This window comes from Gordonibacter sp. An230 (genome assembly GCF_002159915.1).
Classification (GTDB): Bacteria; Actinomycetota; Coriobacteriia; order Coriobacteriales; family Eggerthellaceae; genus Rubneribacter.
The window spans coordinates 115,344-173,014 of the sequence record NZ_NFJP01000001.1 but is presented as its reverse complement, the minus strand read 5'-3'; the positions used below and the strand labels follow the sequence as shown (position 1 = coordinate 173,014).

General features: G+C 62.5%; 33 protein-coding genes, 2 tRNA genes and 1 riboswitch (2 of these 36 cut by a window edge). Of the genes, 15 read left to right on the top strand and 20 right to left on the bottom strand.

Annotated elements, in window-relative coordinates; all coding sequences use genetic code 11:
* Positions 1–2,969: the 5' portion of a BspA family leucine-rich repeat surface protein gene (locus tag B5F40_RS00615; protein ID WP_162610829.1), read on the bottom strand. It extends 2,143 nt beyond the left edge of the window; 2,969 of the gene's 5,112 nt are visible here — the first part of the coding sequence; its start codon is at positions 2,967–2,969; its stop codon lies beyond the left edge, outside the window.
* A gap of 474 nt (positions 2,970–3,443) precedes the next feature.
* Between B5F40_RS00615 and B5F40_RS00610 the strand changes: the two genes are divergently transcribed.
* Together B5F40_RS00610 and B5F40_RS00605 are read left to right on the top strand one after the other, a co-directional pair.
* Positions 3,444–4,982 carry a helix-turn-helix transcriptional regulator gene (locus B5F40_RS00610; protein ID WP_087192439.1) on the top strand — a complete coding sequence of 513 codons (1,539 nt, stop codon included), beginning with the start codon at positions 3,444–3,446 and terminating at the stop codon, positions 4,980–4,982.
* Between the two features lie 187 nt (positions 4,983–5,169).
* On the top strand, positions 5,170–6,819 hold the full coding sequence (locus B5F40_RS00605) for an FAD-dependent oxidoreductase (RefSeq protein ID WP_157941087.1): 1,650 nt from the start codon (positions 5,170–5,172) through the stop codon (positions 6,817–6,819).
* Between the two features lie 286 nt (positions 6,820–7,105).
* On the opposite strand, the gene B5F40_RS00600 is transcribed toward B5F40_RS00605, so the two are convergent.
* From B5F40_RS00600 to B5F40_RS00590, 3 genes are all read right to left on the bottom strand, one after another.
* Entirely contained in the window at positions 7,106–7,963 is an 858-nt protein-coding gene (locus B5F40_RS00600; protein ID WP_087192437.1) for an exodeoxyribonuclease III, read from the bottom strand.
* Between the two features lie 675 nt (positions 7,964–8,638).
* On the bottom strand, positions 8,639–9,109 hold the full coding sequence (gene rlmH / locus B5F40_RS00595) for a 23S rRNA (pseudouridine(1915)-N(3))-methyltransferase RlmH (protein WP_087192551.1): 471 nt from the start codon (positions 9,107–9,109) through the stop codon (positions 8,639–8,641).
* Between the two features lie 426 nt (positions 9,110–9,535).
* The gene (locus B5F40_RS00590) at positions 9,536–11,329 is read right to left on the bottom strand and encodes an FAD-binding protein (RefSeq protein ID WP_087192436.1); all 1,794 of its coding nucleotides are present in this window, start codon (positions 11,327–11,329) and stop codon (positions 9,536–9,538) included.
* 443 nt (positions 11,330–11,772) lie between these two features.
* Here B5F40_RS00590 and B5F40_RS00585 point away from each other — a divergent pair, with 443 nt between their 5' ends.
* On the top strand, positions 11,773–13,254 hold the full coding sequence (locus tag B5F40_RS00585) for a helix-turn-helix transcriptional regulator (RefSeq protein ID WP_087192435.1): 1,482 nt from the start codon (positions 11,773–11,775) through the stop codon (positions 13,252–13,254).
* A 419-nt stretch (positions 13,255–13,673) separates the two neighbouring features.
* Here the strand turns inward: B5F40_RS00585 and B5F40_RS00580 are convergent, their stop codons facing one another.
* From B5F40_RS00580 to B5F40_RS00550, 6 genes are all read right to left on the bottom strand, one after another.
* Positions 13,674–14,573: a 4Fe-4S binding protein gene (locus tag B5F40_RS00580; protein ID WP_087192434.1), complete on the bottom strand. Its 900-nt coding sequence runs from the start codon at positions 14,571–14,573 to the stop codon at positions 13,674–13,676.
* Positions 14,563–15,381, bottom strand: a complete 819-nt coding sequence (locus B5F40_RS00575; RefSeq protein WP_087192433.1) for a 4Fe-4S dicluster domain-containing protein — start codon at positions 15,379–15,381, stop codon at positions 14,563–14,565. The genes B5F40_RS00580 and B5F40_RS00575 overlap by 11 nt, the downstream gene beginning before the upstream one ends.
* 738 nt (positions 15,382–16,119) lie before the next feature.
* Positions 16,120–16,797: a TorD/DmsD family molecular chaperone gene (locus tag B5F40_RS00565; protein ID WP_087192431.1), complete on the bottom strand. Its 678-nt coding sequence runs from the start codon at positions 16,795–16,797 to the stop codon at positions 16,120–16,122.
* A 295-nt stretch (positions 16,798–17,092) separates the two neighbouring features.
* Positions 17,093–17,950: a dimethyl sulfoxide reductase anchor subunit family protein gene (locus tag B5F40_RS00560; RefSeq protein ID WP_087192430.1), complete on the bottom strand. Its 858-nt coding sequence runs from the start codon at positions 17,948–17,950 to the stop codon at positions 17,093–17,095.
* A 2-nt stretch (positions 17,951–17,952) separates the two neighbouring features.
* Positions 17,953–18,525 carry a 4Fe-4S dicluster domain-containing protein gene (locus B5F40_RS00555; protein ID WP_087192429.1) on the bottom strand — a complete coding sequence of 191 codons (573 nt, stop codon included), beginning with the start codon at positions 18,523–18,525 and terminating at the stop codon, positions 17,953–17,955.
* A 15-nt stretch (positions 18,526–18,540) separates the two neighbouring features.
* Positions 18,541–21,462 (bottom strand): molybdopterin-containing oxidoreductase family protein, encoded by a 2,922-nt coding sequence (locus B5F40_RS00550; protein WP_087192428.1) that lies wholly within the window; start codon positions 21,460–21,462, stop codon positions 18,541–18,543.
* Positions 21,463–22,307: 845 nt separating this feature from the next.
* Here B5F40_RS00550 and B5F40_RS00545 point away from each other — a divergent pair.
* The gene (locus B5F40_RS00545; RefSeq protein WP_087192427.1) at positions 22,308–22,757 is read left to right on the top strand and encodes a MarR family winged helix-turn-helix transcriptional regulator; all 450 of its coding nucleotides are present in this window, start codon (positions 22,308–22,310) and stop codon (positions 22,755–22,757) included.
* Positions 22,758–23,108: 351 nt separating this feature from the next.
* Positions 23,109–23,226, top strand: a riboswitch (glycine riboswitch).
* Between the two features lie 135 nt (positions 23,227–23,361).
* Positions 23,362–24,891, top strand: coding sequence for an alanine/glycine:cation symporter family protein (locus B5F40_RS00540; RefSeq protein ID WP_087192426.1), 1,530 nt, complete (start codon positions 23,362–23,364; stop codon positions 24,889–24,891).
* A 609-nt stretch (positions 24,892–25,500) separates the two neighbouring features.
* Here the strand turns inward: B5F40_RS00540 and B5F40_RS00535 are convergent.
* Positions 25,501–26,985, bottom strand: a complete 1,485-nt coding sequence (locus tag B5F40_RS00535) for a response regulator transcription factor (RefSeq protein ID WP_087192425.1) — start codon at positions 26,983–26,985, stop codon at positions 25,501–25,503.
* Between the two features lie 223 nt (positions 26,986–27,208).
* On the opposite strand from B5F40_RS00535, the gene B5F40_RS00530 reads away from it, so the two are divergent.
* Positions 27,209–29,029, top strand: coding sequence for a flavocytochrome c (locus B5F40_RS00530; RefSeq protein WP_087192424.1), 1,821 nt, complete (start codon positions 27,209–27,211; stop codon positions 29,027–29,029).
* A gap of 642 nt (positions 29,030–29,671) precedes the next feature.
* Here the strand turns inward: B5F40_RS00530 and B5F40_RS00525 are convergent.
* Positions 29,672–31,168, bottom strand: a complete 1,497-nt coding sequence (locus B5F40_RS00525; RefSeq protein ID WP_162610828.1) for an MATE family efflux transporter — start codon at positions 31,166–31,168, stop codon at positions 29,672–29,674.
* A 193-nt stretch (positions 31,169–31,361) separates the two neighbouring features.
* Between B5F40_RS00525 and B5F40_RS00520 the strand changes: the two genes are divergently transcribed.
* The gene (locus B5F40_RS00520; RefSeq protein WP_087192422.1) at positions 31,362–31,964 is read left to right on the top strand and encodes a cytidylate kinase-like family protein; all 603 of its coding nucleotides are present in this window, start codon (positions 31,362–31,364) and stop codon (positions 31,962–31,964) included.
* 431 nt (positions 31,965–32,395) lie between these two features.
* Here the strand turns inward: B5F40_RS00520 and B5F40_RS00515 are convergent, their stop codons facing one another.
* The 3 genes from B5F40_RS00515 to B5F40_RS00505 all read right to left on the bottom strand — a co-directional run bounded on the left by B5F40_RS00515 (position 32,396) and on the right by B5F40_RS00505 (position 38,770).
* Positions 32,396–32,917, bottom strand: a complete 522-nt coding sequence (locus B5F40_RS00515; protein WP_087192421.1) for a shikimate kinase — start codon at positions 32,915–32,917, stop codon at positions 32,396–32,398.
* A gap of 2,969 nt (positions 32,918–35,886) precedes the next feature.
* Positions 35,887–37,953 carry a DUF2207 domain-containing protein gene (locus B5F40_RS00510; protein WP_239442822.1) on the bottom strand — a complete coding sequence of 689 codons (2,067 nt, stop codon included), beginning with the start codon at positions 37,951–37,953 and terminating at the stop codon, positions 35,887–35,889.
* A 532-nt stretch (positions 37,954–38,485) separates the two neighbouring features.
* Entirely contained in the window at positions 38,486–38,770 is a 285-nt protein-coding gene (locus tag B5F40_RS00505) for a hypothetical protein (protein WP_087192419.1), read from the bottom strand.
* 517 nt (positions 38,771–39,287) lie between these two features.
* Between B5F40_RS00505 and B5F40_RS00500 the strand changes: the two genes are divergently transcribed.
* Together B5F40_RS00500 and B5F40_RS00495 are read left to right on the top strand one after the other, a co-directional pair.
* On the top strand, positions 39,288–40,076 hold the full coding sequence (locus tag B5F40_RS00500; protein ID WP_239442821.1) for a DNA/RNA non-specific endonuclease: 789 nt from the start codon (positions 39,288–39,290) through the stop codon (positions 40,074–40,076).
* Positions 40,077–40,973: 897 nt separating this feature from the next.
* Positions 40,974–41,064 (top strand) — tRNA-Ser (locus B5F40_RS00495).
* Between the two features lie 1,163 nt (positions 41,065–42,227).
* On the opposite strand, the gene B5F40_RS00490 is transcribed toward B5F40_RS00495, so the two are convergent.
* From B5F40_RS00490 to ispE, 4 genes are all read right to left on the bottom strand, one after another.
* Positions 42,228–42,596 (bottom strand): guanylate cyclase, encoded by a 369-nt coding sequence (locus B5F40_RS00490; RefSeq protein ID WP_087192417.1) that lies wholly within the window; start codon positions 42,594–42,596, stop codon positions 42,228–42,230.
* A 68-nt stretch (positions 42,597–42,664) separates the two neighbouring features.
* Positions 42,665–44,767 carry a hybrid sensor histidine kinase/response regulator gene (locus B5F40_RS00485; protein ID WP_087192416.1) on the bottom strand — a complete coding sequence of 701 codons (2,103 nt, stop codon included), beginning with the start codon at positions 44,765–44,767 and terminating at the stop codon, positions 42,665–42,667.
* 94 nt (positions 44,768–44,861) lie between these two features.
* Positions 44,862–45,416, bottom strand: coding sequence for a LemA family protein (locus tag B5F40_RS00480; protein ID WP_087192415.1), 555 nt, complete (start codon positions 45,414–45,416; stop codon positions 44,862–44,864).
* Between the two features lie 177 nt (positions 45,417–45,593).
* Positions 45,594–47,231 carry a 4-(cytidine 5'-diphospho)-2-C-methyl-D-erythritol kinase gene (ispE, locus tag B5F40_RS16500; protein ID WP_239442820.1) on the bottom strand — a complete coding sequence of 546 codons (1,638 nt, stop codon included), beginning with the start codon at positions 47,229–47,231 and terminating at the stop codon, positions 45,594–45,596.
* 428 nt (positions 47,232–47,659) lie between these two features.
* On the opposite strand from ispE, the gene B5F40_RS00465 reads away from it, so the two are divergent.
* Positions 47,660–47,747 (top strand) — tRNA-Ser (locus B5F40_RS00465).
* 1,593 nt (positions 47,748–49,340) lie between these two features.
* Here the strand turns inward: B5F40_RS00465 and B5F40_RS00460 are convergent.
* A complete protein-coding gene (locus B5F40_RS00460; RefSeq protein ID WP_087192414.1) occupies positions 49,341–50,687 on the bottom strand; it encodes a citrate/2-methylcitrate synthase in 1,347 nt (448 codons plus the stop codon).
* Between the two features lie 1,220 nt (positions 50,688–51,907).
* On the opposite strand from B5F40_RS00460, the gene B5F40_RS00450 reads away from it, so the two are divergent.
* From B5F40_RS00450 to B5F40_RS00430, 5 genes are all read left to right on the top strand, one after another.
* Positions 51,908–53,542 carry an ABC transporter permease/substrate-binding protein gene (locus B5F40_RS00450; RefSeq protein WP_239442819.1) on the top strand — a complete coding sequence of 545 codons (1,635 nt, stop codon included), beginning with the start codon at positions 51,908–51,910 and terminating at the stop codon, positions 53,540–53,542.
* 343 nt (positions 53,543–53,885) lie between these two features.
* Positions 53,886–54,629, top strand: a complete 744-nt coding sequence (locus B5F40_RS00445; protein WP_087192411.1) for an ATP-binding cassette domain-containing protein — start codon at positions 53,886–53,888, stop codon at positions 54,627–54,629.
* Between the two features lie 1,023 nt (positions 54,630–55,652).
* Positions 55,653–56,282 (top strand): TetR/AcrR family transcriptional regulator, encoded by a 630-nt coding sequence (locus B5F40_RS00440; protein WP_087192410.1) that lies wholly within the window; start codon positions 55,653–55,655, stop codon positions 56,280–56,282.
* Positions 56,279–57,391, top strand: a complete 1,113-nt coding sequence (locus B5F40_RS00435; protein WP_087192409.1) for an ABC transporter ATP-binding protein — start codon at positions 56,279–56,281, stop codon at positions 57,389–57,391. The genes B5F40_RS00440 and B5F40_RS00435 overlap by 4 nt, the downstream gene beginning before the upstream one ends.
* Positions 57,384–57,671, top strand: partial view of an ABC transporter permease subunit gene (locus B5F40_RS00430; RefSeq protein WP_087192408.1) — the beginning only. Its footprint extends 510 nt past the window's final position; the window shows 288 of its 798 coding nt (coding positions 1–288); its start codon is at positions 57,384–57,386; its stop codon lies off the right edge, out of view. The genes B5F40_RS00435 and B5F40_RS00430 overlap by 8 nt, the downstream gene beginning before the upstream one ends.

The window sequence follows — 57,671 nt, the reverse complement described above, 5'->3', positions numbered from 1 at the left end:
CCCGACCAGCCGCTGAAATCGGCAGACTTCAAAGCCGTGGCCGGACCGAACAAGCCAGTCGCCTTGGTCAAGTTCGGCATGTCCGCATTCACGAGGGAGAACGTCTCAAGCGTTCCAGAGGGATACCATAGCATGTTGTACAGGCTGGTGACCCCCGAAAGCCCTGTCCAGCCAGAAAAGTCGGACATTGTGGTGCCGCTGTTGCTGAAGAGACTCCCCAGATCCTGCTCACTGCCTCCAAGATCCCAGTTGTTCGCCGACAGAATGATTTTTCTGGGAGTGTCGCAGTCGTAATCGTTCGAGAACGGGAAGGTGATGGGATAGCGACTTTCTGACCACAGCCCGGGATAGTCTTTGCCGACATCCGGAGCGTCGGGAGCGAACGTCCAGTTGTCGCAGTTGATGGTCACCGTGGTTCCGAGATCATTGATATCGCCGGTCACGCCCCACATGCCAAGCCATGGCGAGATATGGCCGGTCGTCCCAGGTTCTCCAAAGTAGAACTTGTTGTTGAGAATCCATCCGGGCATGTTCAGGGTTTGGAGCCTCTTGCATCCTTCGAACGCCAGATACCACCAGATATCCGTGTAACCGGTATCCCAGTTCGCCATATCAACGCTGGTCAGCAGTTCTTGCCCAGCCGCAAAGCCGTTCAGATCAAGCGATGTCTCGGTCGTCCAGTCGGCAAGATCGAGCTTCGTAAGCGAGCAACCCTCCCCTTCGTAATCGTAACGGCTTTGGTAGGCGAACGCGTAGCCGAGCTCAGTAAGCTGGGGCACATTCCAGTTCCGTGCCGTAATGGCAGAGACGCCCGACGAATCGAACAGATGATTAGCCGTCGTCACTACCGCTGGGGTGTCGCCGGCAAACCAATGCGACAAATCGATGCTGCCTTCGAGGGAGTTGGTCGCGTGAAACACCTGCGTGATATCCGTGCAGTTCGGCAGCCACCAACCCTCGACGCCCACAGCATGCTGCAACTTGGTCGCCTTGTTGAAGAAGTACGCGACGTTCGTCACGTTCTGAGTTGCATCGCCCCACGACACATCCACACTCGTCAGCGCATCGCAACCCCAGAACATCTGGGCCATCATCGTCACGTTCCTCACATCCCACGACGAAAGGTCCAAGCTCGTCAAGGCATCGCAATCGACGAACATGCCGATCAGGTACCTCGCACGGCTCATATCGAGGGACTCAAGACCTTTGATCTCTTTGAGGTTTGCGCAGGCGCGGAACCAATAGCTCAAGTCGGAACCACCGGCAGGATTCAGCGTGAACGCGCCGTTGAAATTGACGACTTCAAGGTTGTCCTGCCATGTCGAAGGCTCGGTGATCGACGATTGCGTAGGGTTGCTGAACAAAAAGCGCGCGTCGACCGGAGCGCACACGCCGCCAGGGCCGGCCACCGTCATATCGTAACCGTCGCCACCCGAGCGCTTGGTAAGGTACGCAACGACCTTGTCCGACGCGGCCTCGCCCACCCAGCGAGCGTACACGGCGTTCTCCACGCCGATGAGGTCGACACGGCGCGCATCCTCGCCGTTGGGGCTCGCAGTGTAGCCCACCTCGGCGTCTGCAAACGTCACCGTCTTGACGGAATGCCCAACTTTCTGACCTTCGACCATCACATTCGAGAAATCGAGGACGCTGTAGCCAAGTTCGTTATAAGCGCTCTCCATAAGATGATTGCCGTTTGTTGCCGGCTCGACATCGGCCACCTCAAGCTCCACCTTAGCCTGACCCCACGCGGGCCTGAGCACGATGTCTTCGGAAGGCATGGACGCAACCTCGCCCGCGCTGTAACGCTGAATGCTTCCGTCTGCCAACGTGGCCGTCCATCCGCCGAAGGCCATCCCTTCCTTGAAGATACCGCTCGCATCGGCAATGGCAACGGGGCTGCCAGGAATGGCCGACAAGGAATCGGGCGTTTCTCCTTGCGCCCCAGCAAGATCATAGGAAATCGTGCGAGCCATGCGGCTCAGCCGGACGGCCGGCGTCGCCACGGATGAGGGCTCTACGACCTGCTCATCGAACATCCCCCTGCAAAAACCGACGATGTCCGATTCCGCATCCTCTTTCGCTCCAAGCGACCCTGCGGCAAAAGCCTCATACTCTCCCTCATTCGACGGGTCCAAGTTCACACGCACGGTCACCCATGCGTTGCGTACGCAGTCGGTCGTGAAGGTGAAGCCCTTGCCGTCTCCGTCGATGGCAGCGCTCACCGGTTCGTAATCCGAGCTCAGCATTTCGGTCGCCGAACAGTCCTTCCAACCGACCGCGACGCTTTCGATGCCCGTCACAAACTCTTGCGCCGCCGTGCTTATGGCAATGTGGAGCTGAACGTCGTTGAAGTGATCGTGCGCAGCATCATCGGCCGCTTCGCCCATCTCGACGGAAAGGACGTGCGGCGACGCATTTGCCCACGCAGCTTTCTGCTGCTCGCCATCAGTGGGCGTGTACGCCGTCGCATATTGGGACAGCAAGTCGCTTGGCGTGTGAGCCACTTGGAAGGTCATCAGCGCATCGCCCGCCTCCATGCAAGAGGAAAGCGCCGCAAGACTTTGAGAGAAATCGCTCTCTTGCTGCCCGAACGCGCTACCAGGCACCCACATCACCACGACAGGCTGACCAGGACGGTCTTTCCGCGCCTGTTCGACAGCGTTTTTCGTAGCATCCAGGGCCTTGGATTCGTTCGCTTTTCCAGGCTGCACCTTGATGGACGAGGCGGCCAGCACCTCCTCGTAGGAGGTGAATGTCTCGCTCTCTTCCACCTCGGAGCCATACGAAATGATTCTTGCCGTGCTTCCGGGCGCGTCCGCGAACAAATCGCGCGCCATCGAACCGGTGTAGCTGTTCAGCGCCGTGGAAAGAACCTCACGCGCATCACCATCTCCGGCCTCGGACGCGTCAACGAGAAAAAGGTAGCTTTTTGGAGTGTATTCGCTCTGATCGAGCGTGAACGTCACATCGGCCTGAGAGCGGTCGTCCCCCTGATATTCGACCTTGGCTGTGACATGAGGAGAAGAAGGGTCTACCGAGAACGCCTGGGTGCTTTTAGTCCCGGCCCCCCCCCGTCGCATCTTTGCCGGTGTTGGCAGCGCCCACAGCGAACGCCGGCATGGGAAGCATGCCGAGAGCCAGCACCGAGCTCAAAAGCACTGCACCAATGCGCCGCGTTAAGTGCCTCGGCGCGCTCCGCGTGGCCTGCGAAGCGTTCAATATGGCCATATGACTCCCTTCTCTCGTTTCGCCGCATAGAATGCGGCAACCAAAACACATATAGAACTACGATATAGTATGCCACACTCTCGACCACAATTAAGAGCCCCCCCCCCATGGCATTTTCACGAAAACAACACGAGGGAAACCGTTCGACACCGCTTTGCACGCTGCGCAACGACTCAGGAGTATAATCGTGGTTCGAGCGTGAGGGGAGCCGCATGACGGACATACGCCAGAGCATCGCCGCGCGATATTGCTCTCGTGGCGGTATACGCTACATCGGGCTGGGGTTTTACTGGGCCTGGCTGTTCATCGCCTTCTACACGTCTGTCCTGCTGCCAACCTCCTCGTCGGCCAGCGAATCCATGAGCGGCATTTGGAACTGGGCCGCGTGGGCGCACGCCGTCACGCTCATCGCATGCGCCCTGCTCGCACGCCGACTTCAGCCGTATGCGCTGCGCCGATGCTCTATTGCCTTGGCATCCGTCGGCACGTGCGTAGGCACCTTGCTCATTCCCCTCGGCTCGGTCTTGGAGCCTATCTCATCTGCCGCGATGGCATGCGCTGCGAGCGGAGCCCTCATAACCGGGGCGACGACCGCATGGCTCGTCCTCTCATGGGGCGTGCTCTACAGCAGACGAGGGGCAAGGTTCTCCCTCTTTGGCATCATCGCCTCGTACCTGCTGGGCATAGTCCTGTACTTCCTCGTGCAACTCATGTCGGAAAGCATCGCCATCGCAACGACCGCGCTCTTGCCCGCCTGCTCGGGAATGCTCTTGCGCGCAGCAAGCGCCATCGCCCCTGCCACGACAGACCATGACGCAGAAAGCGAGGCGGGGAGCCCGTCTGCGAGCGAGCCGGACTGCGCCAAGGCGCCCTTCGCCCCACGCGTGATCCTGCCCTTGGCCGCAGTGCTTCTGTACGCGCTGTGCGGCGAAGTTCTGCGGGGGTTCGCAACCGCTCCAGGAGGACGAGCGACCCTCGACGGAATGGGGAGCCTCTATCTGCTCGGCAGCGCCGCAGGGCTTGTCGTTATGGGCGGCATCATCGCCCTCATACCAAGCTTCACGCACAGAAGACCCTCCGAGATGCCGGGAATACGGGCGACCTTGCTCATCATGGCGGCGGGCTTTCTGGCAACTACGCTGACCAGCGCTTCGTTTTTCTTCGCTTACGCCGTGTTCGGCGCGGCGTTTCAGTGTTTTCGCGCGCTTGTCTGGATGTACAGCGCAGACGTGACCGAGCGCACGGGGGCGATGGCTTTCAGCGTGTTCGGGGCGACGCAAGGGTGCGCGGCCTTGGCCGTGGTTCTCGGCGTGCCGATAGCCGAATCGCTCAGCCAAGCCGTTTCGCTCGGAGCGGCACAATGGTCGACCATCGCCTCCATCGGCCTGTTCCTCATCTTCTCCTCTGCCGTGATCGTCATCAGTCCGAAAAGCCTCGAGACGGTCTGGGGCCTCATGCCCAAAGAAGCGGCCCCGGACGGGCCGCGCCGTGACCCCTGCTCTCAACCCGCGCCCAACGGGGAGGGTTCCGACTGCTCCTTCCTGCTGAGCACGTACGGCCTCACCGCACGGGAGTGCGAAGTCGCATTGCTTTTGGCGAAGGGCCGCAGCCTGCCCTTCATCCAAGAAGAGCTCCATATCGCTCAGGGAACGGCCCAAACCCACCTTTCCCACATCTACCGAAAGCTTGGCGTCCACTCGCGTCAAGAATTTCTCGATGTGATTGAGGCCCATAGAAATACCAGTTCATAAGCTTGATCGCACGATGTCGTATGCTTCATACGATGTCTTTTCCCTCGAGAAATCACACACTTCATCGGACGCGCCGCGCCCGGTCTTCCCGCATGATGGCCTCAGGCGAGACGGTTCGCCCATACAGCAGACGGCCCGCGCGGCATCCCGACAATGCTGCCGAGGCCAATCCGAGGAAGGGGACGCCATGAGGAAAAAGCAAACGTACACACGCCGGACGTTCGTCGGACTGGGAGGCGTCGCCGCCGCGGTCGCCGCAGGGTCTTTGGCAGGATGCGCGGCATCGCCGAACACGTCAAGCTCAACCGACGAAGCGAGCGCATCCGCGCAGAGCGGCAACGGCGATTACAAGGCGGCGCCCGCGCCCATCTCCGACGACGAGGTCGTCGAAACCCTTGAGGCCGACATCGTCGTGATCGGGGGCGGCATATCCGGCGCGGTCGCTGCAGCGACCGCGGTCGAAGCGGGAAAGAACGTGGTCGTGTTCCAGAAAGCCGCGACCGCGCTCTCCCACGGGTCGGGTGCGGCCGCGTGGAACTCGAAGGCGCAACAAGAGGTCGGAGCCGATTTCGATCCATGGGAAGCCGTCACGGAATGGACCCGCCAAGGAGAGAACCGCGCCGATCTCAACCTGATCAAAGCATGGATATACAACAGCGGGCCGACCATGGATTGGGCGACTGCGCTCACGAACGACGTCGAGGGCGTCGGGCCGGTCAACATGATCTACCTAGCCGACATGGAATATCCCGACCAGCACAACCGCTGCTACCCGACCGTCCACATGTGGACCGGGGAAATGCAAGCGCTCGCCCAGTGGCTACTCGACTACGCCGAGCAGAACGGCGCCGACATCCGATACCGCACCCCAGCCGTGCAGCTGGCACGCGACGAAGGCTCCGACGGTCGCGTGAGCACCGTGTTCGCACAGGGGGAGGAAGGGTACCTCAAGGCGATCGCAGCCGATGGGATTATCCTCGCCGCCGGAGACTACGGCAACAATCCCGATATGCGCGCCGAATACCTACCACATGCAGAAGGCCTGAAGTCGGCGTACACCCAACCCGACATCAACACAGGAGACGGCCAGCTCATGGGCATATGGGTGGGAGGATCCATGCAGCCGTCCCCCCATTGCTCCAACATCCACTACGACCCGCCCATCGACGTTCCCGACATCGGGGGCTCAGGCATACCCTGGCTTTTCGTGAACAAGAACGGAAAACGTTTCTGCAACGAGGACATGCAGTACGGCCAGCTGTACGCCCAGGATATGAACCAGCCCGATCACCTGCATTTCCAGGTGTTCGACGACAACTTCCGAACCGATTGGGAAGACATGGGCTCCGGCATGATGAAGAAAGAGCCGCCCGTCGACATCGTCGCCAGCATCGAGGCGGGTGTGGAGAACGGCGACGTGTACGTGAGAGACACCATCGAAGAGCTTGCTCAAACCATGGGGGTTCCCTCCGACGCTTTGGCCGAGACGGTCGAACGCTACAACCAACTGTGCGACGCGGGGTACGATGACGATTACGGCAAGCAAGCCGGCCGCCTGAAGGCAGTCCGAAAAGCTCCGTTCTACGCCGTCGCCCGCAAACCCGGCGTGCTGTGCACCCTGAACGGCATCGTCACCGATGCGGAATGCCGCGCACTCGACGCCGAACGCAACGTCATCGACGGCCTGTTCGCTGTCGGCAACTGCCAGGGAAACTTCTTCGGAGGGCTTGAGCACCAGATGGTCATCCCCGGCATGAGCCTTGGGCGCGCCATGACCACCGGACGCATTGCGGCCCTGGTCGCCACTGGGCAACATCCGGCTTCCGGACGTCTTTGATGACGCTTGCGGTGCCCGCGTCCGCTCATGCGCGGGCACCGCGATGCTGAACATCGGGAGGCCTCGCTGGAAGCGCTTCCCGCACCGCAAGCGGCTTTCGCGCCGTCCGCAGACCGACACCCGCAGACGAGCCCCGGCTTTCCGATCCGCAGGGCAGACGCATCCGACGCTCAGAAACGTTGAGAAGCGGATGATGACGGAGGTACAACGATCCTTCCGAACGAGAGCTTCGCACGCATCCCGCATCCCCACGCGGCCGCCAACCCCGCGCGCCGCTCCGTCCTCGTTACAGCGACAACTCCAACCCTACGGGGCAGTGGTCGCTGCCGTAGACCTCGTCGTAGATGCAGGCGCTTTCGATGCGGGGCGCCAGCTCGCTGCTCACGAGGAAGTAGTCGATGCGCCATCCCGCGTTGTTCTTGCGCGCGTTGAACCGGTAGCTCCACCACGAGTACGCGCCGGTCACCTCTGGGTGCAGATGACGGAACGTGTCGGTGAAGCCGGCGGCCAAAAGATCGGTGAACTTTCCGCGCTCCTCGTCCGAGAAGCCAGCGTTGCCGCGATTGGGGCCGGGGTTCTTCAGATCGATCTCCTGGTGCGCCACGTTGAAGTCGCCGCACATGACAACCGGCTTCGGGTCGGCCGTCTCGCCCGGCTCGGTGCGCGGCAGCTCGGACATGCTCACATGCCCCTCGCCCGGAGCCGGACGCTCCACCGGCACGCTCGCGGGCAGCACGCCCTCTTCGAGCCCCTTGCAGAAGTCGCGAAAGGCGTCGTCCCATTCCATGCGATGGTCGATGCGCGCCAGCTCGTTCTGCGCGTTCGGCGTGTACACGTCCACGAACCAGAAGCCGGGGAACTCAAGCGCCACGATGCGCCCCTCGGTGTCCAAGTGATCGCTGCCCAAGCCGTGCAGCACCTGCAGCGGCTGCTCTTTGCAGAACACGGCTGTGCCCGAATAGCCCTTCCTTTCGGCATAGCTCCAATACTCGCGGTACTGCGGCAGGTCGAGCGTGGCCTGGCCCTCTTGCAGCTTCGTTTCCTGCAGCGCCACGATGTCGGCGTCGAAGTCGCACACGATGTCCTCGAAGCCCTTCTTGAGCACGGCGCGCAGGCCGTTGACGTTCCACGAGATGAAGCGCATAGGTTCCTCCTTCGCCGCCTTGCTGCGGCCTTCGGTTCTCGGTGTGTTGCGCTCAGTATAGCGAAAACGAGGGCGCGAGGGCGGCAGGCGACGGACAGCGGGCGACGCCCCGCGCGAGCGATTCCGGGATGAGGTCCGGAGGGCGGCGGCGGGTGACGGACGCACGGAGGTGCTTAGAGCTGCGGAGCGCCGGGACGACTCACGCACGCATGCCAGGAGGAAGGACGCTCGCAGACGGCAGCGGAAAGCCGCGGCAAGCGATGGCGGCGGGGCGCGTCCGAACAGGGACCTTTTGGCTGTCACCAACACGCCTCGGCCGGCTTCTGCAACAAAACGAGCCGATTTTGGCCACGAAACCGCGTTCTGGCACAGAATTGCGTCTTTTCCAGCTCGCAAAGCACCTTGCACGCAACAAAAGCCCAGGTCGGCTATTTCGACAATGGCTCAGAACGGCTCGGGTCGTGCCAGAGCGCGGTTTCGTGGCCAAAAATGACAGATTTCGCCGCACGAACTCAGAACCGCCGCAATCGACGCAGCCCAATCGACATCCCGAGGCGCGCCTCCGCACGGGGCCGCCCTCCTCGCCCCGCCCCTCGGGAAAGCAAACGCAAACAGAGCGCGTCGCCCAGGCGCAGAGACTGCGGACGAACAAGCCGAAGAAGCAAAGCGACGACATCACTTGTGGTAAGGCTCGCCTCGGGAGATCTTCTGAGCGCGGTACAGCTGCTCGAGCAGCACGACGCGGGCGAGATTATGCGGCAGCGTGAGCGGGCCGAACGACAGCGTCTCGTCCGCGCGGGCGCGCACGGCGTCGCTCACGCCGTCGGAGCCGCCTATGACGAATACGAGATCGCTCGCACCGTCAAGCGCAAGCGCATCGATGCGCCGCGAAAGGCTTTCGCTCGAACGCTGCTTCCCATCGATGGCCAGCAGCACCACATGGGCCGAGGGAGCGATCGCCGCGAGGATGGCCGTCCCTTCGCGCTCGCGCGCCGCCGCCACGCCTCCTGCGCGACCAGGGTCGACGTCGGCGACCTCCCGCACGGCCGTCTTCGCGTAGGGTTGCAGTCGTTTGAGGTACTCGGCGCACGCGTCCGTCCAGAACCGCTCTTTGAGCTTCCCCGCCGCCACTATGGTGAACTTCACGCGCGCCTCGCTTCCTCTCGCTTCGCCTTCGCCCATGATACCAGGCGGGCGCGGATGCCCGATCATCGTTCGTGGAAGGGTTCCGAAGAGAGGGGAGGGAGGCGTCCGAAACGACCTGCGCGCTGCGTGCCCGCCCCGTGCGCCATGCGCCCGCAGGAGCCGATGCCGAAGGCGAGTGCCCTGCATCGCCCGTGGGCGCGCCCCGTGCGCCATGCGCCCGCAGGAGCCACGCACGCGCAAGCACCCGCGCCCGCGCGCCTCACCCCTACGCGAAAGCGCCCCGTTTGCGGGCGCGCCCGCAAACGTCCGCGCCCGCGCACCCCGCACCCGCCCCACGCGCCCCGCACCCGCGCACCCCGCGCCCGTGCGCACCCGCAAAACGCCCCGGGTGCGCCGCCTTCACAGCGCGCCCGGGGCAGCGGCTTCTTACGCGTTCGCCAAAAGCTTCACCACGTGCAGCGCTTCGGTCATCGTGCGGCCGCACGCCACGCCGTGCATCTGATCGGGATAGTTGCCGCTGAACAGCGACCCCGAGCAGTCGCCGACGCAGTACAGGCCTTCGATGGGCTCGAAGTCCGTGCCAAGCGCCTGGCAGTCGGCGTTGATGCGCACGCCGTCGATGGTGGTGAGCAGCGTGCCGCCCAACGTGGCACCGAAGAACGGCGGGGTGCGCAGTTCGGACAGGCGGTACGCCTCCTTGCCGAAATCGACGTCCTGCTGCATGTCGTACAGCTCGTTGTAGCGCTCGCAGGTGGCAAGGAACGTCTCCTTCGCCTCGGCATCGAAGCCCAGCTTGTCGGCCAACTCCTCGAGCGTGTCGGCCTTCTGCAGCCGACCGTCGGCCAGCTCCTTCTCAAAGTAGCCGTCCAGGTCGTAGCTGCCGTCCTCGTTCTTGAAGGCGAGGACGCCGTTGCGCGTGCCGGCAGAACATCCCAGCGTGTGGAAGCGCTGCACGTCGTCGCCGAAATTGCCGTCCCACACACTCACGTACACGCCACCGGGCTGCTGCGCGGCCGCATGCGGCAGATAGTCGTAGTCCGCAGACTCCAACGTGAAGCGCTCGCCGCGCAGGTTCACCTTGAGGAAGGGCTGCGTACCGGGGTTGAACTGGCCGTTTCCGGGCCATTGCGGGTTGCCGGCCTCGATGGACTCCTGCGTGTAGCCCGCCGTGGTGCCCGGTGCCACCAAGCCGCGGTCGAAGATCATCGTCGCGCTGGTGATGTCCTTCACAGCACCCGCCCACAGCGCCGCCTTGATGCCGTCGCCGGTGTTGTTCTGGTTGTAGCCGAGCGCCGTCACGGACGCAGTGGTGATGGGAAAGAGCGCCGAGAGCATGGCCGGATTCGCCGAATAACCGCCCGTGGCAAGCAGCACGCCCTTGCGCGCGTTGATCTGCGTGTAGCCTCCGTCGGTTTTGAAGATGGCCCCCGTCACGCGACCGGAATCGTCCGTGACAAGCTTCACCAGCTCGTGCTTGAAGGAGATTTCATAGCCGTTGTCGTTCATGACCTGCTCGAACAGCTTGTTGCGCTCGGGAATGCCGTCGCGGCCGCCCTGCTCGTCAACGTAGTGATGCTCGCCGCAGGGAGTGTAGAACTCGGTGGCTCCCATGCCGCCCGGCATCTCGAACTCGTCGGCGACGACCACGGCGCCGGCGGCGCTCATGTACTGGTCGACGTACTCGAACATGTCGTTGCTCTCGTTCATCCACATGTTGATGAGGTTGTGGTCGCACGTGCCGCTGGAATAGCGCGCCCACTCGCCATGCAGACGGGCACGATCGACGTAATACCCCTGGTCGGTGAAGGGCTTGGTGTCCACAGCGTTGAACCAGTGGCGCGTGGCGCCCACCTCGGTGCCCTTCTCGCACAGGATGAAGTCCATCCCCTGGTCGGACGCGTACGCGCCGGCGATCATGCCGCCGTTGCCCGCGCCCACGATGAGCAGGTCGGTGTCTTTTGTCTCAGTGATGTCGCCCTCGGCGATCTCCGGCGGCGAGCCCAGCCAGTCCACCGTGATGGCAGCGCTGCCGTCGTCCACGGCCACCACGCTGTTGTCGGCGACGCCCTGCGCGCCCGCCTCGGAAAGCTTGTCGGCCTCGGCCGAGCCCGCGGTCTTCGGCGCGCACCCGGCCAGCCCGAGCGCAGCGAGCGCACCCGCACCCGTCATACCTCCGATAAAGCTGCGGCGCGAAATGCTGCGCGTCTGCGTCCGTTCCATGAGAATCCTCCTCTTGTACGGCGCGCGAAGAGGTCGCGCGCGATTGTCGAACGGCCCGTCGCAACGCGCATCACAGCGCGCACCAGGCCGTTTCCCTCGACGTGCATCCTACGGGGCGCGCTCCGAGCTGACACCACCCCGCCCGGGCGTTTTGCGCAGAGCGAAGCGGTGGCCACATGCTCCCCCCGCAGGGGTGATTGCAATCGTTTTACCAGTTGGAACCGCAAAAACTAAGTTCGCTCGATTCCATTGTCGGAATACCCTACAATAAGAAGATGCGTGCAAAGGGCCAAAAGAGGGGCAACGCGACGCGGCAGACCAACCAGCGCGAAAAGCTGGCAAGAACGCGAGACCCGCACGTAGAGAGTCGACGAAATACCAGACGGCCAAACGAAATCGGCAAAACAACGAGCAGACGGACGGGGAGCGAGGAAACGAGAGCCATGGGCAAGGTCAGGCAACGGTTGGCCGACTTGCGGGAAGCGTTGTCGGTTGGCACGATGCTCTGCATCGGCACCTTCCTCCTCTCCGCCTGTGCCGGTTGGCTGCTGAACGGCAGCGTGTACGCACACGTGGCAGAGTACTGCGGCATCGCCCGCGAGGTGTCGACGCTGTTCTCCGCAGGGTTGTTCCTCGTGCTGTTCTTCGTGGCCTCGCGCAAGCCCGAAGCACTTGATCGACGCATCATGGCCGTTGTGTCTCTGGGGTCGCTTATAACGGCACTGCTCGTGCTGTCATTCGCTCTGAAATTGGAAGACGGGCCGTCCACGGTGCTGGGCTTTCTGTTTCTCAACATCGGCTCGGTATGGGCGGCCAGCTTGCTGGCGCTTGCCTTGGCCTCGCTGCCCTCTCCCCTGGCGATGACGTTGGCCGTGGTGTGCGGCATGCCCCTGGGCGAGGTGGCGGTGGCCTTGCTGCCCATGCCCTCATTCGAAGTGGGCTTGATCGCGATCACAGCATGCGACGCGCTGATGATCGCGCTTTTGTATCGAGGAAGCGCGCCCGCGCTCGATCGCCTAACCGGCAGCGCCTCGGCTGCCGACCTTGAGCTGGCAAACCCCGAATCGTTTCTGCGACCGACGCATGCGCTGTTCGTGTGCGCATTCGTGTTTAGCGTGGCGACGGGATACGAACTGACGCTCAACGAGGTGGCACACGCTCCCGTGTCGAGCGACCTCGTTTCAGTGGTGCTGGTGGGCGTGGCATTGTGGATGCTTCTCGGATCGCAAAACGACGACAAAGAGGATACGCTGTTCAGTTTTTCGGTGTTGCTGGTGATCGCCGGATTCCTGGTGGCTCCGTTTACGTTCGACTCGGGGCTACCCTCGGCAAACGCACTTCAGCGCATCGGAGTGGACAGTTTCAAGATGCTCACCTTGCTCGTCGTGCTGTCGGTCGGGCGGCGCAACGTGTTCGCCCTGCTGCCGACGTTCACACTCGTGCGTTGCATGATGGCCCTCGGAACCGACGTGGGCGCGGTGGCCGGGCACACCTCGAACGACCTTGCAAGTGCGAACGCCCAGGCCGCAGCCCTCATCGCAGCCATCTCCCTGTTCGCATTCATCGCGTTTCTGTGGATCGGGTTCCGCAAGTTCAGCTTCGCCGACACCATCCGCGGCGTGGCGAACGTGAACGCGGACGCGGGAGCGTCCGAGGCGAGGGATTCCTTTGCAGACTCAGGCGCAGGTGCGAGCGCAGAAGCCAGCATCGAGGAGCGGTGCGCCCAGCTGGGCGCGGAAGGCGGGTTGACCGAACGCGAGACGGAGATATTCGCCATGCTGGCGCGCGGACGCAACGGGCAGTACGTGATGGACCACTACGTCATCTCGCGCAACACCGTCAAAAGCCACGTCAAGCACATCTACGCCAAGCTGGGAGTTCATTCCCAACAAGAGCTCATCGACTTGGTGGAGCGCTACGAGTAGAGCCGGCAAACCTTCCGAAGCGCCGGCGGATCCTCACTCGACGGGCCGACCCGGCTTCTGCCGATTCCGGCTTGACGCAGAGTTCGGCTCGAAACGGCAGAGATCGCGCCTTGGGCATAGGTTCTCCTCCGAAAAAGCGCCCCGAGGGGTCGGCGATGATCTCGGCGGGAATCCCGACCTGGGGAAACGCTTCCGTTGGGGCGGGAAGGCGCTCGGTGCCCTATGCACAAGACGCGATCTGTGCCATTTCGACGCGATGTCCGTGTCTAGCCGGGATCGATGCGAGCCCACATTCGCCTGATATCGAGCCGAGCTTCCTTAGACCGGACGCTTCGGAAGGCCCCGCCCACCCGTTGGACGGCACGGACGAGCGCGCGAGATGGGCGGCGCGGGACCTTCCGAAGCGCCCCCTTTGCCGATTAAGCTGCGGCCTCGGGCTCGCTCCCGTCGGAAGCGCCTTTGTCGGTGCCCGTGTCGGCGGCGGCGCGCCGAGCGTCGCCGGCTTTCCCGCCCGTCCCGAGCGAGATCGACTTCGACGGGCACGCCTCAACGCAATCGAGGCACAGCGTGCACGACCTCAGCACGGCGCGAGAGTCGGACAGCGCCGAGACATCAAGATTCTCCGGGCACGCCGTCGCGCACGCGCGGCACCCCTCCTGCGATCGACACGTGCTGCAACTCGCCCGCGGACGCACGCCGAAACCGAGCCGAGCACGCAGCGCGCCGACGGCCCCGAAGAAGAATCCGAGCGGACACACCGCGGCGCACCAGCGTTTGAACAGGAACAGCTCCGCGATCAGCATAAGCGGGAACACGACAAGCTCCCATCCCGGCTGCAGCAGCACGAACACCCGATTGAGCGCCCATAACGTGCCGAACACCAGGCCGATGGGACACAGCAGGCAGAACACCGGGAATCCCACGGCGAAGGACACCGCCAGAAGCACCGCAAGCACGATCCCCTGCGTCTTCAAACCCGAAGACCCGCATGCCGAGCAACCCTTCGCCGAAGCCTCGCCCGCACGCCCGAGAACGCCTCGGGGAGCACGTCCCCCGAACACGTTCTTCAAAAGCTGAGAGGGGCACAGCCACGAGCAAAACGCTCTGCCCAGCACGAACACGACCGCCAGCAGCGCCACCACGCCGGGAACAAGCCCCCACGGCACGCTCTTCGCCGCCACGGCGATCTGGGCGAACCCCACCGGGCACAGCGCGCAAAACGTGCCAATTGCCGCCCCTCCCTCCATGTGGGCCGCCGCAACGGCAAGGACGAGCACTCCCGCGCCCACCGCGATGCGGGCCAGCTTGCTACGCTTCATGGACACCTCCAACCGACCTCGACGCCTCGCGCGTCGCATTCGGACCGTCAGGATGGACGCCCTTGTCGTGCGGCGCGAGCGGCTCGACCGCAGGAGCCGTGCGCCCAGCGAACAGCTCCTCGCTCGACACGCCGCCACCAGCATGACCGCTCTGGCCGCTCTCGCCCGCGCCCTGGCCAGCCTGACCGACCTGGGCAACCTGCGCGGCCTGGGCGTACCGCGACACCACCACGATGCCCTTGGTCGCCACGCCCGCGTCGTAAGCGCGCAGCGATGCCGAGGGGCACGCCCGCTCGCACGCCCCGCATCCGTCGCAGTAATCGGCATGAATCACCGGGCGGTCGCGCTCGTCCAGCTCGATCGCACCGTCCACCGGGCACTCGTCTTTGCACACCGTGCAGCCGGCCCAATCCCAGGCCACGCACGCGTCCTTCACCACCACGGCCACGCCCAGGTCGCGCTCGCGGGAGCCGCCACGCGACAACGCGCCCGTCGGGCATGCGTCCGTGCATTTCATGCAGAAGTCGCAACGCCCCTTCGAAAACGCGAGCGTGGGCGTGCCGTACCCCACGATGCTGTCGGCGAGGGAAACCGGCCCCACGATGCCGTACGGGCATGCTTGCCAGCAACGTCCGCATCGCGTGCACGCGGCCACAACCTGCGCATTTGACTCTGCACCCGGAGGCCGCACGAAGGCGAGGTCGGCTTGGCGCGTCACCGCCCCGAACCCGCCGAGGCCCACCGTCGCCGCGCCCACGACGCCAACCGCAAAAAATCCGCGCCGGGAAATCCGCTCCACTCTCGCCATCCCCCTTACTGTCGCCTACGATGTTTCACGTGAAACACCTCACCGCACGCATCGCTCGTCTGCCGCGGCCATGCGCTCGCCGCCGTATTCCATCGCGCCACCGTCACGTCCGCTGCCGCACGCCTGCCGCCGACCCGCGCGCGACCGTAGGCCTAAACCAAACACCGCAGCCACCGAGCGCGCATCCGAACCCCACGCTCCCCGTTGTCGCCCGAAGCAGTCGCTTTTCACATCGAAACCGACCGTCCCGAACGGCAACACGCTCTCCGCATCCGCGCGCCGCACCACGATGTCTACCGTTTCGCCGTCGCGCGCCTGCGTGATGGCAGAAAATCACCGATTTCGGAACCTGCTCCCTACTTCGCAACCACCCGAAAAGAGCCCGTCCCGCAACACGCCTGGTCACAGACAACCCCTCTCTTCCCGCGGCACGCGCATCTTCCGAAATCGGTCATTTTTCGCCAATTTGGAAGGCTTCCGCTGTCAAACCATCGCCGACATAGGCCCGCGCCCCTCGCCGACCGTCCATCTGCTATCGCGACCCATGGGCGGGCCGGACGCGTCATTCCGCGCACCCCGGAAAATACGCTGGGCCAACAGCGGTCTGGCAGAGGAGGAAAGGCGCGCCATCGCGCCATCCCGTCATTCGCCGTCCCATCGCCCCACCGACCCGCGCCCGCCGACGCCGACCCGCCCCGCAGCTGCACGTCCAAGTCCGACGCCACAGTCACAGGCCGGCTATTCCACGACCTCCTCCAACGCACGCACGTCGGCACGCACGAACGCCCCGACGAACAGGGCGAGGTCCCGGTAGAAGCCCTCTTCGGCTGCCGCCTCCATATCCCGCACGAACCGGGGAAGCCAGTTGAGCAGGTGCTCGCGCGCAAACGCCAACTGCTCGCGCAAGGAGGCTTCGGAGGCCTCCTCGTCGCCCGCGCGCAGCGTGTGCACGGTCCGCTCGCACAGCTTCGCCATGAACGCGAACTCCACCGCCAGATGGTCTTCCGGCTCGGTGAACTTCGGATCCTTTGCGAATCCGGAAGCGCGGTATATGCGCAGCACCTGGCTGTACGCCTCCTGCATCATGAGACCGCGTTCGCTCGTGTACACGGATTCGTACGGAAACGCCTTCTGCGCCGCGCGCGGCCCCATACCGAAGAACACGCGGTTGAACGCAACGGCCAATTGCTCAAGCGCAGGCTCATCGCGCTTCGCCAAGTCGGACTGCAAAAGGGAGAACCCTTCGGCCAAAGCGGCATCGTCGGACGCGAACGCGACCTTTGTGGCAAGCTCTTCGGCAAACGCAGCATCCAACTCCTTCTCGAAGCACCGCGACAGCATCGCGTACACGCGAAGGCGGTTCTCACAGAAATCGACGAGATTTGAAACAAGCTCGTCGGACATGGTGTTGCTCATGGTCTTCCCTCTTTCTCGTACCGCCGCAGCCCGCGAAGCGTCCCTGCTTGGAAGGGGCGGGGCGCGCAAGGCGAACTGCGGCGCACCATCAAGCCGAATCGCTGGCACACTCCGCAGGGAGAATGCGACCGGGCAACCTTCCCGCGAGAACCAACAACCCTGCTCGCGCAGCGGCCACATCGCACCGCAGCGAGCCTCTCGCACCCGCGCCTTTGCGCTCGCCATCCTTCGTCGAACGCCGCCCGCCGCCCACGTAACCGCAGGCAGCAGGCAGCAAGCAGCAGACGAACCGCCGTTACTGATAGATGAACCGCTCCACACTCGTGCCCACGCCGTACATGATCACGCGCAGCGCCACCGCACCCGCAGCGGAGCACGCGAACGCCACGAACACGCACGTGGCAAGCTCGGCAGCACGGGCCTTTCCCGTCCGCGCGCACACGAACGCCGCCAGCGCCAAAGGAGCCGCCAGGCCAACGACCACGACGCCCACCCAGAACGCCACCGCGAAATCACCCGAAATCAGCCGCTCAAGCGAGCGCGTGGGATCCTGATGCGGAGCAAGCGCGATCCACGCCACGTACGCAAGCGCGGTCACAACCATCGCGACAACGCCCACGAGCGCCAGTTTGGCCGCGAAGCCGCCGTCCTCGGCCGCCCTATCGCCCAGCAGCACGAGGCCGCACATGAGCAGCATGCCCATCGCCAAGCCCGCGCCCGTGTACATGAGCGGCAGCGTCACGCTGTCCCATGCGGGCCGCGCCGCGATCAGGTACGAGGCACCGGCCACGAACGGCAGCACGAGGCCGACGACGCCTCCCACCACGCCGAGCGCCTTCGATGCGCCCGGGTAGTCCTTTTTCGCCAAAACGAGGTACGCGAACGCCACGATGCCCATGATGGCGACTGCGAACAGCTCTTTCGACAGCCCGGAACCCAGGTTGCCCAAAAGGTGCGTCGCGCGCTCGGGATGCCCCATGTGCAGCACCGACACGCAGCCGCCCACCGCCAAGCACGCAAAGGCGATCAACGCACCCGAGAACCGCACGTTCTTGAACCTGCCCGTAAGCTCGCCCACCGCCAAGAACACGAAGCTCCCGGACGTGATGCCAAGCAGCACGCTGAAAACCAGAAGGGGCCACTGAACCTCCATGCTCACTCATCTCCCTTCCACGAGAACTTGTCCAGGCCGTACGTCACGCCCGGATGGTTGCCCACATCCGTCAGCTTGTGGGTGCTCTTGCGGGCGATCATCTTCGACACGTCGGACTCGGGATCGTCCGCGTCGCCGAACAGGCGCGCCTGACCGGGGCAGTGCTTCACGCAGGCCGGCTTCTCGCCCGCGTCCACGAGGTGCGCGCACAGGGTGCACTTCTCGATGACGCCCTTGTCGCGGCTCTCGTCGTAGGTGCGCACGCCGTAAGGGCAGGCCATAACGCAGTATTGGCAACCGATGCACTTGCTGTGGTCAACCAGCACGATGCCGTCCTCGCGCTTGTACGAAGCGCCCGTGGGACACACGCTCACGCACTCGGGATTGTCGCAGTGCTGGCACGACACGGGCAGATAGTACATTTCGAGGTCGGGGTACGTGCCCGACGGGCCCACCGTCAGCACCTTGTTGTAATAGGTGCCCAAGCCCACGTTGTTCTCCTGCTTGCACACCACGGCGCAGGAATGGCAGCCGATGCAGCTGTCGAGGTCGATGGCGATGATGTTACGCGTCATGCTTGCTCCACCTCCTTACTTCGTCACCTGCGTCACGCCGTTTTGCTGGTCGTCGGCGGCCAGCTCATCAGCGCTCAGGGGCAGGAATATCTTCAAGTCGTCCTCGTTCATGCAGATGTTCTTCGGCGCGCCGTCCTCGGCCTTGTAGATCTTGCACAGGCCGCCGAAGTTGTCGGTGCCCACTGCGGGGTCGTAGGGGCCGTTGTTCTCGAACAGGATGTTGCAATTGCTGTCCAACGCGCCGTGCAGATCGTCGGTGGCCTCGCGCTCAGGGAACCACCAATCGTGCTCCACGTGGATAGTGTCGGGCCTGATGGCCGCCGTAAGGTTCGCACGCTGCTTGATGCGGTCGACGTACGTCTCGATGTACACCCAATCGTCCTGTTTGATGCCGTGCTCGGCAGCCGTAGCGGGATTGATGTCCACCGTCGGGAACATGTGCACCTCGCGCATCCACGGGCTGTTGCGATACTCGGTGTGGAAGAACGCGTGGGAGCGCCCGCCCGTGATGAGCGTGTAGGGGTACTCCTCCAGCAGGTCGGGACGCGAGCGCTTCGTGATGGGCGGCTCGATGTACAAGGGCAGCGGGCCGTTGCCGTACAGCAGCAAATCCTCGCTCCACAGCTCCATCTTGCCGTTGTCGGACTGCGGATGGGCCGGGATCACCGTGCCGTCGGGCAACGTGACCTGGGGCGTGCGATACACGGTGCCCATCTTGTTGCCGCGATACATGGTGTTGAACCCGGGACGGAAGTCGCTTGTCTTGCGCATGTAGCCCGTCTCGTACTTCGGAGCGCCCTTCACCGTGGCCATCTCCACGCCAGTGACGCTCACGCGCTGGCGGAAGTCCTCGAAATCGGCGCACGAAAGCTCTGCTGGCAGCGTGGCCGGGCCCTTCAGCATGTAGTTGAAGTAGTCGTACTTGTCCTTCCAGTACATGTCCACGCCCATGTACTCGGCAAACTCGAAGCAGATGTCCATGTCGTCTTTGCACTCGCCGAGCGGCTTATGGAACGGCTGGCGGATGAGGTACGTGTGGCTGGTGGGATAGCCGTGGCCGGAGTGCGCCCACTCCACGCGGTCCACCTCGTTGGGATGCGCAGCCGGCAGGATGATGTCGGCCAATTCGCCCGAGGGGGTCATGTACATGTCCACGTTCACGAAGAAGTCGAGATTCTTGAAGCCCTCGATGATCTCCTTGCCGCCCTCGATGGACAAGATGGGCTCGGAGGTTTGCTGCCAATAGCCGTGGATCTGGAACGGGTCGCCCTTCGCCATGGCCTTCGTGGTGGCCGCGCCGAAACCGCCCTGCTGACCGTAGATGACCTGGCCGCCAGAGTTCTGCGTAGTCTCCACGAGCTCGCCCGTGACGTTGTCGGCAACGAATATCTGCTGGTAGCCGGTGTTCTGGCACACGGACAGCTTCTTGATGTTCATGGCCGTTTCCTTGCGCCGCGCGCCCATGCGGCCCTGCTGGTTCGGCACGACGTCGAACATGAACGAGTCGTAGCCCGTGGCCGGCTCGCGGCCGATGTTCTGGCCGCCCTTCGTGTCGAAGTTGCCAGCCAGCGCCATCATGATGGTGAACGCCTGCGAGATGCCCGAGGTGTTGATGGAGAACTCCACCTTCTGGCCGCGCGTGAAGCACGCGTGCGGGCTAGCGTCGATGTAGGTTTGGATGGCTTCGCGGATCTTGTCTTCGGGCAGTTCGCAGAACTCGGCGGCGCGCTCGATGGTCCACGGAGTGACGTGCTCCACAAGAATGTCCCAGCTCGTGCGGTACGTCTTGCCGTCGATCTCATGCGCGCCGGACAGCGCGGGCTTCGCGTCGGCCACCACGTTGCCGTCCGCGTCGAGCCACTGGAACACCTTCTCCTCGCCGAGGCCCTTTTTGTTCTGCCAGTCGCCGTTCCAGAAGATCAGCTGGTCGTGCGCTTCGTCCCAGGCGGGATACAGCTCTTCGTTGCCGCCCTCTTTCATAAGCGACTCGCGCAGCTGGTAGCCGGTGCCGTTGCCCTCGGCGTCCTTCTCGTCGATGAAGAACGGGGCGTTGGTGTAGAAGCGCGCGAACTCGGTGGCGCACTTGTCCGAATGGACGATCTCGTTGATGAACGCCAGCACCAGCGCCATGTCGGAACCGGGACGGATGGGCAGCCACAGATCGGCCTTGCTGGCGGTGCACGTGTAGCGTGGATCCACGCAGATCACCTTCGCGCCGCGCTCCTGCGCGCGCTTCACGGTGAGCCAGTCGTAGTAGCCGCGGCTGCGCTCCTGACGGCACCAGATGAGGATGCAGTCGGCGTTGTTGCCGTCCCAGCCGGTGTACTGCGTCTCGTCGCCGTACAGGCGCTGGCTCGTGAAGTACGAGCCCACCCAGCACAGGTTGCCCACGCCGAACGTGGCGGTGGAGCCCAATTCAAGCCACAGCTTGTTGATGGCTTGGAACTGCAGCATGTCGCGGCCCGTGCCGTACTGGTGCGCGATGGTGTGCCAGCCGTGCTCTTCGCCGATCGCGGTGAAGCGGTCGCGCGCCTCCTCGTAGGCCTCTTCCCACGTGATGCGCTTCCACTGGCCGGAGCCTTTCTCGCCCACGCGCTTCTGCGGATAGCGCACGCGCAGCGGGTTGTACAGCTCCTGCGGGATGGCGAAGGCGCGGCCGCACAGCGTTCCCTCGCTGAACAGGTCGGGGTTGCCCTCGATCTTCACGAGGCGCCCGTCCTTGACGTGTCCGAACAGCGCACAGCGGCCATAGCATTGGCGGCATGCGCTCGGGATGACCTGCACGTCGTCGGACGGGGTAGCGCTCGTGGCAGCCCTCGCGCCATCCGCCGCCTCGTCGGCTGCGGCGGCGGTGACCGACGCGCCGAGCAGCAGCGTCGAGGCGGTCGCGGCAGCTGTGGCCTTCACGAAGCCACGGCGGCTCATCTTCAGTGACATCTCTCCTCCTTTGCCTCTCGTCGTCAAGCTTTGCCTTGGAGGAGAACCGGAGCGCGGGTTCCGGAGGGGAGCGGGACGTTTGACAAAACTATAGAGACACCCCTCCGGCATCCCTGAACTCCTGTTCCCCTCCTCAGCAATATACTTGCAGTACTAATTATATTATCTGAAATTATTAGTGCAATATGCTAATTAATCCCAATTTGAGAATAATCGCAGATGGTGCAAAAAAACGGCCGCACCGCAGAGAGAAGAGAGCGAGGAAATCCACCGCACCGCAGAATAAGAAATGGGGAAAGAGGATCCTCCACGTCGCGAAGGCAAACGAAGAAGCAGCGGGAAAGCTTCTTTGCTGCGAAGCGAGAAAACCCGCATCGCGAAACGAGAGAAAAGACACCTCGTCGTACTGCGCAAAAGACGCTCGACGCGCCGCAGAAAAGGAAGGCCGCACATCGTCGCGAAGAAGATCCGCTCTGTCGACCCGCAGTTGACATATGCCCGGCAACCCATCGCGCGCAACCCTGTCGGAGCCGCATAAGGCCCCTTCGCCCAACGGAAGGTTCTTCTATCAGCCCTGGCTACAAAAAGGCTGACCCAAGGTTCCGCGAACGCGGGTGCGCGTCAACGACGGTTTACCATAGGTCGAGCCTCAGGAAGTTCGCAAAGAGATCGCAAGGCGCAAGCGCCGGCGCCAGCCCGGCTGAGCGAAAACGGAGATTGAGCCGAAAAAGCACGACGTTCATTGACGGACTTGAGGTGTTGGGGTTTCATGTACGCATGGCAAGCGGCGTTTCCGCTCATAGGGCGACGAAAACGCCATACGCGCAGCGGAAGGTTCCTCAATCATGGAGAACAAGCACAACAGCCTCATCGGCTTCCTCGTGTACGATGCCCAACGCTGCATCTTCAAGTCGCTCGAAACGGCGCTCAAACCCTACGATATCACACCCGGGCAGTGGAACCTCATCAATCAGCTCGAACGCGCAGGCGAGCTCTCGCAAAAGGAGCTCGCTCAAATCACGCGCAAGGAGCAGGCAACCATCACGCGGTACCTCGACACGCTCGAACGCAAGGGTTTGATCGTCCGCAACAAGCACAAATCCGATCGTCGCGCGCACGCCATCTCGATCACCGACAAGGCGCGCGAGCTTATTCTCGCCGTGCAGCCCGCCACTCTCGACCGGGCCAGCCAGCTGATCGAAGGCATCGACCAGCACGATCTCGACACGTTCGTCGACGTGCTCGCGCACCTCAAGGCCAACGCCGAGCGCATCGTCGTCGGCGACGATGACTAGCCGCGTCGCGCGAGACGGCACGCCGTCGATGGCAGATGGGCGGCGCACGGGATACGATCCGCATCTTGCCTCTTCAAACTGCGCCCCATGCTTCCGACAGTGCGCTTGCGCGCAAGGTGGTGACGAGCGGGCGCAACCCGTTTGCGACGCGCGAGCCGCCTTCACCCTTTTCGCGCCCATGCGAAATTGTCTATGAGCGCAGCGAAAAAACGGGTTAACAACAACCGCATCCCCTGCTACAATGGCCCCCGCACACGCAAAAGCGAACCCCGTTGACCTGCTCTGGATCGAACGCAACGCGAGCAACGCAAGAAGCGCGAAGCACGAACGACGCGAGCGAGACAGGGCGAGGTAGGGGCCTCTGGAGAATCCCGCACGCCGCTTGGCGCTCGCGGGTGCCGAAGGGGCAAGGCGAGCCGTTGTACGCAACGCTGCCGAAACTCTCAGGCAAAAGGACAGAGCGAAGCCACGGCTTCTCGCGCACCCGCACGACAGACCGGCATCGTGTGATCGCGCATTCGCATTCGCTCTTTCCTACCTCCTTGCGGCCCCGCGCACGACGGGCCGCACCGCGCACGGCTCGACGCGAAGGAGGAAATGCAAAATGGAAGGGTTTTTCGGCATCGTCAACGACGCGATCGTCGCCATCGACGGATTCATCTGGGGTCCGCCCCTTATGGTGCTCATCCTGTTCGGCGGCATTCTCTTGACGACGCGGCTGCGCGGCGTGCAGTTCAAGCACTTGCCGCGGGCGCTGCGCTACATGGTCAAGAACGAAACGGGCGGGGAGGGCGAAGTGACCAGCTTCGGCGCGCTGTGCACCGCGCTGTCAGCCACCATCGGCACCGGCAACATCGTCGGCGTGGCCACAGCCATCGTCGCCGGAGGACCGGGAGCGCTGTTCTGGATGTGGCTGGCCGCGTTGTTCGGCATGGCGACGAAGTTCTCCGAGGGCCTTCTAGCCGTGAAGTACCGCAACATCGACAAGAAGACCGGGCATGTGCTGGGCGGACCGTTCTACTACATAGAGCGCGGCATGGGGGCACGCTGGCGCTGGCTGGCGAAAGTATTCGCGTTCTTCGGCATGTGCGTGGGCCTGTTTGGCATCGGCACGTTCACGCAGGTCAATTCCATCTCGTCGGCCATCACCGGATTCTTCGATCCCGCGAAGACCGCCACGGTAAGCATTCTGGGAATGGAATACTCCGTGTTCACCGTCATCGGGTCGCTGCTTTTGGCCGTGCTCGTGGGTTTGGTGGTGATCGGCGGACTCAAGCGCATCGCGAAGGTGTCCGAACGCGTGATCCCGGTCATGGTGGTGCTGTACGTGGGCTTCTCGCTGCTGTTGATCATGGCGAACCTCGACAAGATTCCCGGCGCGTTCGCAGTCATCTTCCAAAGCGCGTTCGGACTGCAAGCGTTCGGCGGCGGAATGCTGGGCGCCATCCTCGTCGCCATGCAGATGGGTATTGCGCGCGGCATCTTCTCCAACGAGGCGGGCCTAGGATCCGCGCCCATCGCCGCAGCAGCTGCACAAACGAAAGAGCCGGTACGCCAGGGCCTCGTGTCCATGACCGGCACGTTCCTGGACACCATCGTCGTGTGCTCGATGACCGGGCTTGCGCTTGTCATGACGGGCGCGTACCAACTTCCCGGCCTCGAGGGCGCAGCCGTGACCACCGCCGCTTTCCAAGCGGGACTTCCGTTCATTCCCGGTGACGTGGTGTCGTTCGTGCTGATGGCGTGCCTGGTGCTCTTCGGCTTCACCACCATCTTAGGATGGGATTATTACGGCGAGCGCTGCTTGGAGTATTTCAGCAACGGCAACATGAAAGCGGTGAAGGCGTACCGATGGCTGTACATCTTCTGCGTGTTCATCGGCCCCTACATGACCGTGGCCGCCGTGTGGACCATCGCCGACATCTTCAACGGCCTGATGGCGTTGCCGAACATGGTCGCGCTCATCGCGCTGTCGGGCGTGGTGGCGAAAGAGACGCGCGACTACTTCGAGCGCCTGCGCGCTGCCGGCAGCGAGGAGGCGATGGCGCCGCGCACCGCCGACGACGCATGGAGCATTCCTCCCCTCGACCCGCTCAACGCTCCTGACGACGAGCTGGCCGGCGCAAAAGGATAACGTCGGGGCACCGAATGCCCAGCTTCGAGCCTCGTGCTCCCAACCCCAAGCGCCAAGCACCACCCCGAGCCCCCAAGGATCGGGCATCTCAGACTCCAGCTTTCGGCTCGGGGGAAGGGGCTGCTGCCCAACCCCCGAGCCGAGCGGGCGAATGGCCCGCCTTTTCCCAGCGCCAGGCCACCTAGCCTCGGAAGTCGGCAACCGATGCCGAGCAACCTTGCCCCTACTCCGGGCATCGAGCAGCCGAGCCGGAGATGCCAACCCCTTCCGTCGATCACCAACCGCACTGCGGAACCGATGAGGGTCCACGACGCACGCCCAACTCCAAAGCGTTCTGATTGCGGCGATGATTCGGCATCTTCATGATGCCAGACGAACCAGCGCACAAGAGCTCTCGGCCTCAGCCGAAGTCAAGGCGGTAAGACGCAGAGGAAAGCGCCCCGATATAACCGAAATCCCCAGAACCGAGTCGGCCGAAAGCTTCGAAAGCCATCCCGAACGAGCATGGAGACACCAAGGAAACCTTGCAAACCGTATGATCGCACGTCATGCCAGTGGGCCCACAAACGCTGAGTCAAACAGCGAAACGGCCGGTCTCATGGTCGCACCCTACGTTGATCGGCCCTTTTCGTTTTCGACGCCCACCCTCGCGCGTCCTTTCACTCGCACCGGCTTCTCCACGTCGTTGATCAGGTCGAACAGCTCGCTTTTGCTGTGGATGTCGAACTTGCGATAGATGTGGTTGATGTGAGCCTTCACGGTGCCCTGCGACACGTACAGCACGTCCTCGATCTCGGCCACCGTGTCGCCCTGCGCGATGAGCTGCAGCACCTCCTCCTCGCGCGGGCTGAGGTTGTACGCGCGCGACAGGTCGGACACGCGGATGGCCATCCGCCCCTCGGCAGACGCGCTTCCCACCGGGTCGTCCTTCAGCACGATGCCCCACTTCGCCGACAGCCCGCGCTCGGTGAAGAAGATCACGACGAACGTCAGCACCACCGCAATAGCCACGCCGCCGTACAGGACCGTCGTGGCCTCCTCGCCCAAATTCGCCGAGGCGCCCGCGAACGCGAGCCATCCCACCAGTTCAACCACGTAGCGGATGCCGCGCTCGATGCCGTTGATCCACACCGCGTTCACGCCGAACCGGTACGTGATGTTGCTCATCACGATCATGATGTACATGCTCAGCATGGTGTAGCCCGCGTCGTAGCACAAAGCCATGATCTGCGCGTTCGACCCGAACGTGGGCATCACGAACAAGAACCCCACGATGAACAGCGGGAATGCCAGCTGGTAGATGGTATCGAAGTTGAACCAGCGCGCCGTGGACAGCACGCCGAAGAACACGAGCGCCGTCACGAACATCGCGCCCACCACGTTGCCCGGCACCAGCAGCTGGGTGGGCAGCGCGCCGAATCCGCCCGCGAACGTGCACACCGCCATGAGCAGGATGGGTTTCCAGGGGATGGTCTTCGGGTCGCCCTCCTTCATGGCCGGAGGCAGGTCGCGCTCCGGCAGGCGCCGCATGCTCGAGCGCACGCACGCGAGGCACACGAGCGGCAGCACGATGGAGAAGAACGCGAGGTACGGCACCGACATGCCCAGGAACAGCCATTTCACCACCTCGCCCACGAAGATGGCCATGGCATGGTACAAGGCGACGCGCATGGGATTGAGCGATCCGTAGAACTCGGCCCACATGAGGATGAGCGACCCGAGGCCGCCGCCGGCAGCCAGCAGGCCCACCACCTTGAGCGCCGGAAGCGGCACCGCGAAGCACGCCAGCACGATGAGCGCCGATCCGCCCACCATGCACGCGCCCGTCAGCAACATCGCCGTGCGGTTCGCCCACAGCGGCGCAACGCGGCGCGCGGCGAAGGCCAGCGCCAGCGACGCGATGCCGATGGCCCCCTCGAACAGGAAGTAGTCGAACACCGATATGGTGGGGAACGCATCGTAGCGGAAGAACGTCGCGAGCCATGCGCGGTACAGCCCCACGCCGAAGAACACGAAGGGGATGGCCGCCACCCGAAGCAGCACGCTCCTCCATCGCTCGGCAAATCCCTGCCCCTGCCGTCCGGTGCACTCCATACAACCTCCGTCGAATCCGACGCGCATCGGCGCGCGGCGTCCGAGCTCTCCCCTCGCTTCCCATCTCATCCATACTACCTGACGCGCCCCAGTTCGCAAGAGGGTTATGCCATAAGGTTATCCATTTAACCCCGAGGGATAATTGCCGCGGAACCGCCAAACGATAGGCTGGTGCTGACGCCTGGACAGGGAGCAGGCACAGCAACATGAGGAAGGGGCTATTATGACTGGATTTTCTCGCAGGCAGTTCATCACCGGTGGCGCCGTGGCCGCGTTGGGCGGCACGCTCGCGCTGGCAGGCTGCGCGCCCAGCGGGTCGGCCGACCCGAAGGGCTCGTCGGGCGGCTCGGGCGCAGGAAGCTCCGCCGGCGTGGGCTCGGGCATGGGCAAGCATGGCCAGTTCGACGTCGCCGTCCAAGTCACCGACGGCAACCTCGACCGCATCACCGTGCTCAACTCGCGCGAAACGCCGGGCATGGGCGATGTGGCCATGGAAGAGCTCACGCAGCTCATCGTGGACAACCAGACACTCAACGTGGACACCGTATCGGGCGCGACGCTGTCAAGCATGGCGTTCATCGGCGCCGTGGGCGACGCCCTCGACCAGGCCGGCCAGAAATCGGGCGACTGGAAGAAACGCGACAAGGCCGTGCCCGCCCAGGCCGAGCTGCCTGAATCTGCCGACGTTGTGGTCATCGGCGGCGGCGGTGCCGGATTCGCGGCGGCCATCACGGCGGCCAACGAGGGCAAGAGCGTCGTGCTGCTTGAGAAGATGGGCGTGTTCGGCGGCGACACCGCGCTGTCCGGCGGCGAGATGGCCGCACCCGGCAACTGGATCCAGGTGCAGGAGGGCATCGCCGACAGCCCCGACGCGCTGGCGAAGGACATGCTGGACGGCGGCGACAACATGGGCGATCCCGCGCTCGTGCAGATCATCGCCGAAGGCGCGCTGGACAGCTCGCAGTGGCTCACCTTTGAGGGTGGCGTGTCTTGGAAACACGACCTTATGCTGTTCGGCGGCCACAACACGAAGCGCTCGATCATACCCATCACCCATAGCGGCAGCGAGATGACCACGAAGCTGACGAAGCGCGCAGCCGAGATCGACACGCTGACGCTGGCGAAGAACACGCCGGCCGTGGAGCTGGTGAAGAGCGGCGACGCCATCACCGGCGTGAAGGTGAAGAACAACATCACCGGCACCGAGTCCACCATCGCCTGCAAGGCCGTGGTGCTGGCCAGCGGCGGCTTCGGATCGAACATCGACATGCGCGTGAAGTACAACCCGGCGATGAATGAGTCGATCCTGTCCACCGACTCGGTGGGCGCCACGGGCGACGGCATCATCATGGGCGAAGCTATCGGGGCAAACCTCATCGACATGGAGTACATCCAGACCTACCCCGTGTGCGATCCTGAAACGGGCGCCCTGCTGTACGTGGGCGACGTGCGCTTGGAAAGCCGCGCCATCATGGTGAACAAAGAGGGCAAGCGCTTCGTTGAGGAACTCGATCGTCGCGACGTACTGTCCAACGCCATCGTTGAGCAGACCGACGGCAAAGCGTACCTGCTGTTCAATCAAGAGAATGCCGACCCGACAGGCCTGCTGGAAACCCATGCGGACGAGTACGAGAACCTCGAGGCACGCAAGATCATCGTGAAGGGAGACACGCTGGAAGCCGTGTGCGAGCCTTTCGGCGTGGACGCCGCCGAGCTGGCCAAGACCGTCGAGAAGTGGAACCAGTACTGCAAGGACGGAAACGACCCCGACTTCAACTTCCGCGGCGACTTCAACCCCATCGAGGACGGCCCCTACTACCTGATGGCCTACAAGCCGGCCGTGCACTACACCATGGGCGGCCTGCACATCAACACCGACGCGCAGGTGCTCGACGACGCCGGCGCTCCCATCCCCGGCCTCTACGCTGCCGGCGAGGTTGCCGGCCACAAGATGGGCACGAACCGCTTGGGCTCCTGCTCCATGTCCGACATCTACACGTTCGGGCGTATCGCCGGCAAGAACGCCGCCGCGTTCTCGGCATAAGCCCTCCCGACAGCGCACGTTATGCGGGTCGCGCCTCCCTCCTGCGCGGCCCGCACGCGCAAGCGCTCACTCCCCCTAAGCAGCTGCGCGCCCAAGCGCGCGAGCCGCCCAAACAACCGGGCCTCATGCGCGCATGCGCAGCTCGCCGCCGGCTGCTGCATCCCCCGAGCCCCGCCGTATCCCGCCCTCCGTTCGCCGTTGCCATTGCCTTTCCCGCCGCACCTGAAAAAGCCCGTCGCTCCGCCGACGCTGCAACGAGAACGACGAAGGGAGCCCTTTCGCGCGTTCATACCCGTCGCAGCTTGCTCCGCCGCACGCGATGCGACGGCGGGCCCAACCTCTCGTCAAGCATTTCGCCACGCTTGCCGCAGCAATGGCTCCAGCCGCTCCGCCGTCTGTCGCCTACCCTACAACGGCGTCCTCAGCCGCAACATGCCCTCCGGCCCCAGACGCTTCACGTGAAACACTCCGCCCCGGATGTTTCACGTGAAACAATTATCACACTGTAGTGCGTTAAAGAAACAAATGTTTCACATGAAACGAGTTTCGAGAAGACGTCCGGGGAGGCGCTCGGAAGCGCCACGCGCCCGACTACGTTGCAGATTGCATTTGCTCGACCCTGTCAGATCCCGCGCGTTCGCATCAGCTCGCACGCGCGCTTGCCTCCGCATCTTCCACCGCGCATGCGGCTGAGCCGGCCTGCACCTGCGCACATGCGGCGGCATCGCGCTTGGCACGCAGCTTGCGCACTTCGACAATCACGAACGCCGCCGTCACCACAACGGACAGACCATCGGCGATGGGCACGCTGACCACCACTCCCATCAGGCCCGACGAGCCGCCGAACGCATGCAGAGCCCACGGCACCACCAGATACAGCGGAATAAGGAACAGCACCTGGCGCGTCAGCTCCAAAACAGCCGCTTTGAAAGGCTGCCCGCTCGATTGAAAATAACTCGATCCGACGATCTGGAATCCCACCAGCGGATACATGATCGTGTACACTTGCAGCGACAGAACCGCGAACGCCTCGAGATCGCCCGTCACCCCGAACATCGCCACCACCGGGCCGGGAATCGCATGGGCCAGCACGAAGAACACCGTTCCCATGACCACGCCCGTCACCGACGCCCATTTCAGCGTGTCCAGCACGCGTTGCCACAGGCGAGCACCGTAGTTGTAGCCGATGATGGGCTGTGCTCCCATGATCAGGCCGACGAGCGGCATGATTGCGAACAGCGTGGCTTTCTGCGCCACGCCGATGGCGGCCAGCGCGCTCTCCACGCCGATGGCGTCCAACGCGCCGTACACGCCCACCACCTGGTTGAATACCACCGTGACCAGCGTCGCCGCCACCTGCATCACGAACGATGCGATGCCCAGCGTCATGATCTTGCCCATCAGGCGGATATCCGGCTTGCAGCACGAAAGCCTCAGATTGAACGGCGCGGTCTTGCTGAACAAAAAGTATCCGAGAACCGGCACCATGCCGCATGCCTGGCCGAGAATGGTGGCGTATGCGCTGCCCGGGATACCCCACCCGAACACGATGACGAACAGGTAGTTCAAGGCAACGCACATAAGCGTTCCGAACACCATGGTGCCAAGCGCCAGGTTCGGCTTGCCAGCAGTGCGTAGGAAGTTGTTCAGGCCCATGCCCAGCGACAGAAATACGAAACCCACGCAAATGACCTGCACGAACGACTTCGTCTGCTCCCACAAATCGGCAGGAGTGGCGACAAGGGCCAAGAGCGGGTCGATGAGGACGGTTCCCACCACGGCGCTCGCGACCGCGAAAAGCACCAGCAGCGTCGCCGCGTTGCCAAGCGTCTTCTCCACTCGGTCTCGATGCCCCTCGCCCAGCTGGATGGCCGCCAACGCATTGCCACCTTGGCCTGCCAGCATGGAAAAGCCCATGAGTATGGTCATCACCGGCAACACGAGCGTGGTCACCGCCACGCCCGCCGAGCCTACCGCATGCCCCAAAAACGCCGTGTCCACCACGTTGTACAACGAGTTGAACACCATGCTGACGATGGCCGGAATGGAAAACTCCAGCAAGAGCTTGCCGATTCGCTCCGTTCCCAACCGCTCGGTGTTTTTTCGCGCCCCCGCATGCTTGATCGTCGCCTCAGACATGCACACCCGCCTTCCTGCAACGCCTTGCCGCGCCGCGTTTCGTTTCCGTCGGCAAAAACACTTAGTATAGGCGAGAGCGCTTCCGCGTTCATATGTTCCACGTGAAATATCCATGCCGACTCGTTACTCGCACGACGCAGGTTGCACTGCAACGCTACAATGCCAATGGCGGCACATCGATGGAAGGATCGGCATGGATCAGCACCTCGTCTTCGCAATCAGCAGAGAATACGGAAGCGGAGGGCGCGAGATAGGAGAGCGGCTGGCAAGCGAGCTGGGCATCGCATACTACGACAAGCTGCTGCTTCAGCGTATCGCCGAGAAGAGCGGTCTTTCAAACGACGTGGTGGAGGACTTCGACGAGAAGCCCATAAGGCCATTGCTCTTCAGCCCCAACAGCTTCTTCTGCGGAACAGATCTCGAGCATCCTGTGGCGTCGCGCGTGTATCGGGCCGAGGTGGACATCCTCAAGGCCATCGCCGACGAAGGGCCTTGCGTCATTGTCGGCCGTTGCGCCGATTATGTTCTGAGCGGCCATCCGGGCCTCGTGAGCCTGTTCGTGAGCGCGCCTCTGGAGGCGCGCGTGGCACGTGTCATGCGGCGCAACAACCTGACGGAGGACGAAGCTCGGGCGCGCATCGCGCGCGTGGACAAAAACCGCGCCAACTACTACCGCTACTTCACCGACGAGAACTGGGGGCAGGCGCGCAACTACGACCTTTGCCTCAATTCTGGCGACCTCGATGCAGCAGGAGCGGTGCGAACGATCCGCACTTTCGTCGAGGCACGAGCCTAGCGCGCATACCGCGAGAGAAGCGAAGGAGCGTCCCGACCGGCTCGCGTGCTGCGAAACGACACGCGAGCCGGAGCTCACTGCACCGCAGCTCCAAAGCACAACACGGCAGACTGCAACAGCGCCCCGCATGCCCAAGGCTCTGCCACGTCCAATCATGTTCGCGCAACGTCCGATGCCGCTTCCGCAGAACCAGTCCCCTCGTCTTGCCGACGTGGCGATCCCTCCGCGAAGAAGGGCATCGCGCCAAAGGGCTCACGTTCCTTCTCATGCGTCGCCTTTCAACAAGAAGCTCCTCCTCAAGCCCCTTTGCGCCGAAATGCCAACTCCGCCTGAAACTCCTCTCTGGTACGGCGATCGACGCAGTCGGCCCTCTTTGGAGCGCAGTCCGCCGCGACAAGATGCGCTTCCCGTGGCGAGGATACCATCGCGTCCTACAAGCGGGCCTTTTCAAGAGCGTCGGCCACTTTGCGGGCGGCAGCGGTGATTGATAAGTCATCCACATCCACGGTGACCTCGGCGTACTGCTCATATAGAGGAAGGCGCTCGTCGTACAGTTCGCGCAAGCTCATGCCGATGCCGCCCTTGAGCACCACGCCGCGCTCCTGAAAATCGCTCAGACGCCCAAGCAGCTGCTCGTACGATATCTTGAGGTACACCACCGTGCCGATCTCGGTTAAATGCCTCATGGCCTCGTCGGAGTACACGGCAGAACCGCCTGTGGCGATAATGGACCTCGATGCTCGGATGTCGCTGAGGATCTGGTTCTCGACTTCAATGAAGCCTTCAGGTCCGCATGCGTCGATGAGTTTTTGCAGCGTCTTGTCGCACTGACCCTGGATAACCAAGTCGGCGTCGACAAAATCGTAGTTCATGATCTTCGCAAGCACGATGCCAAGCGTCGACTTTCCCGCGCCGGGCATGCCAATGAGCACTATGTTGTCTTTCTCCGCCACGATTCCTCCTCGCTTCTTGCCCGCACGCAACGGCAGGCCAACTCGCATCCATCGATTATAGCAGCACCGCATCAACCAGACCTCTCGGCAGCTTTCCCAATCGCCTCTAGCACTCGTTCGCATGCACAGAGCGACCTTGCACGCGCCATTTCTCTTGAGTTATTCCTTCGACCCCTCAGCACGCTTCTCCGAAAGCCCGCCCTTCGCGCTTTCCCGCTCGGGCGACCCGATCTTGAACGGCATCTCCGCGCACCTCCGCTTGAGCACTCCGCCCATCCGCCGCATCGGCCCCCTCTTCTTTTGCGCCTCCTTGTTCGTACGGGCTGCTTGCGGGCCGCCCTATCACCACGCCCTTACGCTCCCTCCGCTCGTGCGGTGCGCTCGTCCACCGCATCTTGCGCTCCAACTTGCCTTCCTCCCGCCCCTCGCACCCCCCCCCGCGATCTGCTCCCATACGCCTTTGCATCCTACAAGCGCATTCGCATCGCCCACGATTGCACGAGCCGCTCCGCTCGTCACTCCTCTGCGCTCGCGGAAAGACGGCTTTCAAGCAATATCCGCACCACATGGAGGCGGCTTTAGGCTTGCCACATTCGACCTCTGCGCTCTCGATGAAGCCCCTTGCCAACCTGCCCATGCCCCTCGCCAAGGCTCGCTTCGCCCGCGCCGCCAAGCATAACGCGCCCCTGTGCCTGGAGAAAGACGCGGCATAGGCGCTCCGATTTGCGAGCTCGCAGAAAGAACGCCTTGCCACGAGTGAACGACGTTGGGCGGTTCGCAGACCCACCTTGGGTCTCGTTCAAGAAAGGGGCTTCTTTGGCGAGCACGTCGTCCCCTCCATTTTCGAAGAAGCAGCGTGACTCGGTAGCGTATCCCATGCGACATGTTTCACGCGAGGCCTTCGCATGCAAGGTCGGAGCTAGCCGTCAACCCGTTTCTAAGCAACCTGCTTGCACGCCCTCGCATTACGGCCAAGCTCAAACACGCCGAATCGACAGTTATGCTAGAAAGGCACAAAACCGCAAAGTTTCAACATGGGGCTTATCGACCAATGGCAGCGCTCCAAAAGCCCAATCCCCAAGCCCCCAAGAAAGGTTGCCGGTTCGACACGCCTTTGCCAGCAGCCCTGTCTCGAACGTCAACGAAACATGCAGCCAAGCTCGGAAGAAGAGGAGAATGGATGGAGGGACGGTAACGTACGAAGAGACGGGGAAGAAGCGGTTGCATGGAGAAAGAACGGACAAGGGCGGATGGAGGGGAATGGATGAAAGGGCAGGACCGGATAAATGGAGGAAAAGGAGAGGGTGGAGGGAGTGAGGCAGATGGAGAGGGGCGAACGAAACGGCGGGACGGATGGGAGTCAATGGAGAGATGGGAACGAATGGGGAATGGAGAAAGCGACGGAAGGGAGGTGAAGGAGCAAAGGGCAGCCGGAAAGACAGCGCGCTGCCGAAACAGAGTACGGCAGCGCGCTGAAATGAGACCAGCACTGCGAACGCACGCTTCTCTTCGAACAGAAGTTGAAAGCGAGAAGCGCTCATAACCAGCAGACAGCCTTTACGAAATATCGCGCGCTCGTCGGGTGGACGATGCTCGGACGCGCAGCCATTTGGATGTCTTGCGGGCAGCATTCCCATAAAGCGCCGCAAACGAGAATCAGAGGCGCGCCGATGCTCCGCGACTATTCGTCGCATCGTCAAAGCAGACGCGCTCCGTCGTTGACCTCAACCCCACAATGGCATAGACACAAGCCCTCTATGACAAACCGCCGTTGGCACGAACCAGCGTTCGCCAGAACTCGAATACGGACCTCTTGCGGCTGGCCGGGGCTTCCCATTGAGCGAAGAGGGTCTCCCCGTTGGCCGAAAAGCAGTTCGCCCGCCGAAGGGAGTTTTGCGCGCCGGATCGTCTTGGCCTATGGCGATGCCGGTTTGGCATGGGCAGGGGTCCAAACTGGCACAAATCGCGTTTTGTGCATGGATTTGCGGCATGTGCCCACCGTTCAGCTTTACACGACCTGGGATTTCTCGACAGAGCCCCACCAAAATGCCGCATTTCGAGAAAAAACCTATGCACAAAACGCAATCTGTGCCAGTTCGAGATGGTCCGCGCGCATCCGCGGCACGAACACCTTTGCCCGCCGTCGGCGTCCCGGCCCCGTTTCGCGAAGGCTCCGCGCCCGCACCACGGGCAGGCGCGCGGCTCGCCCGGGGCGGCGAACGACGGCTCCTCGGCCGCGCGTCCCTCGGCGCCTCGGGAAGCTCCGCCTTCTCCCCGCGCGAAAGCCGCCCGATATGCTCTAGAGCGTTTCCCATGACTTCCTCTTTCTCGGTGCTTTTACGTAAATCGCATCGCAGGGGGAGGCTTCTTTTTGCATGGGGCATCAATGGAGCAGCCATATCGATGGTGGCTCAACATAGGAGGAAACTCTCCGCCGACAACAGGACCACGCGAACCGCCCGGCCGAGCTGGGATCGACGCCACCCTGCCCCGAGCCGGAACCGCTTCAGACCGCATGCGAAACCAAACCCTCACGACAAGTGCAGGCCAGACGCATCGCCTGCCATACCGGAACCGACGCGAAGCCAAAATCAGAAACGATCCCGCCGGGCCAAACCGACATCAACGCAAAGCCGCACCCAAACGAAACCGCAGGCTCGCGCGCCTGGCGATGCTCGCGAAACCGCCTGCCGAGAGCGGCTCAACACCGAACCATGGCCGCATGAGGCTGCAGGTGAAACCGAACTCGTAGACCCGCAGAACAAGCAAGGACCGCGAAAGCCTCCTGGCGCAATACGCAGCATCCGTCCGCGCAAAGCCTCGAACCTGAAGCCCGAGCTGCGCCAAACAGACCCCCGGCTTGGCGGTTGAGCGTTCCTCCCGCCAAACCAAGGTCGCCGTGCGCTCAACCGACCACAGCAGCAAGCCAGCGCACGGCCATCCCGAGGCGCCGCCGAAACCGGTGCGCGCTACCTCGCGCCGCCACCGCCTCCAAAACCTCCCCCTCCACCGCCGGAGAACCCGCCGCCGAAGCCGCCGCCACTCGAAAAGTCTCCATGGGCAGCCGACAAAGCTGACTTCGCAGAGAGCATCGTTCCCGTGACGGAGTTCTGCAAAGCATCGCTCACCGATGGCATGGATGTCCCTATGCCCGTAGGGCCACTGGCATACCAGAACCACCATGGCACGAGCGTCGCACCCTGAGAGCCATCGTTCTCGAACAGCTGCGGCAAGGTGGTCTGAAGCTGTTTGATAGCCTGATCAGCAACGCCGAACAAGTACGCATACACCATGAACTCGCCCCACACCTTCACATCGGTGGGAGGACGCTCGTCGAGCGACGAAAAATCTCGCAGCCAGTTGCGCAATGCCTTGCACTTCGCAACGAGATTGTTGCCGCGCACGCTTCGCCGGGAAAGGTAGTTGCCAATCACCCCCAGCGCGATGGCCGTGGGCACCATAAACAGCGCGGGAATGAGGTTCTCCTGCATCAAAGCAACTCCGATGCCCGCAACTCCCACCAAAACCGCCAACCCCACCAAACGGGTCTGATAGCGCTTGCCTTTCGCCTCGAAGAATTCCTCTCTGTTCGTTGCCGACGACAGCCGCCCCTGCCAATTCTCCATCGCATCGAGGAACTCCTGTGGATGATCTTTCCCGTACTTTTTGATACTGCCGAACCACAGGGAGTCCTCGCCACCGGCCACGAGATCGAACAGCAGCTCGAGTGCCGCACGGTCAATGGGATCCTCCACATCGTCGGCAGCAGGCAGACGGGTGATGAAATAGTCGGCGACCTCTTTTGTTCCGAGCGCGCCTTGCTCGGGATAAGTGCCGGCATCGATACGCACGGCCCCGATATGAGACAGATGCATGAGCGTGGCAGTGAAGTCGTCTTGACTTTCACGGTCCCACCGCCACAAACGCCCGATGACGGCCGGATGAATGCTCGGATCAGGCACATCGCGCCAATATTCGTCGGTGAAATCGGGAGTGTATTCCTTTCCGTACTTAAAGTACGCACGCAGCGCCCACGCCAGCAGCACAACGCACACCGCCCCACAGCCGACGATGAATCCCAACGAAAGCATGCGATTGAGATTCGCCTCGTCGGCCCATCGCCGCTCCTCGTCCATTACCGAGTCGAGCCTCAGCACATCGCGATTGGCTTGCGCCGCGTCTCCTGAAAGGTTAGTGAGCCACTCCACCGGAAAGACCACCCGCGCCTCGGCGTATTGCCCGGACGACACATGCGAGACGCGGTAAACCACCGATCCATCAGCGTTCACCGTCAACGTGCCATCGATCGGACCATGTCCCCATGCGCGCACGTTCTCGCCCGCGCGCACCTCGGCACCCTGCGGAACGGGAAGCGTAAGCGTCATCGTAACGTTGTCGGACGTCTCGGCCCATTGGTCGCTCACGTACTTCCAATACACCTCGCCCACGTCTTTGAACGCTTGCACGCCGTTGATGAAAGTGTAATCCAGCTCGATCATCATCCGCTCATCGGAAGCGTCAAAGAACACGTACACCGTGTCCTTAGGATTGTCGAGCGAGTATGCGTTCTTGCCAGGGCCACCTTCGTCTCGCCATGCGGACACGAACGGAACGGCCTCAAGCGTCGCCCACTCGCCCGTCACAGTGCCGTCGCTTGAAACTGGCGCGATACGTACTCCATTGACCTGCAAAGATGCGTTAGACGGCAAGCCGTCGAATGCCCACCACACAGCAGTGAAGTCGCCGTCGAAGTCGAACGTACGCTGCTCGACCACATGCAACGAGCCGTCTGTTTCCACCTGCGCCTGGATATCGACCTTCGACATGGCGTAGGATTTCGCATCGGCTTGATCAGGTGAAACCGTCACAAACGCGCATGCAAGCGCAAGCAGCGCCGTCACGGCAAGCAGAAGGGCCGAAGCTCTCTTGATCGCACCTGCGGCCACGCGACCGGACGCGACCCTTGCGGTGCTTGCGACAGGCGCAGCGCCAGACGCCAACGGCACGCGAAGATGCGAACCTCTCGTGTTCTGCACGGTCACGCTCCTTGCAAATCGGAAATGGTCGCGCTTTAAACCGAATCGAGGCATATTATACCGTGGAGAACCGATCCGAGATACCGAAGTCGCTCATCCGATACGCATATGCACGCCCCAAACGTATCTGGCCGACCGCCGAGGCAGCCGCATAGCGCGGCTACCCGATACGCACATGCGCGCCCGGAGCGTATCTTGAGCGCAACCGCTACCAAGCACCCGACCCGATCAAGCCTTGCATCGACCCTCTTTGGTCGTTCGGAACGAGCACATGAGGGGACGCTCCGCACGTAGAGCACGCCCACTTGATCGCAGTGCGCGTTATTACGTTAGAAACGCATACGACATGCGCCTCGCTCATACCCTCCAACGTCATTTGCGATGCTGAAAAGGCCCTCTTCACCACCGAGGTCGAAAGCCCAAACGCGAGGCCCATCGCGCAGCGGGGACGGCAATCAGAGAAGCCGGCTCGCTTTCCCGCGTTTGAAATGCGGCCCTCCCGACGCGGGCCTTATCGCCTCGCTCCGACCGATCACCACCTACCGCCGCGGCCAAGGTCGACCCTTTCGCCATCCCCCATGACACGCTGCGCACCACGGCTTCGAAAATCGCCCCCGATCTCGTTGTCGATGGACATGGCGCCGATTTCGTATTCGATGCGCGCTCCTGCAAACGCGCGCGTCCAAAATGGCCGATCTGTCATCGGCCCCATCCAAAGCTTCCCTTTTCCGCCATGTCGCCCAGCGTAAGCCGGCAACCCCATCGCGTCTTCGGCCTGGAGAATCCGATCAAGATCAGCCCCTTCATGATCCTCCACCCATCACCTTCCATCGCACTTTGCCCAGGCGGTCAGCACGTGGACGGTCCACATGCCGTTATCTGCCCGGCCAAACCGACGCTCTCGAAACATCATGCTTTCCAACCGCTAAACGATCTGCGGCGATCAATCGGCTGTGAACACCGATCCAGCTCGCCTATCGCCCGCTTAGAAAAGCCTCCGCGCTTTCACGCTAGCGCAGAGAACCCATCATCAACGGAGAACCTTGCGACGTCCGAGCGCGCGTCCGGAAAGATGGGCCCGGCGACACGTTGCGACAAGCCGAGAAAAGCGGGAGAATGTGGAACGAGGAGCAACCGACCGATCTGGTCGAGCAGACGAAGGGAGCTCGAGGGGCATGAAGGAAGCAGGGAGAGCCGGGGCGGTAGAAGGACGTGGGGAACGAGAAAGGACGTCTCGCCGAGCAAGACCTCTTCGCCTCGCCATTCGGGCGCTGACGTCGAAGGCGGCGCTTGCCCTCGCACTTGCCCTCGCGCTCCTTCCCGTCCCGGGGTGTTTGGGCCCCGATCCGCTCCCTCCCGACGTCGCCGTAGAAACGCCTTCCTCGGAACCGTCGGAGCCGTCCTTCTCGAGCGAGGAAATCGCTCGTGCGCGGCAAGGGGCGTTCGAGGACTATTCGCCGCTCGACGATCTTGGCCGATGCGGCCCCGCCCTCGCCTGCCTAGGTCCTGAAAACGGTCCGAAACCCGATCAGGAGCGAGGCGATATATCCGACATTCACCCGTCAGGATGGAACCAGGCGTTCTACGACTTCATCGGCAACGGCGGCGCACTTTGGAACCGCTGCCATCTGATCGCTTGGCAGCTTTCCGCCGAGGATGACAACGAGCGCAACCTCGTGACGGGAACCAGGCAGATGAACGAAGCCATGATCCCATTGGAGGACGAGGTCGCCGAATACATAGACCGCACGGGCGGACACGTGCTCTACCGGGCCATCCCAATGTTCGAAGGCAACGATCTTGTGGCCCGCAAGGTAGTCGTCGAGGCCATGTCGTTCGAGGACGGAGGCGCGGGCGTCTCATTCCGCGCCGTCTTGGAGAACGTCCAGGACGGCGTCGAGATAGACTATTCCGACGGTACGAGCAGGGCGCAAGGAGAAGATCAGGAGGAGGCGTCCGATGGAGGCCCTTACATCCTCAACACATCATCCATGAAGATCCACCGCCCCGGATGCGGAGCCCTCGAGAATATGGCTGATAAGAACAGGGAGGAGTCGTCGGCAACGCTCGAAGAGCTGATCGACCAGGGATACAGCCCCTGCGGGCTGTGCAACCCCTTATGACGCCGAGCTGCTGAGCCCCTTCGTGCGCCCATCTCGACGAAATAAGGTGCGAGACCGCTCGAACGAGGTTCCGGGGCGCTCATGAGGGCAAGCCGGAGCCCCATCTCCAAAATCGGTGCTCCCGGCAAGCCTCTGGTCTGCGCGGACGAGCGCCTTGCCTCCCTCAAACCGACACGACGGGGCACTTTACAGGCCAGAACCTGCGACACTGGCAACAAAAGATTGCAGCGCGTCGTCCCTGCCTCGGAGCAGCGTCCCTCCCCATCCCAGGAAGACCGGGCATCCTCATGCGCTCGGGGGCTTCTCTTTGAGCGACCGCCCGTCTTGGCCCGTCTGCCGAGGATGCTGGGGGCCATCGCCGCATCGGAGACCATCCCTCTTGTCGAATTGCCCGCAAGCCAGCGCCGCCTTCTTCGGTCGCGCATGCTCCGCAGGTCGCCAGGCACACAAGGCGGCGGGGAGCGCATTGTTCGACGCGCTTCGCTCGTGCCCTTCGATTCCCAAGACCGTCCGAGAAGGGCGCCTCGGACAGCAAGGCACGCGCATTGCCACGGACTTCTCTGCCTCATCGGCTCTCGAAGTCGCATCGAAAGAGAAACCCTTCTGACTGACGACCGCGCAGGACAAAAGGCCGATCACAACGAGGCACTGGGGTAAGCCCGCACGCCAACCGAATGACCCGCCCTCCGAGAATGTCACCTGTGTTGACGACCAGCTCGTACGCCTCATCCGAACCATCAACGCCATACGATGCACAGACCATGCGCAGGATGCCACCATGCCTCGAGCACGTTTGACACGATGGCACGTATCACGTATGATTCGTTTGCTCGGTGAAGAGCGGACGGTTCGCGCGCTGACATCGAGTTCGCTATTTGGCCGATTTGACACGTACACGGAGAGCTGACCGAGAGGCCGAAGGTGCTCGCCTGCTAAGCGAGTATACGCCACAAGCGTATCTGGGGTTCGAATCCCCAGCTCTCCGCCAGGTACGACTTGCACGAACCACTCCCTTCCATCTTTGGTCGACCGCTCATTGCCGTCCCTCGTAGGCAGCGCGCTGAAACCAGCGCCATGAAGCGGCGAGCGCGGTTGGAGAGCGAGCAAAACGAAGCAGCGGGCATCTCGCGACAACAGACCGCCTGCGCCCTCCACGCCCACAAAAAGCATCTGGAGAGCGAGACTCTTCTCGAAAGCATCGTGCTCCGAATCCTCCTTTCATACCCGCAACCGCGCTGAAGGAAGCGAGCGAGGGCGACCCGTGCAAAGCATCGAACTCGAGGTAGCCCAACCGCAGCCGGCAAAAAGACGCCCATCGTCACGCAACGGTGCGGACGAACGCCCTCCGAAAGAGAGGTCAGGCCAAAAGCCCCTTTTCGGCCTCCGTCAAAGCATGGAAGGCTCGCGGGCGCTTCGCCTCTTCGCTCGCCATTTTTCAAGGCACGCGCCTAGAGCTCTTTTCCGTACGGCCCACTCAACCAGCATGCCAAACCAACCACGACGACAAACGCGCGAAGCCGCAACCGCATCGCAGCATCGACCCATCTCCTCTGATCGAAAGAACGAAGGAGCCTGCCTCCGCATGCGGGAAAGAGGCCGGCCTTCGACTGCGCGACCGTCCCGACCAAACACCTCTCCGTTCTAGCGGAAAGAAGTTTCGCACGCGTGGAACGTTCGGTTCCGCTGAGCCGACAAGAGGCCAAACACTTCCATAAGCCGCCCGAACACCACTCTCGGCAGGACAATCGAAGCCGTTCCTGCAAGAGACACGATTGAGCGCGTTTTTCGCGCAAAGAGGGCTGCGCCCTTGCGGACCGTCAGCGCCGACAAGAGCTTGACGGCCGAGACGAAGAGCGCCGAATGAGCGGTCATGAGAACCTGCCCCCCCCCATCGCTGGAATGACTTGAAACCGCATTCGGTAACCAGCGACTTTTCAAGTTGCTCCAAGCAAGGCTGCGGTTACGCGCGAAAACTCCCCGCCGGTTCGAAGCCGTTTCGCCCGGAGGAAGAAGCTCGCGCCATCAGCCGGAGTCGACGCAACTTCTCGGAAAGCGCCACCCCATGCAATGCGACAAGGACGGAGGACGCATCCCCGAGCAGCCAAAAAACGCTTGGCATGCGGCCCTGACGAAAGCTCCGGAACACCGGCGTCAGCGACGGCTTGACCAAAAACGCGACAGAACCCCCAGTCGACGCACTTTCTGCGGCTTCATGCGATACGCAGGATGATGACGCAGGAACACGGCACGGCAGACACGCGTGACCGCCAACCCCGTAAGCGCCGCAACAAGGAAACTCGCGCCGAGGTCGAGCACCGCCGCGCTGCCATCGAGCCATGCATACAGGCATACGATCAGAAAGAGCGCCGATAGAACACTGGTGATCACGGTAAACAGGCGGATGAGCACCTCTTTGCCGCGATTCGGCGAATGCCGCCACGCGACCACGAGGTACACAACGAGCGCTATCGCAGCAAGCACCAGAAGCAACGGCACCACGCGAGAAAGTCGAGCGATCATCGACATCCTACCTTTCCGAGACGGCACGCCGCACGGGACGATGGGCGCACGCCCGCATCATACCAGAGTCACCGCAAACGTGCGCCGCTCGCCTCCGAAGCCGCACCCGCACCTGGCTCAGCGTCCATGCACGTTTGCCCAGACCGCGCCAGGCCGGCGCGTCCCCGCACCCTTTTGCCGTCAAGCGGCACATACGTCCTGAACAGTTCGACTATCTCCTCCTCATCGATAGGCTTCACCGCGTAACCGTCCATGCCCGCATCGTAGGCGCGCTTGCGGTCCTCAACATAAGCATTCGCCGTCATGGCGATGATGGGAGGATGAGCGCGACCGGAGCGTTCGCAACCGTCGACGATGGCGCGAGCCGCTTCCAGTCCATCCATGCGCGGCATCTGCACGTCCATGAACACCAAGTCATACGTACCGGCAGGCGCGCGCTCGAGCAGCTCGACCGCCTCCGCTCCGTTCCATGCACGATCAATATCCGCACCCGTGCGACCTATCAGCTCCTCGGCGATCTCGCCCACGATCTCGTCGTCCTCTGCCAACAGCACGTGCGCATCGGGCCACGCCCCTTCAAACTCCGCAAGCGAGCCAATTTCCACCTCGGACTTTTCTTTGCAAGGGACCGCAATCGGCTCCGATTCGTCCCGCGCCTCATCGTCGCCCTCGCAATGCTCAACCGGCAGCAGCAGCGTGAAGCGCGAGCCACGACCGCGAGCACTCTCGACGTTGATCGAGCCTCCCATGCGCTCCACGAGGCTTTTCGCAATCGTCATGCCAAGCCCCGTGCCTTCAACCGAGGAACGGGAGGGTGCATCTTCGCGCTCGAACGGATCGAAAATGTGGGAGACGAACTCCGACGACATGCCAACCCCGTCGTCCTCCACCACGAACCGCATCACGCGCAGGACCCGTCCCTCGGAGACGGCGGCATGCGGGTCGCACAGCCCTTCGCCGCACACGTGCCGCACCTCTTCTTCATCGAGCTCCGTAACAGAGAACCGCACGGTCCCATACGGCTCAGTGTACTTCACCGCATTGCCCAGAAGGTTGATGAGCACCTGGCTCACGCGCACCTCATCACCCATCACCAGGCCCGGGCGCACATCGCATCGCCCCACTATAAAGCTCAGGTGCTTCGTATCGGCCTGCGGCCGCGCGATCGAGGCCATCATCTCCACCAAATCGCGCACGTCAAACGGCTCATGGCTGATTTCGATCCGGCCGCTTTCGATCTTGCTCATATCGAGCACGTCGTTCACCAAGTTCAGCAGGTGATGTGACGAGAGCTTGATCTTCTCGAGCGACTCGGAAACGCGCGCTTCCTCTGACGCGTGCTCGAGCGCTATGTCCGTCAACCCGATGATGGCTGTAAGAGGCGTGCGAATATCATGCGACACGTTAGATACGAATCGAGACTTCGCCTCGTTCGCTTCCTGTGCGCATTCGAGCGCATGCTGCAAACTGACCTGCAGATGCTCCTGCTGTCGGTTCTTTCTGCGTATCACGACAATGAACAAGGCGAATGCGGCTACAACGGCCACCATGAGCACAGTGGCCGTGAACAAGGTGTCGGCCCGCGTTTCGGCCGCCGTTTCGTACAACTGGTCGAACGAGCGCGAGGCGTCCGCGATGATATCGGCATTGGCTTTCAACATAGAGTCGAGAAACGGGTCGATATCCCTCTCAAGGAAACGAACGACTTCCTCGTTGTCCGACGTCGCGGCAATCTCGATGAGCTGATTCTGCCGGGAGCGAAACTCCTCGTATTGACTTGCCAAGCTTTGGGCCTTCTCGGTGTCAACGCTATGCCGATCAACGACGACGGCCAGCTTCTCGCGCAGCTCGCCGTCGATGTCCGCGAACTCCGACCACACGCTGTCTACCGTTTCATGCGACCGCGTGAACGCAAGCCGATCATCTAGCGTTCGCACTTGCATGAGCAGTGTTTCCACGCGACCGGCTGCCACCGCCACAGTGTAGGGACGATCCTTCAAGGCCTCCGTTTCGATGTTGATTTCGTCCATGTTCATCTGCAGCATGCCGTAGAAGCACACGAGCAGCGCGGTGATCATGGCAACAGCCGCACCGAAGACGACATTCGAATTGAGCAGACGATTGAGCAGGCTCTCTCGTTCAGAACCCGATTCTGAAGCTGATGTAGTCATGGAGGACTCCGTTTAAGAGCGAGGGAATAGGATCCGCTTTCTCGTGCAGAAAAACGCTGCGCCCCGCCTGGGACGCAGTATGTGGCTGATATGGTTAAAAACGCACCTCGGGAGCCGCGTCTGCCGCAGAGACGGCGTCGAAGCTCTCACGCGCCTTGAAGCCCATCGCTCCGGCGATCAGCACCGCCGGAAACGTCTGGATGGCGGTGTTGAACTTCATGACCGTGTCGTTGTAGCTTTGGCGCATGTAGCTGATCTTGTCCTCGGTGTCGGACAGCTCGGCTTGAAGCTGCTGAAAGTTCACGCTCGCCTTGAGGTCGGGATAGGATTCGGCCACGGCGAACAGGTTCTTCAGCGCTCCGGTCAGCAGGTTGTCAGCCTGCATCTTTCCCTCGGGCGAGGAGGCACTCATAACGGCGGCGCGGGCCTGCGTGACACCTTCGAGCGTGTCGCTCTCGTGCGATGCGTATCCTTTCACCGTCTCAACGAGGTTCGGAATGAGATCGAGCCGCCGTTGCAGCTGAACGTCAACCTGAGCCCATGCGTTATCCACCATGTTGCGCAGTTTAACCAGGTTGTTGTAAAGCCCAATGACGACCGCGGCCAGCACGACGAGCACGACGAGGACAACGACTAATTCGACGATCATACCTTCTCCTTTGCCATTGCGTAGTTGCCATTCTAGCATCGTGCGCCCGTTTAAGAATAGGGGCGAACCAGACGGTAACCCATAGCATACCGCTCATAGTTGCGAAAATGTAACACGTACATGACAGCTTGGCTAACGAGAAAAGCGTGCATCGTCGATAGAGGACCTCGGAAGCCCTCAACGCGACGAAACCACTGAGGCACGCAAGGGCGCGAACATCGTCGCGTGCGCCCACCACCCGCGAGCCCGGGCCTGAGCGACCACGCGCGAGGCGGCGTCGAACGAAGGGCAGATCGCGAACACGGCCGACCCGCTGCCCGACATAAGCGCCTCTTGCACGTCATCGTGACCGCTCGCCCATGCTCGAACTTCGGCGAGCATGGAAAGCAGCTGCTCGGACGCGCGTGCCAGGTTGTTGCGAAGCGGCACGTCCGCAGCTCGACGAGCCTCGAGCGCAAGACGGCGATCAGCTGAGGCGATGCGCTGCGGACATGCGTCAAACGCGCGGTACGCCGCAGACGTGGACACGCCGCCCTCGGGTTTGATGAGCGCGACGAACGCATCGAGAGGAGCAAGCTCGTGGGAGAACACATCGCCCACTCCCGAAAAGCACGCGCAGCCGCCACGAAGGAAGAACGGCACGTCGGCCCCCAGAGAGCGGGCGACCTCCCCGATATGCGGATCGTCCCCAGACACTCCCCACAATTGCGCCACTCCCACAAGCGCGGCCGCGGCATCGGACGATCCGCCGCCGAGGCCTGCTTGCGCCGGAATGCGCTTCTCCACATGCGCCATCACCGTTTCGTCAACACTCCGGCCAAGCGCCTGCGCAAGCCGGTGAATGGCTTTCGATACGATATTGTCCTCCGGTGCCACGTCAAGCGGCGCAAGACCGCTGCGCGCGCGGCAGGTGAGCTCGACGGAAAGACCCGTCCCCCGCGACGGCGCGAGACGCAGATGCAGCACATCGTGGAGAAGAAGCGCGTGCATGATGCTCACAGCCTCATGGTATCCGTCCGGACGCATGTCGCCGATGTCCAGGAACAGGTTCACCTTTGCGGGTGCGATGACGCGCACCGAACCCGGTCCGTTGAACCTTTGCGTCTCCACCTGTTGCGCGCTGCGAGCCACATCGAGCAGATCGACGACGCAGGGGTCGCTTTCGTCTTTGGAAGCTGAAGCAGCTACAGGGGCTGCGGTAACAGACGACATGGATGCCGCTGCCGTCAACGGCCGAGACGAATCCGCCAGAACCGTCTCCGATACCGCGGGAATGCTGGTGTTCTCGCCCTCGTTCGTCATGCCCTTCGCCTCCTGCCTCCTCGCCCGCTTCGTGCGCCTGCGCGAGAAGAAGTCGCGCAGGATGCGAGCGCACTCGTCACCGAGCACGCCGGGGGTCGCTTCGAATGTATGGTTGAGCCGCTTGTCCACGTTCACGGCATACAGCGTGCCGAGCGCGCCGGCTTTCGGATCGGCAGCCCCGTACACGCAGCGGCGAATGCGCGCCTGATGCATAAGACCCGCGCACATAACGCATGGCTCCAATGTCACGTAAACGGTGCAATCGGTCAGCCGCCATGAGTCCAAAACCTCGGATGCGCGCTTCATCGCAAGGAACTCCGCATGGCCTGCCGGGTCTTTCGTCGTCTCGCGCAGGTTGCACGCCCGTGCAACCACCTGCGGTTTTGCCAACGGACGCCGCGTAGCCGGATCGATGGGCTCGTACACGACGACGGCGCCGATGGGAACTTCTCCCAGCCGCTCGGCACGGTGCGCTTCGTCGATGGCCATGCGCATGTAGTCTTCGTCGATCATAGCGCCAATTATATGGTATCCTACCTGTGCGTTCGGGAATGCGAAGCGAAAAAGCACGACGCACGGCGAGCAGCACGCATGGCGGACATCCTGCAAGGATCGGATCGTATGCCATTCCCACGTTTCGCGGTGCTTGGCGCGCAACTTGCGCGATGGACAGCCACCACGGATCGTAGGATACTGCGCGACGGCTGGACACTTGCAGGTCGCAAGCGGGCGAGCGACGGTCGGGCCCTCACGAGCCGCAAGGCGAAAGCGAGCGGTCGGCGGGCAGGACGTGCAGCCGGCAACGCAAGCTGCGAGCCAATGCCGACGCGCGGATGATCGCAAGCTGTTGCAAGCGAGCTGCGTGATATTCGACATCGGCGTAACGACTAATCTGTGCGTTTGCGCTGATGGTCGCAATGCTTTTCCGAGCTATCCGATGCGGAGGCGTGGCCGAGTGGTTGAAGGCGGCAGTCTTGAAAACTGTTGACGCTCGCGCGTCCGTGGGTTCGAATCCTACCGCCTCCGCCATACGTTTCTCCGATTTGCAAAAACGAGTGACCGTTGCCGGCAATGTGCCCGTCGGGGTTTTCGCGCGATCGGTTTCCCACCACAGAGCGCCAAGCGCCTTCAGAGTTGCCGTAAATTGGCCTGGAAGTTTTTTGCACGAGCCTTTCGCATGACCCATGCCTTCGCACGGCAGGCGCCCCCGCCAACGTGCGAGGCAGACGTCCGCCCCCTTGCCTTCCCCGCATTTTCAAGCTTGCTCTTCGCCGCCTTCTGGCATGCGACACGACCGTCCCGTTAAGACCTCTATGCAAAAAGCAGCCCCCCTTCAATGCAATTTGCGGAAAAGCGCCAATGAGGGAGAAGGCCGCAGAAAGCGTTTTAGAGCATGTCGCCAAGCTCTTGCGCAAGAAGAAGGCGGGTTTTGGCGCCCTCGAGGCCGCGTCGGGCGGGGAGCTCCGGTCGTTTTTCGGCTGCATCCGCGGGCAGGCGCCCCGTATTTTGGCGTCCTCCAGGCTGCGTCGGGCGGGGAGCCGTCGTGCGCCGTCTCGGGAGAGGCGCGCGCCCGCCCGCGATGCGAGCGTGGGGCTTTCGCGAAACGGAACAGAGACGCCGACGGCTCCCATAGTGGCACGAATCGCATTTTGTGCATAGGTTTTCGCTTCAGAAACGACAGTTTTGCGCTTCCTCAATGACAAAACTGCATGTCGCTCATCCCAAGCGCACCTTTTCACCCGCGAGATCTATGCACAAAACGCATTTTGTGCCACTTCGGAACATCTCTTTGCGCGCGTCCGAAGCCGATCGCCCCTCTTGGAACTCCGCGCCCCTCCACTCGCTTCACCGCAAAGACGGCATCGTCTCCGCTTTGTCGCCGCTGCGTCTTGCCCCTCGCTGCACCCGCCACACCGTTCCTTGCGAAGCTTCTGAACGTCGCGGAACTGCCGCCCTTCTCCATGTTGCGTCGTCGCCGCGCCGTACGTTGCGGCACCCCAGCTGTGCCGCGTCGCTGTCGCTCCAGCGCCTCGTTTCCGCCCCCGCCGTATCGCCGCCACATCACTTCGATGCCTCATCGCATCATCTTCGTTCCTTCGTCACGACTCCCTTCGCTGCTGAATGCGCCCAACGAACGATAGCCCATGCCTATTGCAGGAAGCCTCGCGGCCCTTGCGCCGCACCGCGATTTCGGCATACGTCGCCCAGCCGGCAGCATCCGCCAGATCATCGCATGAAGGAAACGGCCTTGCTGTCGAATACCACCTGATAGACGGTGGATGTTTCACGTGAAACATCCACCGTACACGCAGCGCGGCCACATCGCGACAGCCCCTCTGCGTTGTGCGATCACGCCGACCCCACACCTCGCATAGCGGCGCGGGCGCTCCGCGCTTCAGCCTTCGCATCGCACCGTCGAAACGCACGCGAGCTCGCTGCGACGCGAGTGCGCCATCCTCGAACCACACCCTGCATCACACCGCCGCAACGTACGCAGCGCAAAACCCCAACCTAGTCGATGCTCCCCTTCCCGCAAGCCGTCACGCCTCGCGCCGCCCATCGTTTCACAGACCGCACCATGCAAACGCGACCTTCCTGCGCAGTCGCTTCATCCTCGCACGCTTATCGTTCGCTCATCGGCACGTAAGCACGTTTGCCTTTATGCACGCTCTTGTACGCAGGACGAATGATTCGCTTGCCCGACACGATCTCCTCGAAACGATGAGCAGCCCAACCAGACATGCGCGCGCACGCAAACAGCGGCGTAAACAGATCTTCGGGAATTCCCAACATTGAGTACACGAACCCCGAGTACATGTCCACGTTCGCGCACATATCCTTCCGCGTGCCCTTCTCCTGCAAAATGACTTCGGGCGCAAGGCGCTCGATGCTTTTGAGCAGATTGAACTCAGCTTCGTATTCGGTGCCCACCGCCAGCTTCTCTGCGTACTTCTTGCAAATAACGGCGCGCGGGTCGGACTTGGTGTACACCGCATGGCCCATGCCATACACAAGGCCCGTCTTGTCGAACGCCTCTTTGTTAACGATTTTCGCCAAATAGGCGGCCACCTCGTCGTCGTCGTCCCACCGCTCGACATTCTGCTTGATCTCCCGCTGCATCGCGAGCACCTGATGATTCGCCCCGCCGTGCTTCCAGCCTTTGAGCGAGCCGATGGCGCCGGCGTACGTGGAATACGGATCGGTGTCGGCCGAGGTCAGCACCCGCGTGGTGAATGTGGAGTTGTTGCCGCCACCGTGCTCGGCGTGCAGACACAGCATGATGTCGAGCATGCGCGCCTCCTTTGCGGTGAACTGTCGGTCGGCACGCAGCATAGACAGGATCGTCTCGGCAGTGGATTGCCCCGGAACGAAACGGTGCATGATCATGGACTCGTTGTTGTAGCGAGCGCGCTTCGCATAGTACGTGAGCACCATGATGCGCGGCAAGCGAGAGATGAGGGATATCGCTGTGGCAACCTCGTGATGCGCCGAGCGCTCCTCGGCATGCGCGTCGTAAGCGTACAGCAGCAGAATGGATCGAGCGAGCACGTTCATGATGTCGGGCGGCGTGTCGCGCATGATCATGGAAGCAGTGAATCCGTTGGGCAGCTCGCGCTCAGCATCAAGAGCCGCAATGAAGCGGTCGAGCTGGCCCTGCGTGGGCAGTTCGCCCATGAGCAGCAGGTATGCCACTTCTTCGTAGTTGAAGCGCCGGTCGATCGCCTCGACATCCAACAGATCGTACACATCGTAACCGCGGTAGCGCAAAAGGCCCTCGTCGGCGATCTTCTCGTTGTCCGACACCACGTAGCCGTGCACGTTCGCGATGTTCGTGAGCCCGGCGATGACGCCCGTGCCATCGGCGTTGCGCAGACCGCGCTTCACATCGAACTGCTCGTATTCGGCCGCCTCGATAGAGTTGATCGCTTTGAAGCTTTCGAACAATGCGATCTGCTTTTCGCTGGCCATGGCGCATCCTTCCTGCCGCGCGAGCGCGGCCCTCTTCCAAAATGTACGTGACGACCGCCCTTCCGATCGTGCGGCTTCTGGCGAATATGGCAAAAGGGAGCATACGTCTATTCGCTTATGATAAAGCGCCGCGCCGCGCCGCACAATGAACGAGTATCGGTTACTCGGCGAAAACCACAGGCCGCGAGGCTCGACTCGCCGAAAAGAGAGAGCGATGGGGCTGGCACATCGTACCGGTGAGCCACACCGCCTCCACGCACACTCGCGCACGCGAGAGAGCGCGAGTGCGCGTGGAAGCTCATCGCCGTCCTCGCCACGCCCCTCCCGCAACGCGCACGCCAGAGAGCGCTTCGCGCCAGGGCTTCTGGCGGCGTACCTCTGCCGCTCCCGCGCGCGAGAGCATAGGCTGCACGATGCCGGATTCAACGCCGGATTCGCCGTCGTTCCCGCGCACGCTCGCGAGAGAGCATAGCAGGCCGGGGCGACCGCCCATCAGGTCCTCCACGTCGTTCCCGCACACGCGCGCGAGAGCATCGCCTCAGCTCGGTGCACGAGCTGCAGCGCGCTCGCGAGCGTCGTTCCCGCGCACGCGCGCGAGAGCATCGCCTGCCAGCATGTCCAGGATACGCGTGCCACCAAGCCGTTCCCGCGCACGCGAGAGAGAGCATGGTGACGGACACGTCGACCGTCCTTTCCTGGCCACACCCCCGCGCACGCGAGAGAGCGACCACCGAGGCAGGGCGGATGCAGGCCGTCCGCGAGAGGCCCAGCGCACGCGTGGCAGATCGGCAATGGGGCTCTGGCTCGACCTCGGGAACGTCCCGAGCTTCCCGCGCACGCGCTGGAAAACGGCACGTCGACGATGTCTTGGGAGTCGGTCTCCTGCCTTCCCAAGGCTCCCGTGCACGCGAGAGAGCGCCGTTCTATGAAAGCGGGCACGGATGACGCACCCTTCCATAGCCACGAGAGCAGCCCCGGTGCGATACCGCCTATGCGCAGAGATGACCACCTCGTCGCGCAGGACCATTCCCGCATGTGGCCGTTGCGTCGCTGGGCGATGACGGTTGGGGAACGCACGATCCCGCAGCCCCAGGGCCAACGACCCTTTCCTACAATAGTCGCACGCGTCGAAAGCGAGTACGTTCGACGTCATCACGTGTCTCGAAGCGCACACGTGCAATGTTTCACGATGGTCGCACGCGTCGAAAGCGAGGGCGCTCTTGATCGAAACTATGCTCACTCTGTTCAGCGAAAAACGTGAATGGTTCTTCGAGCTGCTCATGCAGCACGTGGCCATCTCACTCGCGTCCGTGCTGATGGCGGCCGTCATCGGCCTTGCGCTCGGCATAGCCATCGCGCAGTGGCGGCGCGGCGCGAAGCCGGTGCTCGCTCTGGTGAACTTCGTGTACACCATCCCGTCCATCGCGCTGTTCGGCTTTTTGATCCCGGTCACGGGCATCGGCGACCTCACCGCCATCGTGGCTCTCACCGTGTACGCGCTGCTGCCCATGGTGCGCAACACCTACACGGGGCTCACCACCATCGAGCCGGCTGTCGTCGAGGCCGCACGCGGCATGGGGTCCACCGACCGCCAGCTGCTCTACCGCGTGGAGCTGCCGCTGGCCGCGCCCGTCATCATGGGCGGCATCCGCAACATGACCACCATGACCATTGCGCTGACCGGAATCGCTTCGTTCATCGGGGCGGGCGGGCTGGGCGTGGCCATCTACCGCGGCATAACCACGAACAACCTGGCTATGACGCTGGCGGGCAGCGTGCTCATCGCCGCGCTCGCCATCGTGGTGGACCTTGTGCTGGGCCTGGCGGAGAAGCGCACGCGTCGCCATCTGGAACCTTCGCGCGCCCGGCGGCGAAGCCGCGCACCTCTGGAGGCGAGAAGCTCGAATCCATTCGGATCGCGACGAAGCGTCCTTGCCGCAGCGGCCCTGGCAGTCGCGCTCGTGATGATGACGGGCGGGGCGTTCGCGTACTCGCAACGCGGCAGCCTTTTCGCCGACGGCAGCGCGGGCGGGATCGCCGACAGCGGCACTGTCACCATAGCCACCAAGCCCATGACCGAACAGTACATTTTGAGCGAGATGCTGAAAACGCTCATCGAGAAGGACACCGACCTTTCCGTGAACATCGTGCCGGGCATCGGCGGCGGCACGTACAACATCCACACTGGCATGGAGCGCGGCGACTTCGACCTGTACCCCGAGTACACGGGCACCGCCTGGACCACGGTGCTCAAGCGCGACGGACTCTACGACGAGTCGATGTTCAGCGAGCTAGCGCAGGCGTACCGCGACCAGTTCGACTTCGAATGGATAGGCAAATACGGGTTCAACAACACGTTCGGCATCGCCGTGCGCAAGGACGTGGCAGAGCGCTACAACCTGCGCACCTACTCCGACTTGGCGAAGGTGGCGGGCGACCTCACGTTCGGCGCGCAGCCGGACTTCTACGACCGCGAAGACGGCTACCCCGGGCTGCAGGAGACCTACGGCATGAACTTCGGCACCACTGCCGACATGGATATGAGCCTGAAGTTCCAGGCGCTGTTCGACGGGCAGGTGGACGCCATCACCATGTCGACCACCGACGGCCAGGTAACCGACGAGCGCCTCGTCGTATTGGAGGACGACCGGCACTTCTACCCGTCGTACCGATGCTGCAACGTGGTGCGCGAAGACACCCTGCAGGCGCACCCCGAGCTGCGCGACGAGCTGCTGAAGCTGGAGGGGGCCATCTCCGATATCGACATGGCCGCCATGAACAGCCAGGTGGAGACGCAGGGCACGGAGCCGAAAGACGTCGCCGACGCGTTCCTCGCCGAAAGGGGGCTGATCTAGCATGGCAAGCGAAACCGCGCTAGCGCGACGAGAGAGCCTCTCCGGCTTTCCGAGCCTCACCGCATTCGGTCAGGAGATCGGAGAGCGCCGCAACTTTGCAGCATTCGATCAAAACAGGAGAGGAAGCGAAGACTCTGCCACTATCCAGCAGAAAGATGGAAGAGACCGAGGGTTCGACGCCTCCTCACCTCGTTACTCCGGGCACATGAAACGATCCGAAGAATATCCCCGCAAGGCCTCCGGAACTGCAAGGCCTTTTTCAAACGTCAACGCATCCAGTCGCCGCAATGACCAGGACGACCTATCTGCCGCCACGCCCCATCATCACGCCTCCCTAAACGACATGCCCGCCATCGCGTTCGATCATGTGACAAAGCGGTTCGGAAGCGCATCTGCCGTGGACGACGTGACGCTCGCCGTGGACGAAAGCGCATTCGTCACGGTCATCGGCAGTTCAGGCTGCGGCAAAACCACGCTGCTGAAGATGGTGAACGCCCTCGTCATGCCCGACGCCGGCCGCGTGTTCGTGCACGGTCGCGCCACATCTGAAATCGACCCCATCGAGCTACGGCGTTCGGTGGGCTACGTCATCCAAGGCAGCGTGCTGTTCCCCCACCTCACCGTCGGGCAGAACATAGCCTACGTGCCGAGTCTGCTCAACCGCGACGATCGCCGCCGCACCGAAGCGGCCGTGGAGAAATGGATGGACCTCGTTGGACTGGCCGCTGGTTTGCGTGATCGCTACCCCGCCGAACTCTCGGGCGGACAGGCGCAACGCGTCGGCATCGCACGCGCCTTGGCAGCAAGCCCCGACATCCTGCTCGCCGACGAGCCGTTCAGCGCCGTTGACGCCATCACGCGCAGCGCCTTGCAAGACGAGATCAAGCGCATCCATGCGCAGACAGGCATCACCGTGCTGTTCGTGACGCACGACATCGATGAGGCTTTGTACCTGGGAAACCGCATGCTCGTCATAGAAGGGGGCCACGTTGCTCAGTACGCCACTCCGCATGACGTCCTGCACGATCCCGCCGCCCCTTTCGTCAACAGGCTCGTCGCAAAAAGAAAGGGGGCGTATGCGGAATGAGCGCCGTCAAGAATGGGCGACCCGGTGCGCGCCAGAGCCTTTTCGCTGCCGAACCAAGATGACACGAACGCGCATTCGCCGGATTTTGGATCGAACTCCCAGCGAGCAGACGAGACGAAAGACCGCCCCGCGATGCAAGAGGGCTCTCCGAAACAACGATGAGATTTGCGCGGCGGGCCGGTATAGCCCCTGTCAATCTTGGTTCAGCGGCAAACGGCATTTATGCGACGCAGTGTTCGACAGATTGCTACCGCGATGCGATTACGCGAAATAGCATCTGCAACGTTTCGCCCATTCGCGAGGACGACTCTCAAAGCAAGGCAATCCTGACGGAGAAGGCGCGCCCTGAAGAACTTGCATTTCCTCAGGTAGTGATAGCAACCTGGCGGATTTTGAGACAGAAGAGAGGGCTTTTCCACGAAACCGGAATCGACACGGCCCGATGGCAAGTTCGCGAAGGCCCCTTCCCTTCCCGCCTGCCTCCCTTGCCGGCTTCTCGCGCATCGGGGAGCATGCGAACGCCCCCGAGCGCGCGGCCAAGGCTCGCCGCCCCCCGTCGCACGCCCTCTCGGAAGCGTTCCCGTTATAGCAAGGAGGGTCCTTCCGTGCCGCACCTGCGCATAATCGGGCGAAAATCGAGGCCGACACCGTGGCTGCCGAACGATCTTTTTGCGTCTGCGCACGACCGACCCGCCCATCAGCCGCATTCCGCGCTTCCGACCGCAGTCCTCACGCTTCCGACGGTCTTCCTCGCTTCAGGCCTTCCCCCTCGCTTCCGGCAACCTTCCCTCTAGAACAGCTGCGCCGAATTCCGAACGGAACCTCATTGATCACCATCTCGCGCTTCTGGCAGTTTCAAGCCTTTCTCATTTCCCGTCTTCAAACAGCCCCTGAAATTACCTCCGTGCCCCCTTCCCAAAAATAGTCAACGGCGTAATATGAAGCGCGATCTGCTGACCGAACGGTCAACAGGAAAGGTTGCTCCGCCGACAGATCAACGCACGGCCATGAAAGGAGGCTCCCTTGGACAAGCCGCGCAACGCGTTCGATGCCCTACCGGAAAACCGGCGCGACGCCATCGTACACGCCGCCGTCGAAACGTTTGGGCAGAACGACTACAAAAACGCATCCACCGAGACCATCGCGCGGCGCGCGGGCATATCGAAAGGGCTTCTTTTCTTCTATTTCAAGAACAAAAAGGAGCTCTACCTCTCGCTCATGGAGCACCTTACAGACAAAGTGGCCCGAATCGTCGTGGACGATGCATTCTACGAGATCGACGATTTCTTCGACCTGCTCATCTACGCAGCCGAAAGCAAGAGCAGGGTCTTGGGCGCATTCCCGCATTTGCTGGAGTTCTCCGTCCGAGCCTTCTACCCAGAGCACAAAGACGTTCGAGATGCCATGAACGGCTGGACGCAAAGCCAGATTGAGCCGATGTTCGCCACGTACTTTAAAAACGTACGATTCGACCGATTCCGCGACGACGTCGATCCGAAGCATGTGCTGAACATGCTCATCTGGCTCGCCGATGGCTACCTGCACCAACAGCGCGCGCTCCGAAAACGCCTCGACATCGACGATATGATAGGCGAGATGCGCTGCTGGTGCGAAATGCTGAGATCCTATTCGTACAAGGAGGAGTATCGATGAGCCAACCGGGCGACCCCGCAAGCAACCCCCTTATCGAGATTCGAGGGCTCAAGAAGGATTACGGTGAAGGACGTGGCGTGTTCGACGTGTCGCTTGCCGTGCACCGTGGCGAAACGTTCGGCTTTCTAGGCCCGAACGGAGCAGGCAAAACCGTGACGATGCGCACCCTCATGGGCTTCATTCGCCCCGAAGAGGGAACGGCACGCATAAACGGTTTGAGCTGCTTTGACCAACGCGCTCGCATCCAAGAGCATCTGGGATACCTGCCAGGCGAGATCGCCTGCATGGACGAGATGACCGGAACGGCCTTCTTGGAGTTCATGGCCCGCATGAAGAAACTAAAGGACCGCACGCGCATGAAGGAGTTGGTGGATTATTTCGAACTCGACCCTTCGCGGCGCATCCGCAAGATGTCGAAGGGCACGAAACAGAAGGTGGGCCTTGTTTGCGCGTTCATGGGCTCGCCCGACATCGTCCTGCTCGACGAACCCACAAGCGGACTCGACCCGCTCATGCAAAGCCGCTTCATCGACCTCGTGTTGCAGGAAAAACGCCGCGGTGCCACCATTCTTTTGTCGTCGCACCTGTTCGAGGAAGTTGAGCGCACGTGCGACCACGTAGCGTTCATCCGCGCAGGTCGACTGGCCGGATCCATGCGCATGGACGATGTGAGGAAATCGCGCAAGCGCGTGTTCTCCGTCTCCTTTGCCGATACCGCAACACGCGACCGCTACGTCCGCGCGCATGCCGACGCGAAGCTTCTCCTTCAGCTTTGCCCGGTCGGAGCCACTCGCGTCGAAGCGACCGTGGCCGGAAACCTCGACGCATTCGTCAAAGACCTCGCCGCCTACGAAATCATCGATCTTACGGCACGCGAGCAAACGCTCGAAGAGCTGTTCATGCACCTCTACGGCACTTCCGACGACAAGCCTCACGAAAAGCCCTTCGACGCAGGAGGGACAAGCGAAGGCGTCGGTCAATTCCCCGCTTCGGCAAAGCGGAGAGAATGGGCGAAGAACGGAAAGAGCCCTTCCGCAGCACTGCGGGCAGAGCGCGAAAACCGCACGGGTCACGACGAAAAGCACATCGAAGGAGATCGCCATGAATAAGACGCTGTTTACGAAGGAACTGCGCGCCGTCCTGCCTTCTGGCGGCATCATCGCCGCCGTGCTCGCCTTGTATATCGGCATGATCGTCAGCATGTACGATCCGGAGCTGGGCAAGAGCCTCGATGCGATGATGCAAAGCATGCCCGAGGTGTTCGCCGCGTTCGGAATGTCGACGCAAACCACCACCCTCATCGACTTCATGCTGAACTACCTGTACGGGTTTCTGTTGACCGCGTTTGTGCTCGTGCTCATCCTGATCATGACGAACAAGGTGATGGTG

What these genes read in the sequence shown, in the direction of transcription:
- B5F40_RS00585 (WP_087192435.1), top strand. Translation starts at nt 11,773, where the DNA reads ATGGGCAAGGTCAGGCAACGGTTGGCCGACTTGCGGGAAGCGTTGTCG.
- B5F40_RS00485 (WP_087192416.1), bottom strand. Translation starts at nt 44,767, where the DNA reads ATGACTACATCAGCTTCAGAATCGGGTTCTGAACGAGAGAGCCTGCTC.
- B5F40_RS00530 (WP_087192424.1), top strand. Translation starts at nt 27,209, where the DNA reads ATGACTGGATTTTCTCGCAGGCAGTTCATCACCGGTGGCGCCGTGGCC.
- B5F40_RS00460 (WP_087192414.1), bottom strand. Translation starts at nt 50,687, where the DNA reads ATGGCCAGCGAAAAGCAGATCGCATTGTTCGAAAGCTTCAAAGCGATC.
- B5F40_RS00555 (WP_087192429.1), bottom strand. Translation starts at nt 18,525, where the DNA reads ATGACGCGTAACATCATCGCCATCGACCTCGACAGCTGCATCGGCTGC.
- B5F40_RS00545 (WP_087192427.1), top strand. Translation starts at nt 22,308, where the DNA reads ATGGAGAACAAGCACAACAGCCTCATCGGCTTCCTCGTGTACGATGCC.
- B5F40_RS00590 (WP_087192436.1), bottom strand. Translation starts at nt 11,329, where the DNA reads ATGGAACGGACGCAGACGCGCAGCATTTCGCGCCGCAGCTTTATCGGA.
- B5F40_RS00610 (WP_087192439.1), top strand. Translation starts at nt 3,444, where the DNA reads ATGACGGACATACGCCAGAGCATCGCCGCGCGATATTGCTCTCGTGGC.
- ispE (WP_239442820.1), bottom strand. Translation starts at nt 47,231, where the DNA reads ATGATCGACGAAGACTACATGCGCATGGCCATCGACGAAGCGCACCGT.
- B5F40_RS00435 (WP_087192409.1), top strand. Translation starts at nt 56,279, where the DNA reads ATGAGCCAACCGGGCGACCCCGCAAGCAACCCCCTTATCGAGATTCGA.
- B5F40_RS00520 (WP_087192422.1), top strand. Translation starts at nt 31,362, where the DNA reads ATGGATCAGCACCTCGTCTTCGCAATCAGCAGAGAATACGGAAGCGGA.
- B5F40_RS00565 (WP_087192431.1), bottom strand. Translation starts at nt 16,797, where the DNA reads ATGAGCAACACCATGTCCGACGAGCTTGTTTCAAATCTCGTCGATTTC.
- B5F40_RS00580 (WP_087192434.1), bottom strand. Translation starts at nt 14,573, where the DNA reads ATGAAGCGTAGCAAGCTGGCCCGCATCGCGGTGGGCGCGGGAGTGCTC.
- B5F40_RS00605 (WP_157941087.1), top strand. Translation starts at nt 5,170, where the DNA reads ATGAGGAAAAAGCAAACGTACACACGCCGGACGTTCGTCGGACTGGGA.
- B5F40_RS00480 (WP_087192415.1), bottom strand. Translation starts at nt 45,416, where the DNA reads ATGATCGTCGAATTAGTCGTTGTCCTCGTCGTGCTCGTCGTGCTGGCC.
- B5F40_RS00535 (WP_087192425.1), bottom strand. Translation starts at nt 26,985, where the DNA reads ATGGAGTGCACCGGACGGCAGGGGCAGGGATTTGCCGAGCGATGGAGG.
- B5F40_RS00550 (WP_087192428.1), bottom strand. Translation starts at nt 21,462, where the DNA reads ATGTCACTGAAGATGAGCCGCCGTGGCTTCGTGAAGGCCACAGCTGCC.
- B5F40_RS00540 (WP_087192426.1), top strand. Translation starts at nt 23,362, where the DNA reads ATGGAAGGGTTTTTCGGCATCGTCAACGACGCGATCGTCGCCATCGAC.
- B5F40_RS00600 (WP_087192437.1), bottom strand. Translation starts at nt 7,963, where the DNA reads ATGCGCTTCATCTCGTGGAACGTCAACGGCCTGCGCGCCGTGCTCAAG.
- B5F40_RS00560 (WP_087192430.1), bottom strand. Translation starts at nt 17,950, where the DNA reads ATGGAGGTTCAGTGGCCCCTTCTGGTTTTCAGCGTGCTGCTTGGCATC.
- B5F40_RS00575 (WP_087192433.1), bottom strand. Translation starts at nt 15,381, where the DNA reads ATGGCGAGAGTGGAGCGGATTTCCCGGCGCGGATTTTTTGCGGTTGGC.
- B5F40_RS00490 (WP_087192417.1), bottom strand. Translation starts at nt 42,596, where the DNA reads ATGATCGCTCGACTTTCTCGCGTGGTGCCGTTGCTTCTGGTGCTTGCT.
- B5F40_RS00445 (WP_087192411.1), top strand. Translation starts at nt 53,886, where the DNA reads ATGCCCGCCATCGCGTTCGATCATGTGACAAAGCGGTTCGGAAGCGCA.
- B5F40_RS00525 (WP_162610828.1), bottom strand. Translation starts at nt 31,168, where the DNA reads ATGTCTGAGGCGACGATCAAGCATGCGGGGGCGCGAAAAAACACCGAG.